Annotated in this window: 46 protein-coding genes, 2 pseudogenes and 1 CRISPR repeat array (1 of these 49 only partly in view); of the genes and pseudogenes, 25 read left to right on the top strand and 23 right to left on the bottom strand. The window is 68.3% G+C overall.

All coding sequences use genetic code 11. The annotated features are described in order from the left end of the window. Nucleotides 1-187 precede the first annotated feature (187 nt). The 3 genes from ABGB06_RS23875 to ABGB06_RS23865 all read left to right on the top strand — a co-directional run bounded on the left by ABGB06_RS23875 (nt 188) and on the right by ABGB06_RS23865 (nt 2,766). Complete coding sequence (locus ABGB06_RS23875; RefSeq protein ID WP_347592713.1) at nt 188-559, top strand: helix-turn-helix transcriptional regulator; 372 nt, start codon at nt 188-190, stop codon at nt 557-559. 66 nt (nt 560-625) lie between these two features. Beyond that, complete coding sequence (locus ABGB06_RS23870; protein WP_347592711.1) at nt 626-1,318, top strand: response regulator transcription factor; 693 nt, start codon at nt 626-628, stop codon at nt 1,316-1,318. Further along, complete coding sequence (locus ABGB06_RS23865) at nt 1,315-2,766, top strand: HAMP domain-containing sensor histidine kinase (protein WP_347592709.1); 1,452 nt, start codon at nt 1,315-1,317, stop codon at nt 2,764-2,766. Before ABGB06_RS23870 ends, ABGB06_RS23865 begins: the two co-directional genes overlap by 4 nt. A gap of 204 nt (nt 2,767-2,970) precedes the next feature. Here the strand turns inward: ABGB06_RS23865 and ABGB06_RS23860 are convergent, their stop codons facing one another. Next, complete coding sequence (locus ABGB06_RS23860) at nt 2,971-5,121, bottom strand: MMPL family transporter (protein WP_347592707.1); 2,151 nt, start codon at nt 5,119-5,121, stop codon at nt 2,971-2,973. A gap of 257 nt (nt 5,122-5,378) precedes the next feature. Here ABGB06_RS23860 and ABGB06_RS23855 point away from each other — a divergent pair. After that, a pseudogene (locus ABGB06_RS23855) lies at nt 5,379-5,631 on the top strand (transposase); the annotation flags it as partial. A 556-nt stretch (nt 5,632-6,187) separates the two neighbouring features. Here ABGB06_RS23855 and ABGB06_RS23850 read toward each other — a convergent pair. Both ABGB06_RS23850 and ABGB06_RS23845 read right to left on the bottom strand, forming a co-directional pair. Then, nucleotides 6,188-6,538, bottom strand: a complete 351-nt coding sequence (locus tag ABGB06_RS23850) for a hypothetical protein (RefSeq protein WP_347592705.1) — start codon at nt 6,536-6,538, stop codon at nt 6,188-6,190. 163 nt (nt 6,539-6,701) lie between these two features. Then, the gene (locus ABGB06_RS23845; protein ID WP_347592703.1) at nt 6,702-11,492 is read right to left on the bottom strand and encodes a hypothetical protein; all 4,791 of its coding nucleotides are present in this window, start codon (nt 11,490-11,492) and stop codon (nt 6,702-6,704) included. A 459-nt stretch (nt 11,493-11,951) separates the two neighbouring features. Here ABGB06_RS23845 and ABGB06_RS23840 point away from each other — a divergent pair, with 459 nt between their 5' ends. From ABGB06_RS23840 to ABGB06_RS23830, 3 genes are read left to right on the top strand one after another with little or no spacing between them, the layout of a single operon-like run. Then, on the top strand, nt 11,952-12,125 hold the full coding sequence (locus ABGB06_RS23840) for a hypothetical protein (protein ID WP_347592701.1): 174 nt from the start codon (nt 11,952-11,954) through the stop codon (nt 12,123-12,125). After that, nucleotides 12,122-13,009, top strand: a complete 888-nt coding sequence (locus ABGB06_RS23835; protein ID WP_347592699.1) for a transposase — start codon at nt 12,122-12,124, stop codon at nt 13,007-13,009. The genes ABGB06_RS23840 and ABGB06_RS23835 overlap by 4 nt, the downstream gene beginning before the upstream one ends. Beyond that, a complete protein-coding gene (locus tag ABGB06_RS23830) occupies nt 12,973-13,323 on the top strand; it encodes a transposase (RefSeq protein ID WP_347592955.1) in 351 nt (116 codons plus the stop codon). The genes ABGB06_RS23835 and ABGB06_RS23830 overlap by 37 nt, the downstream gene beginning before the upstream one ends. A gap of 161 nt (nt 13,324-13,484) precedes the next feature. On the opposite strand, the gene ABGB06_RS23825 is transcribed toward ABGB06_RS23830, so the two are convergent. From ABGB06_RS23825 to ABGB06_RS23790, 8 genes and pseudogenes are all read right to left on the bottom strand, one after another. Further along, nucleotides 13,485-13,904 (bottom strand): hypothetical protein, encoded by a 420-nt coding sequence (locus ABGB06_RS23825; protein WP_347592969.1) that lies wholly within the window; start codon nt 13,902-13,904, stop codon nt 13,485-13,487. Between the two features lie 238 nt (nt 13,905-14,142). After that, nucleotides 14,143-14,271: pseudogene (locus ABGB06_RS23820) on the bottom strand (transposase); the annotation flags it as partial. A gap of 213 nt (nt 14,272-14,484) precedes the next feature. Further along, entirely contained in the window at nt 14,485-15,054 is a 570-nt protein-coding gene (locus ABGB06_RS23815; RefSeq protein WP_347592697.1) for a hypothetical protein, read from the bottom strand. Nucleotides 15,055-15,140: 86 nt separating this feature from the next. After that, nucleotides 15,141-17,345 carry a CHAT domain-containing protein gene (locus ABGB06_RS23810; RefSeq protein ID WP_347592695.1) on the bottom strand — a complete coding sequence of 735 codons (2,205 nt, stop codon included), beginning with the start codon at nt 17,343-17,345 and terminating at the stop codon, nt 15,141-15,143. Continuing rightward, complete coding sequence (locus ABGB06_RS23805) at nt 17,342-18,520, bottom strand: hypothetical protein (protein WP_347592693.1); 1,179 nt, start codon at nt 18,518-18,520, stop codon at nt 17,342-17,344. Before ABGB06_RS23805 ends, ABGB06_RS23810 begins: the two co-directional genes overlap by 4 nt. Continuing rightward, on the bottom strand, nt 18,504-19,253 hold the full coding sequence (locus ABGB06_RS23800; RefSeq protein WP_347592691.1) for a hypothetical protein: 750 nt from the start codon (nt 19,251-19,253) through the stop codon (nt 18,504-18,506). Before ABGB06_RS23800 ends, ABGB06_RS23805 begins: the two co-directional genes overlap by 17 nt. Nucleotides 19,254-20,297: 1,044 nt before the next feature. After that, nucleotides 20,298-20,582, bottom strand: coding sequence for a hypothetical protein (locus tag ABGB06_RS23795; protein ID WP_347592689.1), 285 nt, complete (start codon nt 20,580-20,582; stop codon nt 20,298-20,300). A gap of 105 nt (nt 20,583-20,687) precedes the next feature. Beyond that, nucleotides 20,688-22,763: a PrsW family glutamic-type intramembrane protease gene (locus tag ABGB06_RS23790; RefSeq protein ID WP_347592687.1), complete on the bottom strand. Its 2,076-nt coding sequence runs from the start codon at nt 22,761-22,763 to the stop codon at nt 20,688-20,690. A 380-nt stretch (nt 22,764-23,143) separates the two neighbouring features. Here ABGB06_RS23790 and ABGB06_RS23785 point away from each other — a divergent pair, with 380 nt between their 5' ends. After that, nucleotides 23,144-23,473 (top strand): hypothetical protein, encoded by a 330-nt coding sequence (locus tag ABGB06_RS23785; RefSeq protein ID WP_347592685.1) that lies wholly within the window; start codon nt 23,144-23,146, stop codon nt 23,471-23,473. 11 nt (nt 23,474-23,484) lie between these two features. After that, entirely contained in the window at nt 23,485-23,775 is a 291-nt protein-coding gene (locus ABGB06_RS23780) for a hypothetical protein (RefSeq protein WP_347592683.1), read from the top strand. A 257-nt stretch (nt 23,776-24,032) separates the two neighbouring features. Here the strand turns inward: ABGB06_RS23780 and ABGB06_RS23775 are convergent, their stop codons facing one another. Continuing rightward, nucleotides 24,033-24,746, bottom strand: coding sequence for an SDR family oxidoreductase (locus tag ABGB06_RS23775; protein WP_347592681.1), 714 nt, complete (start codon nt 24,744-24,746; stop codon nt 24,033-24,035). Then, complete coding sequence (locus ABGB06_RS23770) at nt 24,743-26,101, bottom strand: hypothetical protein (protein ID WP_347592679.1); 1,359 nt, start codon at nt 26,099-26,101, stop codon at nt 24,743-24,745. Before ABGB06_RS23770 ends, ABGB06_RS23775 begins: the two co-directional genes overlap by 4 nt. A 380-nt stretch (nt 26,102-26,481) precedes the next feature. Between ABGB06_RS23770 and ABGB06_RS23765 the strand changes: the two genes are divergently transcribed. The 14 genes from ABGB06_RS23765 (at nt 26,482) to cas2 (ending at nt 41,106) form a co-directional block, all read left to right on the top strand. After that, on the top strand, nt 26,482-26,634 hold the full coding sequence (locus tag ABGB06_RS23765) for a hypothetical protein (RefSeq protein ID WP_347592677.1): 153 nt from the start codon (nt 26,482-26,484) through the stop codon (nt 26,632-26,634). Between the two features lie 727 nt (nt 26,635-27,361). Continuing rightward, on the top strand, nt 27,362-28,519 hold the full coding sequence (locus ABGB06_RS23760; protein ID WP_347592675.1) for a hypothetical protein: 1,158 nt from the start codon (nt 27,362-27,364) through the stop codon (nt 28,517-28,519). Between the two features lie 366 nt (nt 28,520-28,885). After that, entirely contained in the window at nt 28,886-29,437 is a 552-nt protein-coding gene (locus ABGB06_RS23755; RefSeq protein ID WP_347592673.1) for a hypothetical protein, read from the top strand. A gap of 140 nt (nt 29,438-29,577) precedes the next feature. After that, nucleotides 29,578-30,198, top strand: coding sequence for a hypothetical protein (locus ABGB06_RS23750; protein ID WP_347592671.1), 621 nt, complete (start codon nt 29,578-29,580; stop codon nt 30,196-30,198). Nucleotides 30,199-30,743: 545 nt separating this feature from the next. Next, on the top strand, nt 30,744-31,421 hold the full coding sequence (locus tag ABGB06_RS23745; RefSeq protein WP_347592669.1) for a hypothetical protein: 678 nt from the start codon (nt 30,744-30,746) through the stop codon (nt 31,419-31,421). A gap of 4 nt (nt 31,422-31,425) precedes the next feature. Next, nucleotides 31,426-31,968: a hypothetical protein gene (locus tag ABGB06_RS23740; RefSeq protein WP_347592667.1), complete on the top strand. Its 543-nt coding sequence runs from the start codon at nt 31,426-31,428 to the stop codon at nt 31,966-31,968. Between the two features lie 791 nt (nt 31,969-32,759). Continuing rightward, complete coding sequence (locus ABGB06_RS23735) at nt 32,760-33,617, top strand: CRISPR-associated endoribonuclease Cas6 (RefSeq protein WP_347592665.1); 858 nt, start codon at nt 32,760-32,762, stop codon at nt 33,615-33,617. 73 nt (nt 33,618-33,690) lie between these two features. Continuing rightward, the gene (locus ABGB06_RS23730; protein WP_347592663.1) at nt 33,691-35,112 is read left to right on the top strand and encodes a hypothetical protein; all 1,422 of its coding nucleotides are present in this window, start codon (nt 33,691-33,693) and stop codon (nt 35,110-35,112) included. Beyond that, the gene (gene cas7i, locus ABGB06_RS23725) at nt 35,109-36,167 is read left to right on the top strand and encodes a type I-B CRISPR-associated protein Cas7/Cst2/DevR (protein ID WP_347592661.1); all 1,059 of its coding nucleotides are present in this window, start codon (nt 35,109-35,111) and stop codon (nt 36,165-36,167) included. The genes ABGB06_RS23730 and cas7i overlap by 4 nt, the downstream gene beginning before the upstream one ends. Nucleotides 36,168-36,256: 89 nt before the next feature. Further along, nucleotides 36,257-36,931 carry a CRISPR-associated protein Cas5 gene (gene cas5, locus ABGB06_RS23720; protein WP_347592659.1) on the top strand — a complete coding sequence of 225 codons (675 nt, stop codon included), beginning with the start codon at nt 36,257-36,259 and terminating at the stop codon, nt 36,929-36,931. Further along, nucleotides 36,928-39,360, top strand: a complete 2,433-nt coding sequence (cas3, locus tag ABGB06_RS23715; RefSeq protein WP_347592657.1) for a CRISPR-associated helicase Cas3' — start codon at nt 36,928-36,930, stop codon at nt 39,358-39,360. Before cas5 ends, cas3 begins: the two co-directional genes overlap by 4 nt. After that, a complete protein-coding gene (locus tag ABGB06_RS23710) occupies nt 39,357-39,854 on the top strand; it encodes a CRISPR-associated protein Cas4 (protein WP_347592655.1) in 498 nt (165 codons plus the stop codon). The genes cas3 and ABGB06_RS23710 overlap by 4 nt, the downstream gene beginning before the upstream one ends. Before the next feature lies 1 nt (nt 39,855). Continuing rightward, on the top strand, nt 39,856-40,836 hold the full coding sequence (gene cas1, locus ABGB06_RS23705; RefSeq protein WP_347592653.1) for a CRISPR-associated endonuclease Cas1: 981 nt from the start codon (nt 39,856-39,858) through the stop codon (nt 40,834-40,836). Nucleotides 40,837-40,842: 6 nt separating this feature from the next. After that, nucleotides 40,843-41,106: a CRISPR-associated endonuclease Cas2 gene (gene cas2, locus ABGB06_RS23700; protein ID WP_347592651.1), complete on the top strand. Its 264-nt coding sequence runs from the start codon at nt 40,843-40,845 to the stop codon at nt 41,104-41,106. Between the two features lie 123 nt (nt 41,107-41,229). Then, a CRISPR array of direct repeats spans nt 41,230-42,992; the repeat unit is 30 nt; unit sequence GTCCTCATCGCCCCTACCAGGGGTAGCAAC. Nucleotides 42,993-43,081: 89 nt separating this feature from the next. Here the strand turns inward: cas2 and ABGB06_RS23695 are convergent. The 7 genes from ABGB06_RS23695 to ABGB06_RS23665 form a co-directional block, all read right to left on the bottom strand. After that, complete coding sequence (locus tag ABGB06_RS23695; protein WP_347592649.1) at nt 43,082-43,825, bottom strand: hypothetical protein; 744 nt, start codon at nt 43,823-43,825, stop codon at nt 43,082-43,084. Next, nucleotides 43,822-44,859 (bottom strand): hypothetical protein, encoded by a 1,038-nt coding sequence (locus tag ABGB06_RS23690; RefSeq protein ID WP_347592647.1) that lies wholly within the window; start codon nt 44,857-44,859, stop codon nt 43,822-43,824. Before ABGB06_RS23690 ends, ABGB06_RS23695 begins: the two co-directional genes overlap by 4 nt. A 42-nt stretch (nt 44,860-44,901) precedes the next feature. Beyond that, the gene (locus tag ABGB06_RS23685; RefSeq protein WP_347592645.1) at nt 44,902-46,077 is read right to left on the bottom strand and encodes a hypothetical protein; all 1,176 of its coding nucleotides are present in this window, start codon (nt 46,075-46,077) and stop codon (nt 44,902-44,904) included. After that, entirely contained in the window at nt 45,969-46,484 is a 516-nt protein-coding gene (locus ABGB06_RS23680) for a hypothetical protein (RefSeq protein WP_347592643.1), read from the bottom strand. Before ABGB06_RS23680 ends, ABGB06_RS23685 begins: the two co-directional genes overlap by 109 nt. A 189-nt stretch (nt 46,485-46,673) precedes the next feature. Further along, on the bottom strand, nt 46,674-47,249 hold the full coding sequence (locus tag ABGB06_RS23675) for a hypothetical protein (RefSeq protein WP_347592641.1): 576 nt from the start codon (nt 47,247-47,249) through the stop codon (nt 46,674-46,676). Nucleotides 47,250-47,272: 23 nt separating this feature from the next. Next, on the bottom strand, nt 47,273-47,557 hold the full coding sequence (locus tag ABGB06_RS23670; protein ID WP_347592639.1) for a hypothetical protein: 285 nt from the start codon (nt 47,555-47,557) through the stop codon (nt 47,273-47,275). Between the two features lie 70 nt (nt 47,558-47,627). Beyond that, complete coding sequence (locus ABGB06_RS23665) at nt 47,628-47,990, bottom strand: hypothetical protein (protein ID WP_347592637.1); 363 nt, start codon at nt 47,988-47,990, stop codon at nt 47,628-47,630. 300 nt (nt 47,991-48,290) lie between these two features. Between ABGB06_RS23665 and ABGB06_RS23660 the strand changes: the two genes are divergently transcribed. Next, the gene (locus tag ABGB06_RS23660) at nt 48,291-50,672 is read left to right on the top strand and encodes a UvrD-helicase domain-containing protein (protein ID WP_347592635.1); all 2,382 of its coding nucleotides are present in this window, start codon (nt 48,291-48,293) and stop codon (nt 50,670-50,672) included. A 443-nt stretch (nt 50,673-51,115) separates the two neighbouring features. Here ABGB06_RS23660 and ABGB06_RS23655 read toward each other — a convergent pair whose 3' ends face one another. The 3 genes from ABGB06_RS23655 to ABGB06_RS23645 form a co-directional block, all read right to left on the bottom strand. Continuing rightward, on the bottom strand, nt 51,116-52,354 hold the full coding sequence (locus ABGB06_RS23655) for an IS701 family transposase (RefSeq protein WP_347592633.1): 1,239 nt from the start codon (nt 52,352-52,354) through the stop codon (nt 51,116-51,118). Between the two features lie 146 nt (nt 52,355-52,500). After that, nucleotides 52,501-53,433: an aminoglycoside phosphotransferase family protein gene (locus tag ABGB06_RS23650; RefSeq protein ID WP_347592631.1), complete on the bottom strand. Its 933-nt coding sequence runs from the start codon at nt 53,431-53,433 to the stop codon at nt 52,501-52,503. A gap of 224 nt (nt 53,434-53,657) precedes the next feature. Continuing rightward, nucleotides 53,658-54,119 carry a hypothetical protein gene (locus tag ABGB06_RS23645; protein ID WP_347592629.1) on the bottom strand — a complete coding sequence of 154 codons (462 nt, stop codon included), beginning with the start codon at nt 54,117-54,119 and terminating at the stop codon, nt 53,658-53,660. Between the two features lie 294 nt (nt 54,120-54,413). Between ABGB06_RS23645 and mobF the strand changes: the two genes are divergently transcribed. Further along, nucleotides 54,414-57,671, top strand: partial view of a MobF family relaxase gene (gene mobF / locus ABGB06_RS23640; protein WP_347592627.1) — the 5' portion only. The gene runs 261 nt beyond the window's last position; the window shows 3,258 of its 3,519 coding nt (coding positions 1-3,258); its start codon is at nt 54,414-54,416; the stop codon falls past the right edge of the window.

Raw genomic sequence — 57,671 nt, 5'->3', positions numbered from 1 at the left:
GAACTGTGCGTGCAAGTCGACTCGGACCAATCGCCCATCCCAGCCTGTCGGCCCGGGCGGCGTGGTACGTTCCAAGCCGCTCGAGCGATCGGCACCGCCCTCCCGATGAGGACCGCCGTGACGTACACGCCCCCGTATGGCCCGTCTCTGGCACCCCCGGGCCACCGCGCCTCGGACGTAGCCGACCATGGCCCCACCCAGCCGCCTGCCGCAGCCGCCGCCACTGGCCCCGCACGTCCAGTGGCACTGGTCCACGCACCAGGCCCAGACGGTGCTGGCCAGCGACAACCTCGGCGCGATCCTGCGTTTCCACCGCTCCGTCCACGCCTTGAACCAGACGGCGCTGGGCGACCTGCTCGGCTACGACAAGACCACCATCTCGGCGCTTGAGCTGGGCAAACGCAGGATGGACGACGTTCCCTCCCGGCGCTGGTCCGCCTACGCACGGAGATGGCAGCCTGACCACGGCAACACGCCGCCCCGGTACTGTTCGCCACGCGCCCGGTCGACCGTGGACCCCGTCAACAAGCTACGAGCGCGGTCCCCAGCGACGCGCTAATCCTGGCCTCAGGTTGATCGGGGACGATGAGCGGCACAAGCATCGACTGGAAGGGGGCGGGCCGGCGTGCGGATCATGATCGCGGATGATGAAGCGGCCATCCGTGAGTCGCTGGAGCGGGTGCTCCAGGTCGAGGGTTACGACACCAGCACCGTCGCCAACGGTCTCGCCGTGCTCGACGGGGTCGGTGGGGCCGGCGGTGACACGCTGGATCTGCTGATCCTCGACGTGATGATGCCCCGCCTCGGCGGGTTGGAGACCTGCCGGCGGTTGCGGGCCGCGGGTCTGGATCTGCCGGTGCTGATGCTGACCGCCCGTGACCAGGTCTCCGACCGGGTCGCGGGGCTGGACGCGGGCGCCGACGACTACCTGCCCAAGCCGTTCGCCGCCGAGGAGTTGCTGGCCCGGGTGCGGGCCCTGCTGCGCCGGCGCACGCCGACCGACGAGGAGTCGCAGATCCTGTCGTTCGCCGATGTCCGGCTCGATCCCGACAGGTTCGAGGCGTGGCGGGGCGGGCGGCCGCTGCGCCTGACCCGGACCGAGTTCTCCCTCCTGCAGGTCCTCATGCGCAACGCGACCCGGGTCTTGACCCGCGACGCGCTGTTCGAGGCGATCTGGGGCTTCGACATGAGCGCCACCGCCAACAACCTCCAGGTATACGTGAGCTACCTGCGCCGCAAGATGGAGGCCGAGGGTGAGCCGCGATTGATCTACACGCTGCGCGGCCTGGGATACACGTTGCGGGAGACTCCTCCGTGAGCAGGCCCGCCGGCCGGGAACCGCGCCGGCTGACCCGATGGTGGCGCCGGCGGTCCCTGCGGACCAGGCTGACGGTGATCGCGGCGACGGCGATCGCGGTCAGCGTGTTCGTGGCCTTCCAGGTGGCCAGCGAGCTACTGGACTGGGAGCTGCGGGACACCGCCGAGGATCAGCTACGCGCCGACTCCCGCGTCCTGGCGACGAACGCGCAGCGCGCCGGTCTGGCGCAGGTCCAGCTACCGCCGTATCCCGGATCCGGTCATCTGGTGCGGGTCATCCTGCCCGACGGCTCGACCCGGACGCCGGCCGGCCAACCCGCGCTGCCCCCCGTCAGCGAGCACGCCGGGCGCGTGGCGCAGGGCGCGTCGGCCGACCTGATGGAGTCGAACGACAGCGACGACGACGGCTACCTCATCTACACGCTGCGGGCGGGCGACGGCGCGGTCCAGGTGGCCCGCGTGGCCGACGACAGTCCGATCAACCGGTTCGGGTTGGGCATGCTGCTGATCGGGCTGTTCTGCGTGGTCGGCGGCGCCCTTGTCGGGCGGACCGTGGCGCGGACCGGGCTGGCACCGATCGACCGGCTGACCGCCGCCGCGGTACGTGTCGCGCGCACCCGGGATCTCGACGCCGACATCCCGGATGAGGGCGGTGGGGAGATCCGGCGGCTGATCCAGTCGGTCAACGACATGCTCGCCGCGCTCCGGGACTCCCGGCGGGACCAGCGGCTGCTCGCCGAGGACGCCGCCCACGAGCTCAAGACCCCGCTCACCAGCCTGCGCCTCAACGTCGAGCTGCTGATCCGGCTCGATCGGCGCGGCACCCTGGACAGCGCACTGCCGGCGGAGAGCCGGACCCGGCTGCTCAACGATCTCGGCGCCCAGGTGGCCGAGTTGAGCACCCTTGCCGCCGAGCTGACCGACCTGGCGCGCGGTGACGTCAGCGACGAGAACACCGAGCTGCTCGACCTCACCGACGTGGTGGTGGCCGCCGCGACCCGGGCGCGTTCCCGCGTGCCCGACATCGAGGTCGCGCTCGACGTGACCTCCGTGTGGGTGAGCGGGCGTCCCGCTGCGCTCCAGCGGGCGGTGCTCAACCTCATCGACAACGCCGGCAAGTGGTCCCCCGCGGACCAGCCGGTCCAGGTCCGGCTCCGCGCCGAGGGCGCGTCGGCGGTGCTCGAGGTCGACGACGCCGGGCCGGGAATCGACGCCGCCGACGTACCGCGGGTGTTCGACCGGTTCTACCGTGCCGACAGCGCCCGGGCGTTGCCGGGATCCGGTCTGGGGCTGTCGATCGTGCAGCGGGTCGTCGACGCCCACGGCGGCCGGGCCACCGTCGCCCGCTCGGCACGCGGTGGCGCCCTGCTTCGGGTCGACCTTCCGGCCGCGGCCCCACCCGCCCCGATCGCGCGGCTCACCGCCGGGGAGGACACCGCGGTGCGCTGACCCGCCCCGGCGGCGCGGCGCAGGACCAAAGGGCGGCGGCCGTCGGGCATGGCCCCGCGCGGCTCACCGTGGGGGCACGACACCGCGATGCGCCGACCCCGGCCCCGGCGGCGCGGCGCAGGACCAAAGGGCGGCCGTCGGGCCCATGAAAAGATCCGGGACGGGCCTGGGTCCCCGTCCCGGATCTCGTCCGTGCCGCCGCGCTCACCGTTGCAGCGCGGGCTCCTCGTCGTCGGCGAGCGGCTGTTGACCGTCCGGCAGCTCCGCCGCTGGACGGGACAGCCGGCTCGGCCACCAGATCCGCCGGCCGATCAGCAGGGTGAGGGCGGGCACCAGGACCGACCGCACCAGCAGGGCGTCGAGCAGCACGCCGAAGGCGACCAGGAACCCGACCTCGATCAGCATCACCAGCGGAAGTGTGGCGAGGACCGCGAACGTGGCCGCCAGGACCAGGCCTGCCGAGGTGATGACGCCACCGGTAGCGGAGAGGGCTTTGAGCATGCCCTCTCTGGTGCCGAGGCGCACGGTCTCCTGCCGGGCCCGGCTGGCCAGGAAGATGTTGTAGTCGACGCCGAGCGCCACCAGGAACAGGAACGCCAGCAGCGGCACCGAATAGTCGACGCCCTCGAACCCGAGGATCGTGTCGAAGACGAACACGCTGCCGCCGAAGGCCGCGGCGAATGAGACGATCACGGTGGCCATCAGGACCAGCGGGGCCAGGATCGCTCGGAGCAGCAGCCCGAGGACGATCAGGACGACGGCGAGCACCAGCGGGATCACCAGCTTCTCGTCGCGGCTGGTGGTCACCTCGGTGTCGAGGTTCTCCGCGCTCGGCCCGCCGACGATCGCCTCCGCCCCGCTCACCGCGTGCACGGCGGTGCGCACCCGCTCGATCGTGTCGTACTCGGCGACGGTGTCCGGCGCGTCCGTCGGGAACACGGAGATGTTGGCCCAGCCACCGCTGGTCTGCTCCGGGATGGCCAGGGCCACACCGCGAGTGTCCTTGACGATGTCGAGCACCCGCTCCTGGTGCGCCGGTCGCGTGAAGATCGTCATCGGCTGGCCGCCGAGCTCCGGAAAGTGCTGGCGGAGAACGGTGAAGCCGGTGACCGACTCCGGCGCGGACACGAACTGGTCCTGCTCCCGCAGGGCGCCGGTGTTGCCCGCCAGCCCGAGGGCGAGCACGCCGAGAACTCCGAGCGAGCCGAGCGTCGCCACCCACCGGCGGCGGCTGATGGCGGCGCCAAGCCGTCCCCACAGCCCCGGCTTCTCCTCCATGGCCGTGCTGAACCGCGGGATGGCCGGCCAGAAGATCCGCCTGCCGAGCACCACGAGCACCGCCGGGAACAGCGTCAGCATGGCCACCAGCGCGCACAGAATGCCGGCCGCGCCGATCGGGCCCAACCCGCTGGTGCTGTTCAGGTCGGCGACGAGCAGGCAGAGCAGGCCGGCGACGACGGTGGCCGCGGACGCGACGATGGCCGGCGCCGCGCCGCGCAGCGCGTGGACCATCGCGACCCGGACGTTCTCGTGGTGGTGCAGTGCCTCCCGATATCGAGCGATGAGCAACAGCGCGTAGTCCGTGCCGACGCCGAACACCAGGATCGTCAGCAGCGCCGAGTTCTGGTCGTTGACCACGATGCCGAAGCCCTTGACGAGCAGGTAGACGGTCGCCATCGCGGTCAGTGCCGCCGCGCCCACGGCCACCAGCGGAATCAACCACAACACCGGGCTGCGATAGGTGAGGATGAGCAGGAGCGTGACGACGACGACGGTGGTGAGCAGGACCTGCACGTCGATGCCGTCGAAGACGGCGTCCATGTCGCCGTCGATCGCGCCCGGGCCGGTCACGTCGAGTTCCAGGCCGGCGGGGCGGTCCTTCGCGGCATCACGCAACGGGCCGACGATGGCCTCCGGTGCGCCGTAAGTCGTGCTCACCTCGAGGGTGAACATCATCGCCTCGCCGTCGGTGGAGGGTCTCGTCGGTGGGCCCTCGTCGTCGCCGCCGGCCGGGGCCGCCACCTTCGGCGGGTACCGCTGGGCAAGGGTGTTGTAGTGGCGCTCGACCGTCGCGCGGTCCGCGTCGGTCATGCCGCCGGCGCGGTGGTAAACGAAGACGAACGTGTTGTCGTCACCGCCGGGGAGGCTGTCCTCCAGTACCGCGACCTTGGTGGACTCGGCGCTGGCCGGCAGGGTGTCCGCGGCGTTGTCGGTGGTGACCGAGCTCAACTTTCCGCTCAGCGGCACCATGAACGCCGCCAGCACCAACCACAAGCCAATCACCAACCACGGCACCCACCGGCCTGCCAACCGACCGGCCGGCGCTTCCCCGGACGGCGCTGCGTTGACTGCCATCACTAGCCTCCTACACACGGATCACATCGCTTGTCTGATGCCTGCTTCCTAACGAGCGAACCTGAGACAACCGTTAGAGCCTGTGAGTAACCGGCGTCCGTTGTAGATGGTGATGTTGATCAACGATGTCCTGTGAATCGTCCGCGCCGCTATCCGTCGGACACCTCGGATACCGAGTGGGAGATACCTCGCCGTACATCCGGTCAGGGGCACTCGGGCAGGTGCCGGCGGGCGCCCGGTCCTGTATCCACGGCGTGACATCGTGGCTGGACCACGACGGTGATCTGCCGGTGTTGGAAGGCACTTTGATCTGCCCCGTCGTGGACCCCCTGCCGAGCGACAGTGACCCGAAACCGCTGTGGTTGTGGTCTTCACGCGTGGGCGCGTCATCCTCGCCTGTAGACCGGTTGGCAGACGTTCTTGCGCCGCTTCGACCGTGAACACACGTTTCGGTTTGTCAGGCAGACCCTCGGCTGGACCGTGCCGAGGCTCCGCGACCCCCGCGCTGCGTGGCGGTGCTGTTCCGGGTCTACGCCAGGTTCATCAGCGACAGCGACGAGGCCGCCAACGCGAGGATCTCCGCCCGGCTGCGGCAGCGTTCCGGTGGCGGCTGAGGCGCCGATTCTGTCCCACGAATGTCCCACAGAGGCTGGTCAGCAGGCGATCAGCGGTGAGACATAACGGGACATAGAGGGCGAACAGCGTGGAGCATGTTCGAGGGGAATGACGAAGCCCCTGCTCCGCGTTTCCGCAGGTCAGGGGCCATTTGGTGCAGGGTGGCGGCGCTAGGATTCGAACCTAGGAAGGCTGAGCCGGCAGATTTACAGTCTCCGCCTCCCAAGCCCCTGACCTGCGACTTTCCCCTTTGCTGTGCCTCCTGTCCCACAACTGCCCCACAGCAGCGTCCGGGGGTCGAGAGCCAACGGCGATCGGGCTCGCTGCTGGAGTAGCAAGTCCGCGACACCTCCGCCAGCGCGGAGCAGATCATCCGTACCAGTGATGGTCACTCAGCGTCCCCGAGGCACCTCCGCAGCCGTGCACGTACTACGCAGGGCAACGTCTGAAGTCATGCCACCGTCGCCTCTTCCCCCTCACTGCCTTCGTTCAGCCGAGGTAGCAGCTGGGAGAGTAACCACACAGCCCCGTTCCCCTGTTCTCCGTGAGCCATCTCGACAAGCGTAAGCAACGTGGACGCCCGGCTGCCGTCCCTCCGATACACCACAACGGTGCGGTCCTGCCGCCTGGGGATCTCGCACGGAACATGACCGTACCCTGCCGCCCGCAAGCCGGCGGAGATCTCCTGGACCACGTTCTTCTTCGCCTTCTTGTAGCCGACCGCGTCCCTGAGCGCTTTCACGGTGACGACCGCGTAGCCGTCCTGCTTTCTGACAGCCTGTTCGATCTCGCTGAGGTCCATACGTGTGCCTCCCCCTGTAAGTGATGGGAGCGTAGCGAGAACACGAGGGCGTGGAGACCAGAACGGCCAGATCGATCCGCCGCTCGGGACACTTCCACAGGCGCGGAGCGGACATGCGGCGCTTAGTGCTGGGGCGGGGACGTTTCAGTGTTCGGTGTTGCCGTCAGGCGTTGCGGTTGATCTTGAGATGCGTGAGTTGTTGTTGGGTGGCCAGTTCCAGGCCGGGCTGCAGACCGGCCGTCTGGCTGTATTCACGCCACTGGATGAGGTCAGTGGTGCGGGGTTGACGTTCGCCGAACAGACCGATGATGAGAGCGGCGCTGAGGGTGCGCAGACGCTGTTCGAGCCAGTCCCTGCGGGCGAGAAGCGTCTCTACGGTACCGGTGGGCCGGTGGCCGGCCAGGGCCCGCACGACCCGGGTGCCCTCACTGGTGTACCAGTCGCCGTTGTCGGGATCGCGGGTCAGTCCCGAGCCGCACAGGAGCTGTTGGGCGGGCAGAGACACTCCGACAGAGGCATCCAGGGAGCAGTCGTGGCCGTCGGCGCTCCAGTTGTACTCCTGGACAGCCGGCACCGCATGCAGCGGTCGACCGTCGGCGTCACAGGCGATCTCACGCGGATTAATCGTGAGCTTTGGGGCTGTGCTGCCCGCGCTCGATTCCCCGCTCCAGCGTTCCGCCAGCTCGCGCAATTGCTGTTCCCGTGTGGCACTGTGGCCATATCCGAGCTCGCTTAGAAGGTCGAGGTACTCGCGTGCCTCGGTGACATCGTCGTCCCTCATGGCCCGGCGTGTAGAACGGGCGGATGGCTGCGGCGCGGGCGTGCCCGACGGTGGCGTGTCGGTGTCGGCGCCGTAGTCGATGAACCGCATTTCGTGATCACGGTCATCTCGCTCAGAGGAGTGCCAGGAGAGGTCGGCGAGGTAAATGCCGTGCCAGGAGGGGATCTCGGGCATCCAACGGCCCATGAGGGTACACGAGGCAAGGAAGTCCATGGCGGGCTGGTAGTGGACCTCATCGAGCAGCCAGCTGTGGATGAGGTGCCACTGTTCGGCTTGCCCCTTCCACTCGGGACCGCCGACGCTGTCCACCACGTACTCGAACAGGACGACCCATTGCTGGCCCTGGTCGTCTTCGCGCGCTGCGAGCCTGCCCAGATCGGGCAGCCCACTGTCTTGTTGCAGCCAGTCGATGAGCTGATCGGATGCAGGCAGCACGGGCGGAGGTGGATGCCATCGCCCGTCGAGAGCGGCGGGCGGAAAAGTGGCCCGCCCGGCGTCCGCTCCTGTCGTTCCTTCGGGCTCGCTATCGGTGGTCGGGGACAGCGGATGTGCGGCAGGGGGCAGGGTGGGGTCGATGTCGGGCAGAAGCAGAGTCCCGGCGCCCGGGTACTGCCCGGGGTCACCGGCATGCGCTTGGATGGTGTACCGGTAATTGGCCAGGCGCTCCACCAGCTCGTGCAAGCCCAACCACTGGTACTTCTTGCCGATGCGTTCGGCTTTGTGCCCCTCGCGTCCGCGGCCCCCACCGCGGACGTTGTCGAAGGCAGCGAACCGTTCGGGGGTCCATCCGCGCTGTGCCGCATTGTTGAAGATCCAGCGGCTGGCCCAATCCTTGTCGACCGGTGTGTCCGCCAACTGCTCCTGGCTGGTCGGTGGCTGTGCGCACTGCTCAAGCAGCTGGTGCTGTTCGTCTGACAGCACGCGCCGGGCCCGCCAGCGTTCGGACAACAACCGGGCCACTGCCGGCGGCGTGCCCAGCACGTGGCGTACGGAGGCAGGCAGGCTCTGGGCGAAGAGCGCCACCCGGTCTGGCACCAGCACCGGAGGCTGGTCACGCCGCTGGTAGGCAGGCACCGGGGCGGGCTCGGTCAGGGGCAACTCGCTGAAAGTGTTGACGGCTGGCCTCACCTCGTAGCTCACGAAATCCGCCAGACCCAGCAAGGAAGCACGCAGACTCCCCCACAACGGCTCATCGTCCACGTCCCGGGACGGGTACTGGGCGTCGATACTCGCCTCGTCCGGGGCCGGGCCGGGGTCAGAGCAGGGATGTGGGTGGCTGCAGCGGGCGGCGGCGTCGGCCGAGATCAGCCCAGCCTCGAACGCCTCACGGACCACGCGGGAGGCGGCATCGCACAACAGCGCGTTGACGGACGCGTGGGCGGGTGACGTGGCGTCCCCGTAGACGTGGGCAAGCAGGCGCGAGGCGACGTCTTCCAGCAGGGCCGGATGGCCGACGTTCCCTCTGGTACGGGCCACCACACCGTATGCCACGGCGGCGAGCCGCTCGAAAACATAGGGGTCGTCGACCGCGCGCGCGTCGGTGTGAAGGAACCGGTCCAGCAGTGCGGTGAGAACATGTGGGTATCCCAGCAGCAGCTGTGCCAGGGCCTTAGTAGCCCGGTCCCGCAGGAAGCGGTTGGAGGAGGTGAGTGTCCACACAAGGGTCGTGGCCGCCAGCCGCACCACCTCCGGCTCCGGAGGCTGATGAGCCACCGCTGCCGCCACGGTGCTGCCCGCACGCCGTGGCGTCCACGATTCGGCCGCTGCAACCTGACGGGGGCGTAGATGCTGCGGGGTGGGCAGCTGCTCGGCCCAGCGCAGCAGGCGATGCAGCGCCCCAGACCCGTCAAGCGCGTCGTAAATCGCGATACCCCATTTGACATCCCGGTCCGCCGGCGCCATCGCGCACAGCGTGCGGTGCAGATGGTCGGCGTTGAGATGGTGACACGGCTGGGCGGTCACGCCCAGCGTCGCCTCCAGCACCGTGGGCCCCAGGTCGAATCGGTCCACCGCCTGCTCGAGCAGGACGGCGGTCCGCTCACTGACACTCCGAGCATCGCGCAGTGCCAGCGTACGCAGCAGGCTCACATACAACACGAACCCGTTGTGCTTTCTGTGACCATCGGTGGTGTACTGGCTGGCGCCCAGGAGGTCGATCAGCTCCCGGCCGGTTCGCTCGGCCAGCAGCACTGTGGCCGCCTCTACCAGAGTCGGGGAAGCGGCCTCCAGCCAAGCCCGCAGCGGCGATTGGTGGGTCAGCACGCCCGTTGAGGTGGCGGCCTCCACCTCGACGGCGTGCTTGGCCAACATCGCGTCGACGATGCGATCGTCACTGAAGGCCTGGTACCCGAACCCGTATCCGCCTTCCGGACGCCCGTCGACGGTGAAAGAGCGCTCGCTGGCCAGCACCCCGTGAGCCACCATCTGCCCGAGCAGGGTGTTTGGCCACTCTGTCAGGTGCGGGGCGAAGGTCTCAGTGATCGTCTTCACCTGCTGCCGGGACAAGACCTCGCGCCCGGTCTGGGCCATACGCCAGGCCAGTTCCTTCACCGTGCACTGCACCACCCGGTCACCTCCATCCAGGTGCAACACGAGGTCAATCTGGCGGGCTCTTCGCTCCAGGAAGCTGTCGAACACAGCGCTGCGGTGCTGGGTGCGCGCCGCGATGCCCCGCTGCTCCTCCGGCAGAGCGGCCAAGCTCTCGCAGTAGAGCTTCACAAACAGAGGATTGGAGAAGGCCGGCGCGAGCAGCGGCGTGCGCGGCAGTGCCGACGGCGCCTTTTGCAGGTAACTTTCTAGTGCTTCCACCTCATGCCCGGCGAACCCCGGGTGATCGGTGCACGGTACGTGATGAGCCGACAAGTCGGTCGGCAGCACCACCTCCTTGAGGGACGACCGGCACGAGACCACCACCGCCACATGGTCGTACGGTTCCGTCTGGGCCCACAGCTGCGGCAGCCGGCTTCGCCATCTACCCGGCTCCTCCGCATCGTTGAGCGCGTCGATCATCAGGAGGAAACGCGCACTGCTTGCTGCTCCGGCTGCATCCAGCGCCTGCAGCAGCATGGTATGCGGCACGTCACCCAGGCCCAGCTGCCTTGCGATCTCCGTCAGCGGATCCTCGGCAGCCATCAGCTCGCCGAAGACCGTCACGGCGGGCCGGCCGGCTTCAAGCGCGCGGCGCGTGGCATCGACAAGCAGATGTGTCTTGCCCTGCCCCGCTTCACCCAGCAGTACCCACGCCTTTGCTTCAGCCGCGCGTGCCTCGTCCGACCTACACAACACAGACAGCCGGTCGAGCGTTACGATCAGGAGCCGGAGCGCCTCTCGCCGGGCGTTCCGCTGGGGGTTCTCCTTCGAATCTTCACCTGCTAGCTCAACCCATTCCCGCTGTACCCGCCGGACTTCCACCAGCAGCTCTGAGGCCTCATCAAGCGCAGCGGCCATACGGTCGGCGGGCAGACCTGCGGTAGCAACCGACTCCGCCGCCTGGTGCACTTCATCAGCGATGCGTGACAACCGGGCAAACTGGCCCTCCAGCCTGGTCGCCACCGATGCGAGCTGACCAGCATCTGCGTCCCGCGCAGGCGCAGGCCCTGCTTGCCACTTGACCCGAGCCTCGGACGCAGCCGTGCGGAATACCTCCACACTCCGCTGCACGCGCTCGACCAAGGGCCCCGCCATGGCACACGCGTCCAGTGTCGAGGCGATGGGCAACCCAATGTGATGCTGGGGCGTGTAACGGTCGCTGGCGATACGGGCCACGCGCTCGAACTGCTCTCTCAGCCACTGGGCACCCAAGGCACGCTGCTCGAAGAAGAACCACAGACGTCCCTCGTTTCCCGGGGCCAACAGCTGCTCCAGCAGTTCCCCGCTGCCGAGGAGCTCCACCTTGATGTCCTCGGTCCCCTCCAACTGCGTCTTCCAGCCGGCGACCGATGTCTCCCACTTCTGACGAGCACCCACCACCGGTCTTCCTTTGCGCAAATGCGCCGGATCCGGCAGATCGATGCACACCATGAACACCATGCGGGTCACGTTCCGGCGCAGCCGGTTCTTGCCCACGGCCTTCAAGCTCTCCCGCGCCAGAGGAAGAAGATCATCAAGCTCATGCACATACTTCACCTGAAAACCGTGCACCCGCCCGTCCGGTGCCAGGTTGTACCACTCCACCCCGCCGTCCGGTGCAGCCGTCTTAATGGTCCGCCAGCCAGGTTGAGCCGGCTCCCGCAACTGAAAACACAGCTCCTCGAAGGCACGGTCCTGGCTCCCAGCCCAGGACCGGATGCTGCGCCAGTCAACCGGATGAGTAGCTTGACCGTCGAACAATGCAGCCCCCTGCACTCACGTAGATAGAGAGGACGAACAGCCTATGCGACGAGGAAGGCGCGGAAGGCTGGTCGAGGCTCGGGCGGCGACCGGAAACCGTGACCGTCCACCGCCCCAACGCTCGGCATCCGCTATGGCGACACCACCCGCCAGACCAGCATCTGTCGGCGACGGGTGAATCGTGGTTCTGGCGCAGACCTTGTGGTCGGTAACGGTCCGTAGTTGTCGCTGGGTTTGATGGCGGCGGAGAAGTTGCCCGAAATCAGCCGTGCTCGGTGCTCGTTCGGGTGATGGTCACGGGCCGTGGGAGAGATCACGGTCGAGCTGACGGAGTTGCTGTTCCCCGGCGTTGCCGACGTGGCGATCACGTCGGTGGAGGTGCGGCCGGAGGCCATACGCGTTGCGGCGTGCGGCACCGCGTCCGGTGTGCGCTGGCCGGTCGTGCCGGGGCTCGTCTGGCCCGTCTGCTGGGCATGACGGCCGGTCGAGACACCCTGTTGCGGCTGGTCCGCGCCCTGCCCGACCCGGACAGGGCCACGCCGCGGGTGCTGGGCGTGGACGACTTCGCCTTCCGCAAGGGCCACACCTACGGCACGATCCTGATCGACATCGACACCCACCGACCCGTCGACGTGCTCCCCGACCGCGAGCCGGCCACCCTCGCCGCCTGGCTGGCCAGCCACCCCGGCGTGGAGGTGATCTGCCGCGACCGCTCAGGCGCATACGCCGACGACGCCCGCACCGGCGCACCAGAAGCGATCCACTGCGCGGGCCGCTGGCACCTCTTCCACAACCTGGTGGAGGCCGTGGAGAAGACAGTCATCCGCCACCGAGCTCTGCTCCCCGAGCCCGAACCTCCCGACGACCAGCCTGCACTGACCGCCGAGGACGTCCAGGCCGCCGTGCCCACGGCCCCGGCGACGGCCACCCCGCGCACGTCCGGGCGGATCAGCGACCGCACCCACGAACGCCACCAAGCCGTCCATGACCTGCACTGCCAGGGCCTCAGCCTGCGCGGCATCGCAGCCCAGCTCGGCCTGGCGCGCAACACCGTCCGCCGCTTCCTGCGCGCGGCGAGTGCCGATGACCTGCTGGCGGGAAAGTGGACCGGCCGCGCCTGCAGCCTCGATGCGCACAAGTCCTACCTCCACCAGCGGTGGGCCCAGGGCTGCACCACCGCCCGCCGACTGTTCGAAGAGATCCGTGACCGCGGCTACACCGGAGGTGAGAGCGTGGTCAAGGAGTACGTGCGGCGGTTGCGCGAGGCCGTTCCCCAGGAGAACCGGCCACCCCGTCGGCATCCGTCCGTGCGGGAGGTGACCAGCTGGATCACCCGCCGGCCAGACCGCGTCAGCGTCTGACCGCCATCCTCGGCCGCTGCCCGAGCCTGGAGAAGACCGCCCACCACGTCCGGACCTTCGCCGAGATCATGGCTACACGCCACGGTGAGCAACTGGAGGAGTGGATGGCCAAGGTCCACACCGACGACCTGCCGGACCTCCACTCCTTCGTCGCGGGCCTGCGTCAAGATGCCCAAGCCGTCGTCAACGGCCTCACCCTGCCCTACAGCTCCGGAGCCGTCGAAAGCACGGTGAACAGGATCAAGATGCTCAAGAGGCAGATGTTCGGCCGAGCCAAACTCCCCCTCCTCCGCGCACAAATTCTCCTAAGCTAACACGCAGTCACCACACCAAAAGACCTGCGACAGAACCACCTTCGCGCCGTCGCCGACACCGCAGCCGGGCCTGTAGCTCGGCGATCTGTCCTCGCAGGTCGTCGGTCAGCAACCGGCGGCGTCCTGTTGTATGCCGAGCCCTTCGAGGAAGGGCTGGATGTTCACCCAGTCACCGCCTGCTCAACGCGCCAGGTGGGAACGCCTGCGTCGGTGAGCCGGCGGGCCATGACATGGGTCATCGCCCAGTAGATGTGGAAAGCGGACGAGGCCGGGTAGTGCTCGTAGTCGCGGACCAGGTGCCGATGGATTATCAGGATTCCGTAGCACTGCTCGACCCTCGACCGCTTCGGGGAGCGGAACGAACGCCTTCTCCTGGGATTGCGCTCGACGATCTCGACATCGATGCTTAAACCGGCGTTCGTGGATGATGACCTGGTTCTTGAAGCCCTGGTCGACAGGGCCTTCTTTGCGGTGCCGTCGGTGTGCTCGGCGACCTGGTTCAGCAGGGCGATGCCCGCGGCGTTGTCGTGGGTGTTCGCGGCCAGCACGGCCGCGGCGATGACCAGGCCGAGCACATCCACGGCCAGGCCCCCGTCTGCGGGCCGGCACTCTCTTCTCCGGATCCCGGCCGGTGGTCGAGGCGGGGACCGAGGCGGCTGCGTGGACGCTTTGGGCGTCCAGGACCACCAGGGTCGGGTCCGGTAATCGACGAGCCCGCCCGCAAACCTGGCAGCGCAGGAGCTCGTGAATGACCAGGTCGGTGTCGTCGTCGCGCCACGCGGCGAAGTAGTAGTAGGTCGCGCTCTTCCGAGGCAGATCGTGCGGGAGATAGGTCCACTGGCAACCGGTCCGGCCCTGGTAAAGGATCGCGTTCACGACCTTCCGCATCGCGTAGGCACCCTGGTGGCCACTCACCGACCGGTGCCGATCCTTCCAGGCCGTGATCACCGGCTCGATCAGAGCCCACTGCTCGTCAGATAAGCCGCTCGGATACGGATTGCGTTCACTCTCCCCCCATCACCCCATCAGACCAGCGGGATCGGACCTGTAGATTCCGCCCACGCCCACCCCATCCGGCGACGACAGAACCATGCAAAGACTCATGAACCACCCTCTCGGAGGTCACCAATGTTGCGCGTGCCTGAATGACTCTGTCCCGGCCTACCGGGCAGGAGGTTCGGAGGCCTGGACGTACGGGGGCAGGTCGAGGAGGATCTCCCGCCGCTCGTTTGTCGATCCGCTGACTGCCGCGACCGAGATGCAGGCGCTGATTTCGAAATCGGTGCTCACATTGTTCGGGGTGCGGGCGACGAAGAGGAGCTGGTTCGCTCCTGCAGGCAAGGTGCCGTCGGCGGAGTGGAAGTCCCAGAAGAGCCCGCGCGGCTCGATCCGTCCTGCGACGAGATAGGGCGCGAAGTGCGCCTCCGGAACGGAGAACCAGAGATCGTCCGCCTGCTCGTGCTCCGGCGAGGCGCCTGGCGAGAGGTCGACGAGGCCGGTGACGTGGCGAGATTCCATGATCGATCGTGGGAAACCGGACACCATCTCGACGTCCTCCGTCGTGGGCGTGATCCTGAGCCGGGTCCAGCGCAGCACGAACGGGTCGGAGGTATGCACTCGAAGGCCGCAGGAGACAAGGAGCACACCGTCGGTGTGGTGGAGGGCTTGGAGTCGGCAAGGCCGGCACTCGACCTTGTCCTCGACGACGAGAGCGGAATTCGCTTGCGTCACTCCGCGTGTGCTCGGCTGTGGACGAAGTACAAGGGCTCGGGAAGCGTCGACGAGCGGGACGTGCATCGCCTGGTTCCATAGCTGGTTCATCGGTCTGCCCCCAGCGCTCCGATGTGCACGAACGGGGCCCAGTAGTGGGGGTGGCTAGTTTCCTCAGCGAAGACGGACCGTGTCCGTCCGAGCGCGTCAGCCATGGAAGCACCGGTGTTGATCCGGTGTTCGTAGAGCGTAGTCAGGAACCGAGCAGTCGCCCGGTCGTTGACTGGCCACAGCGATCCTGTCACTCCGGAGGCACCGGCGGTAATGAACGCCGAGGCGAGGCTCTGGGTGTGGCCACCCTGGTGTGCTGCGGCATCGGCCGTCTCGCAGGCACTGAGGACGACGTGGGTGGCGTTGAGGGGCGCCAACGCCATCTCGAAGGCGAAGACCGGCCGGTCCTCGAGCAGGAGTCTCGACAGATGCGGCGCACCGGGTTCGAAGGCGGCGTGGCAGGCGATGTGGAGGATGTCGTTGTGGGCCGTGCCATTGAGCAGGTCGCGCGAGGTGGCCCCTGGGTCGAGGACGATGTTCGGGGATCGGAAGTGCGCTCCGATGGCCTGCAGTTCTTCACGAACATAGGACAGTTCCGGCAGCGGGGAGTAGGCAACGGACTGCGTTCCGAGCCCGGTCCAGCTCGACGTTGCCGTGAGGGGGCGTTCCCCGCAGCTCATGCCGGCCCGTAGGTCCATCGCTCTGGTGCTGTAGGTCACGGCCTTGCCGCGGAAGGGGTGCATGGCGTGAAACGGCATGCTCTGCAGTTCTGCGCACGGCACCACCACGATCGCCGTGGCCTCGTCGATTAGATGGCCGACCGGCGCGAGCAGGCGCCGGGCCGACTCGTCGAGGGCATCAGTCGGCAGCAGATCGCGACATTCCCGGGCAGCGCTCATCGCCAACAAGCGCAGTTCGAGCCTGGGCGTCGCAAGTCGTGCACAGATCAGTGATTCCGAGGTCACGGCGAACACGTACACATGTTCGCCGATGGCCGCGTAGGACACCAGCAGGGTTCCTGGAGTGACCGCGCGGCGCAGGTCCGCTATCTGTGCATCGACCAATTCGCGAGAGGCGGCTCGCGCTTGGGGAATCCGACCGAGCATGTCGTTCCGAAACAGTATCCAGTCGCCTTGGTCCTGGCATTCTGCCAAGGCGAGACGATCCCCCGTGGCGAGCGCGTCGCGGGCATAGCCGACGAGTCGCGATGCCTCCGCGGCGATCTCGTCGCGGACACCTGCGCTGAGCGCCGACTCGTACGCCTCGCTATCCCTAGGCAGCAAGACCGATCCGGATTTGGCCAGTTCCCAGACCACGAATGCGGAAGCGTGCTGACGGGCCTCGATCAGCGCGTTTACGGACCTGGCGAAGAGCGAATCATAGCGATCACGGGCCTTGCGCCGGAACCGTGCAGAGGAGTACGTGGAAATTTCCTCTGTGGCACGGATCGCAGCTTGCAGATAGTCCTCCGCTGCGGCAGCTGCGCCAGACCGGCGGCTTACAAGGTCGGCACGCATGACAGCAGGAGTGAACAGAGACTCTTCCGGATCGGTTGCGGACCAGGCATCCGCCTCCGCGAGGGCCGCTTCGACTCGTCCCAGTTCACTGAGGCAGAACATGGTCTCCGACCGGATCCGCTTTGCCCACAGCTTGTCCGAGGCCTCCGGTCCTATGGCGCTCAGTGCCCGGTCCGCGTGACGGAGTTCGGACAGCGACTCAGTCTGCAGACCGAGGCCCCGGAAAATGGTGGCCCGACCGAAGTGGATCGCGAGGAGCGCGCCAGCGTCACTGTAGTCGCGTTCGGCGTTGGCGGCGCGATCGATCGCCGCCAAGGCGTCATAGAGTCGGCCCATTTCGCCCAGAACGTTGCTGAGAGCCACGTAGGCGCGCGGCAAACGGTGCGGTTGACCGACCCGCCGCAGGACGGTGATTGCCTCGACGACCATGCCTAGCCGTCGCTCCGGTGCCTCGCCTCCCGCGCTTGCCCGGGCCAGACTCAGGAGGTTTTCCGCCAGCACGGCTGTCGGCTCCACACGGCGGAGCGCCGCTACAGCCTGGCGCAATCCCTCCGTCAGTAGTTCCTCGCTGAAGCCTCCACCTTGGAGTCCGGACATGAGCACGCTTGGCGGTAGAACAAGAACGGGCGCGCCGATACCTATTGCGGAGATCGATTCTTTCTTCAGGGCTACTGCGGCCAACGCGCCGTCGAGGCCAACCCGCAGCAAGTCCGCCATGAGCTCGTCCTGGTCTTGGGCGGTCACCGGCGTTCCTTGAGTTTCCAGAGTGTCAGCAGCATGTGGTTGGAGAGCACGTTCTCCGGCTCCTGTTCCTGCGCTTTGAGGGTCGCCAAGGTCGCTGCGCGGAAATCTCCCAACAGGAAGTGAATCAGGCCCGTGTAGGCGAGAGCGGTCGTATCGTCCGGGCGTAACACCAGATAGCGGTTCAGCGACGCCAACGCGGTGGTGCGGTGCCCCAGGGCCAGCTCGGCCAAGGCGATCTCGTAGTGTGCGGTGGACGCGGAGGACGTGAGGTCCGCGGCCATGTGCAGGGCTTGGACAGCTTTGGAAAGATCCTTCCGCTGAGTGTTGCTCAGCCTCTCAGGAGGCACCAGGAAGTCGGGGAGCGCCGCACGGTAGGCCATGCCCAGGCCGAACCATGCCCGCGGCGAGTACAGGCTCCAGGCCAGGACGGGGACTAGGAGGTCGATCGCATCGTGCCGGCGCCCGGCGAGCACCAGGCGAAGTCCTGTGTCCAGTTGGCTGGCGATCTCTTCGTCCGAGGGCTTCACTTGGTTCAGAGCCCGGAAACGGTACTCAGCCAGAACGCCACCGACTCCTTCGGGATCTCGCTCATGAGCCCGCTTGAAGCTAACCATGCTCTGCTCCGGGCTCAGCAGCGTGAGCTCGTCACCAAGTTGGATCAGGGCCATGGCACGCCGCGCCGCGTCTTCGCTCTCATCGTCGACCACGTTGGTGAGGGTGTCGACCGACGCCTGGTAATCACCGGATGCTACGTAGACTCCAACCAGGTGGCGCTTGGGCAACGGATGCGCGACACCGGTCGCAACCGCGCGAAGAAGGTGCTGCTTGGCCCGCTCCCGACGACCGAGCCGCTGTTCGAGCTCGAAGGCCATCAGATGGAGGTCGCAAAGGCCTGCGGACAGATGGGCAGTAGTGAAGGCGGTGTCACCCTCGAAACGCTCGACAGCGTTTAGGAAGACCCCGCGCTCTGCGGCTGCTGCTAGTGCGATCTGGTGCTCGACCTGGATCAGGGCGGCTTCCAGTCCGGCACCGGAGCGCAGTGCTTCGGCCGCTGCAGTCAAGGCGGTGCTAAACGCCAAGCTGATCCGGCCGGACCGGGTGACTGCGTCGTCGCCCAAGGCTCCGAGGAGTTCCCAGTCGGGCGTAGCACAGCCCTCGTCAGGCGAAGTGCTCATAATCAGCATCGCCGAGAAAGACGGGCCGCGACTGTGCTTGAGCCGGCTGCGGGGGTGGTGGCCCGTCCAGCCGCGTATCGAGTGTCGCCCGTCGCAGCAGCCGCCGCCGTACACTCTTGGCTCGGAACAGCGGTGTCAGTTCACCGTGCCCGACTACCTGGGTCCCTATGTTGCGCGACGCGGTGACGCGCAGCGCGGTCCGGCCCTCGAACTCCGGCGCCCCTGTTTGAGAGCGGAGTTCGATTCCGCCCTGCCCGGCGTCCGAGATGAGCACTGTGCCCTGCTCCGCGCGGATGACCTCAGTTACGACCACCAAATCGTCCTTCCACTCGCCCGCGTCGGATAGGGAAAGGATCTGCTCTTCCAGGGCCAGCAGGTCCTCGATGGCCTCAGCTACACATGCCTCCGCCTGGAACCACACGGCCCCTTCACGCGAGAACCTGATGGACATCGCTGCCCCCGCCGGAACATCCCATGGACCCGATGCCGCTGAGGCCGTCCCGCTGACCGTCACCTCAACACCGCCTGACGATGCGTACGCGATCGTCCCCATCGTTTTGCTCGGTCTCGTCTCGAAGTGCACCCCGAAGTCGGCAAGCTCGCCCAACCGTTCGAACCGATGCCCGGCCATCCGCCCGACATCCCCGAGCCCGATCTGGAGGGTGGGAACCCATGTGGCGGAGTAGCCAAACCTTTCCCGGAGTTCTTTGGTGTACCGCGCGCTGACGCTCACTCGTCCGGCTCCTCCGACCACCACAGACGCCCCCTGAGCAGTGAATCAAGGCCCTCATGCTAGGGCACCAGAGTTCGTCGCTGAAGAGCTTCGTCGGGATACGGGCCCAGGATGATCATCCTTTCGAGTGATCGAAGTGCGCGAACATGTTCGTACCCCAGTGCCCGGCCTCATCCAGACCTCATCCAGAAGAGGAAATCGGCTCACGAACCACCCTCTACGAACCCCACAGCCCACGGGAGAGCACCTCACGGGCGCAAAGCCGACCAGTGTCACCTGGGCAATCGCAGCCGCCAAGCCCTCGCTCACGCGAAGGCATTGCAGCGACGGACATTGGGGGGAGACGCCGTACATCCGGGGCCAAGGCAGTGGCCACTCGACAGCGACAGTCTGCTGGTCGAGATCGAGGCGCAGGATGCCGCCGTCGTTGGTGTACACCTGACGCCAGGCGGCGTAGCCGGTCGTGATCACCTTCTCCCAGTCTGCAGCGCGCAGGATGCTCACCTCCAAATGGGAGGTCATGGTGGCGTTGGTCATGAAGAGCCCTTGGTCGATGTGGCGGACATGCTCGGAGTAGCCGCGGCGGCAGCCTAGGAGAGCACGAGGGCGGAGATACCTTGTTCTGGAGGTCAAGGTCGATGCAGTGAGAGAGGACGACGATGTACCAGGGGACGTCGCCCAGTTCCTCGCGCAGGGCTTGACTCCAGGCCGGGCCCGTCACGCAGGCGCTTCTCGTAGACGGTGACGACGGACCCGACTTCGCCGACCGGGACACCTCCGCAAGCTGACACCCGGCGCCCGCGGGCGGCTACCCCGTGTTCACCACCGTCTCCAACGACCCGATCTTCCCGCGCCCTCCGCGTCCATGCGATCGGAGTTGCCCGCGGACGGGGGATTCGGCCGGGGCATCGAGGGATGGTGGGCCGAACGGTTGTTCCCAACGGCTGCCCCGGGACAAGCCCACGACCGGCGGCACGGTCCGCCGCAACGCTGCGTCAGCGCGGTCGTCCGACCTGCTGCCGGCTGGCGAGCGGTAATGGTTCGTTAGCTCCGTTGCGGGCCCTCATGGGTGGGGGTAAAGGAGTCCAGCAGGACATCAAGATCGAGGACCAACATGAGCGAGTACTTGTTGAGAGCTGAGAGACACCTGAAGATCTGGCGCGCGGTGGCCTCCTCCCGGTCAAGGTTCGAATCGAAGTCCCGGATCATGAACAGCGCGTCGTAGTCCTCGAAGGGGAGATCAGGCTCGTTTTCGTACTCGTGAGCTAGTTCCAGCTCGATCGCGGCATGCCCGATACTCGCCGCGAAGTTGATCACTTCGTGCTCCACGGGAGCCAGGGAAACACCGCAGCAGCGTCCGATGTCCGCCACAAGGGCTTCCACCGGCTGCCGAGGACGGATGAAGATGTTGTGATGCCGACTCACTGTCCACCTCTACGGCCAGATGATGTTGTAATCACGACCTATGATCCTGATCGAGTCCATCCGACCAACGTTGTTCCGCAGGAACCTTTCCAGACCCTGGCGCGCCTGGGCTTCGGTCAGGTCACTCCTACTCGCGTTGATGATCGCCTCACGCGCTTGATGCTTGGCCTTGTTGAGGTTGTTATTGATCGCGTTCTGGCCGGCGTTGGGACTGAGCGTTTTGAATTCAGTTCGCACACCGTCAACCAGGGCATCTGGCGTCCGAACGCCCGGGGTTGTCGATTCCTTCAGCGCCTTAACGCTTCTTCCTTCTGATGCCAGAAGGTCGGCGATCTCACGCTCTTCCGGATTGAACCTCTTCTCGGATTCGTCGATCCTACCCTTGCGTCCTCCAGTTGATGAACTCCCTGAGCTGGGTCCACCACCTCCCTCGCTTACCTCGTTGTAGGCGATGGCTGTGCCCACGCCGAGGACACCTGCGGCCAGGGAGGCGTTGATGGCCGTCGCGCTGAGGACGGCGCCGCCGGTGGCGGCACCGCCTGTGATACCGGCGAAGGCGAGGGCCCCCGGCGGGCAGAGCGCGAAGAGACCGACAGCGAAGAGGGCCAGCCCGAGATAGAAGAGGAAGTTGTCCAGGGCGGCGATGAGTGAGGCGCGGTCCGTGTCGACGATCTCGGCGTCGAGGGGGGTGCCGACCAGGCGTATGTACAGCAGCCAGCCGCCCGCGATCACCCCGCCGGCGCCAGTGAGGATACGGAAGCCGAGCGCGGCGACAGGTTCGCCGAGCGGCTGGGCGCGGGTGGGACGCCAAGCACGGACGAGGAGGACGAGCACGACGAGGGTGAAGGCCAGCGACGCGGCGGCGCAGCCGAACAGGACCCAGGTACCGGGTGAGCGGGTGAACCACTCCCCCAGGGCGTGGGTGGAGGGGAAGTTCCCGGCGGCGAGGTAGAGCAGGGCCGGCAGCGCCAGCAGCAGGGGTATCGCCAGGAGGGGCCAGCGGCGGCGCCGGGCGGCTCGGCGGGCGGCGCGGATGCGGGCGGGGTCCCAGCGGCCGTACTCATGGGCGTGGTCGAGCAGCGCGGCGGTCTGACCGACGGCCTGGCGCAGCGGTTCGATGCGATGTAGGTCCTCGGTGCGGGTACGCGCGGCGGCGTACAGCAGGCCCCGGCGGGCACGCACGAAGCGGGACACGCCCAGCGCCGTGTACGGCAGGTGGCAGTTACCGGCACCGATCAGCGCACCGGCGCGGCCGGGACGTTCGCCGGCCAGCAGGACACCGGGGACGGTGGCCTTGCCCCACCGCAACGCTCGCCAGTCCACGACCACCGCGCCCAGCAGGCTCGCCATCGCCGTCGGGACCAGCAGGTCGTCGGCCCAGCCGACGGCGTCGTAGCCGTTGTTGACCGCCCAGTGGTGCCAGATCGCCGCCCCCAGCGGCGCCACGGCCAACGCCCGGCGCCACCCACGAGACCGCACCAGCAGCCCGACCGCCAGCCCGTCCAGCACGCCCCACGGCACGTGCCGCACGGTCCCGATCGTGCCGTCCCAGCTCAGGCCGATCTCCACCACACCGGTAGAGGAAGGCAGCCAGGAGAACAGCACCTCCTCCACCGACGGGTAGTAGGCCGCGTTCAGACTCAGACCGGCCTGCCCCATCCAGCCGCCGTCCGGCATGGAGGTCAACGAGTTCGGGTCCGGCGGGTTGTTCAGCAGCGTCTCCAACAGCCCGAAGCCCGACCCGACCGCCGCACCCAGGACCACCCAGTCCGCCAGACCCCACTGCCGCCGACGCACGCTGAGGAAGCAGGCGGCCAGCAACAACGGCACGGCCTTGGCCACCTCCTCGGCCACCGGCGCCACGCTGCGCGACAGGGAATCGGTGACCTCCTCCGGGACGCCGCCGGCCTCCACCGCGATCCGCCACCAGCCGAGGGAGAACAGCAGCACCAGCACGCCGGAGCCGTACACGCCGACGACGAACGCCAGCAGCACCGTCGAGAGGCGGGTCGCCCGCACCGGCCAGGCCACCACCGCCAACTGCAGCACGCAGTAGACCGCCGCCCCCACCATCACCAGACCCACCCCGGCCGCACCCCCAAGCGCTACTCTGCGTGGATCAGTTGTTGCGTCAGAGGTTAGGGGTGGTGGAAGGGTCTTCGCTACTCGTCTGGTCCCGGTCGTGTACACAGTTGGCTGGAGCTTTCCGCCAACCGGTCGACGAGGGAGACGCTCGGCGCCGGCCCCCTCGCCCTCTTCCTTGGCCACATCGTGCCCACGTCACACGTTCTGGGGAGCCCTTCCAACGAGCTCTGTCGCCACCTCCACGAGCGCGGCACGGACTCCCGGCGGGCTGAGCGGAACGCCGCGATGGCCGGGACACCTCCGCGAGCACCCCGAGCACGTTCGTCTCGACGGTGGAGTCGAAATCGGTGGCGGGTTGGGGCCCATCGGTGGTGCCGGCGTTGTTGATCAGCACGTCGATGCGATGCAGTGCCGGCCCACGGGTGGGCGCTCCGAAGGTCGCCCGCACCATCACCGACCGGTGGACCGCCGAACCCGATCGCACACGAACCCCGCCGGGCAGCACGGTGGACAACGACCGCACGTTCCAGCTCATCGAGGTTCGAGCCGACCACATCCATGTCGAAAACCTGCTCGATCTCGGTAACAGCCTGTACCACCGCGTGGAAGACCTGCGCTGGACACCCGGCCGCCGACACCGCCTCGCCCCGCTGATGGGCTTGTCCCGACGCCTGCCGAGGCAGGTGCGAAAGGGGCAGCGAGGACACTAGGTTCAGGTCGTATGGCCAACGAGACGGGCAGCAACCACAACAGCAAGGGCGCCTGGAAGGTAAGCAAGACCATTGGCGGCGGCCAGGACACCGACTGGGAATACTTTTGGGATCCCGACGCCACTGCGATGAGCGAGGCGGAGCATCAGCGTCTGCTGGCCCTCATCTTCAGGCCAGCGGTAACGGCACTGGCTGAGTCAGCGGCCACTGAGCCGGACGACGTTGTCCGGCACCGCATCCAGGATCAATGCCCGCTTCAGGCAACGGGACACCTCCACGAGCGCGGAGCGGACACTTACTGATTTGCGACGCTGTGGCTACTTTGCCACTTCTTGACTACGAGTCTGTGCAACTTGTCCGACGGCCATGCCGACCAGCGTAAGGCCGTCGAAGTTCGAATAGTCGTTGTCGCTGTGCTCCAACGGGCCCGGAGTGGGACAGCCGTCGGGTCAGCAAGCCGTGAGGCACCGCACCCCGAAGGCCACCCGATCGGTACGCCTCGCTCATGTCCGCTGCTTCGGTGCGGAGAGTTCGCTTGGCGGGCCGTCAGCCTGGTCGTTCACCAGGTCAGCGGCTCGCGGTCGTAGAAGAGCTGGCCGGTGGTGTGGGCGGTTTCGGGGAGGGTGGCGAGCCAGACGGGGGTGTCGGCGCCTTCCTCGACGTCGCGAGGGGCGTGAGCGCCGCCCATGTCGGTGCGGGTCCAGCCGGGAGAGGCGGCGTTGACCAGGACGCCGGTGCCGGCCAGTTCGGCGGCCAGGAGGCGGGTGAGGGCGTTGAGGGCGGCTTTGGAGACGCGGTAGGCGGGTTCGCCGGCGGCGTCGGTCATGTGGTGGAGGGAGCCGAGGTTGCTGGAGATGTTGACGATGCGGCCGTAGCCGGCGGCGACCATGTGGGGGATGACGGCGGTGGCGGTGCGCCAGGCGCCGAGCACGTTCGTCTCCAGGGTGGCGGCGGCGAGGGCGAAGTCGGGGCCGGTGGCGGGTTGAAGGCCGTCGGTGATGCCGGCGTTGTTGATCAGTACGTCGATGCGGCCCAGTGCTCCGATGGCGTGGTCGATGGCGGTGGTGATGCTGGTGGGGGAGCTGACGTCCAGCTGGAGCGGACGGGCATGCGGTCCGAGGGCGCCGGCGGTGGCTTGGGCGTCGGGCAGGTGGCGGGCGGTGACCCAGACGTGGAAGCCGCGGGTGAGGAGTTGGCGGGCGATTTCGGTGCCCAGGCCGCGGTTGGCGCCGGTGACCAGGGCGACGCGGGAGCTGTTCGGGTCGTTCGTCATGCCAGGGCGGTCAGGTGCTCGTCGAGCGCCGTCACGTGCGGGCTGTCGTTCCACGGGGTGAGCGAGGCGCGGAAGTCGGTGACGCTGGTGGTGCTGCGGGGTGAGTAGGAGCGGTGGGCCAGGGTTGCTGCCTGTCCGGCGAGGTCGCAGGCGGCGTCCAGGTGGCCGGCCTGGAGGTGGGTGCGGGCGGCGCGGATGAGGTAGATGGTGCGGTCGCGGACGTAGGAGCGGTCCTGGGTGTCGAGGGCTTGGGCGAGGAGGGGTTCGGCGTCCTTCGGCTGGTCGAGGTCGCTGAAGCAGGCGCCGGCCTGTGCGTGGAGTTCCGCGCGGTCGAAGTAGTAGATCCAGGCCGGGTCCTCGGCCGGGTGGGTCGCGTCGGCGGCGTCCAGCAGCCGGTCGGCCTCGTTCAACGCACTCATGCAGGTGGTGGTGTCATGGGCGCGGGCGGCGGCTCGGGCGGTGCGGCTGGCCAGCAGCGCGCGCACGCGGGGGCGGGCGTCGCGGGCCTGGTCCTGTGCGGTCTGGGCGAGAGCGATGCCGTCATGGGGTGAGCCGGCCAGGGCGCACTGGAAACTCATCCCGGCCAGGATGTTCGCGCCCAGCTGCCGGTCGTCGGCGGCGTGCGCGGCGTGCAGGCCGGCGGTGTAGTAGCGCTGGGCGGCCGCGTGCTGGCCCAGGTCGAAGGCGATCCACCCGGCCAGTTGCCCCAGTTCCCCGGCCACGGCATACAGCCGCCGCCCCAGGACATCGGGGTAGGAGGAGTGGCTCAGCAGCTCGCTGATCATGTGCAGGTCCGCCACGACCAGCCGGAGCACGCTCTGCCCGCTGAGCCGGTCGTCCATCCGCCGCAGCCCCGGGATGCGCTCCTCGACCCAGGTGACCGTCTCGTCGTCCAGGTGCCCGCCCTGCGCGGCGGCCACCGCGCGTTCGGGCTCCACGCTCGCCCAGCCGGAGGCCACCCCGGCCAACGCGACGCTGCTGAGCGTCAGGAAACCACGTCGATCGACCACCGCGTCCTCAACCTCCTCCAGGGCCGCCAAACAGCCGGCGATCGTCCATGCCTGCGCGCCGAACGCGTCCTCTGCGCCCGGCAGCCAGCGCGGCCACGGCAACAGGGCCACCCGCTTCGCGGGCACACCCAGCGCGTGCGCGAGAGCCCGCTGGGAGTCGGCATCGGGCGTGACGCCCTCCTTCTCCCACCGCCAGAACTTGTCCGACCCGCCCCGCGCCTGGTTGATCCCCAGCGCCGACGCCGCCTCGGCGAGCTTGCGGGCCGCTCCGCGATAGCTCCAGCCCTGCTGAAGCCGGGCGTAGGTCAACGGATGCGTCATCAACGCGGGCTGGTGCTGTGGCATCGTGCGCTCCCTCCACCGCCCCTCGCCTTCCACGGTAGCCCTGACACCACGTCACCCTCCCCCGCCGGAAGCCCCGACGGGAGGGCCACGACCGCTCTTCAGACACCGTTCAGACACCCCGGCCCACGAATCCTCCGACGGTTACGTTCAGACACCGTTCAGACACAGATCAGCCTTCTTCAGGGTGCCGATACCTGGTGACCTACCCCCACACCACGAAGCCGAGGCAGGGAGGCACCCACCCATGTCGTTACCGCACCAGCCGACGCGCACCCCCTCGTCCAGGACCTCGCGCGACGGCGCGACCATCCCGGGCGCCACGCTGCCGGGCTCGACCAGTCACAGGCCGAAGCGACCCGACGAACGGGAGGGGAGGAGCCGTGCCTGAGCCGATCGACTGGCCGGAAGGGACGCCGGACCACATCCGCAACCCGATCCCCCATCGGGAGCAATGCGCCTGCGGCCTGTTGCTCAGCGACGCCGAGCAGGCCGAGCACACCTGTCCCGCGCCGGCACAGGAGGCGACTCCATGAGTGGCCACCAAGCGGTAGGCCGCAGGCGCGCGGCACCGTTGGACACCGACCACCGCCTCCCTCGGGCAACCCGGGCGGACACGCGGTGATGACGGTGGTGGCCCAGATCAAGCACCACCCGAGCGCCCGGAAGGTACTGCCGAACCTTATGTCGTTGACTCCGCGGCAGCAGACGGGCATCGACTGCGTGCGCTGCGGTCGGCACCTGGGTGTCTCCTGGCTACGGCTGGGGGTGGTCACCCTGCCGCCCGCCAGGGAGGGCTTCGCCCCCACCACCTATGAGCTGTTCGCCTGCGCGCCGTACTGCGTACGCGTGAAAAGGCAGTCCTGGCGGGCGGAGTGGGGCCGGCCATTGAGCACCCCAGGCGCGGAGGATCCGGAGTTCGACAACGGACTGGAGACGCTCCGCCGGGTACTGGAGTGCCTGCGGCGGAGCGACGAGAGCCAGCCGCGTCAGCCCGTCCAGCACCCGGAGACGTCCTTCCCGCACCCTCCGGTCGGGGGAAGACCGGCCGCCGGCCCGCTGGTCACGTCTCGAAGCCGGCGCCTCGACTCCCGCTGCTCCCCTGAGGGCGGCGGCCAAGCCACGGGCCCTGCCGGCTCGTGCCGCCCTCCTGCCCTGCTCAGCGCACCGATCCGGGTCACCCACCTCAGTGGCTCGTCCCGGTCCCCGCTCGCCCCAGCATCAGGTCCGCCTGATGTCCCGGCCGACTGCTGAGCGAGTCCGATGACCGGTACGAACCGAAGGCAGCCGTTGTCCCTGGCCCAGGTGGCCCGTATGCCGTCCTGGGACCTCAAGCCGCTCTGGCAGGCCGACTTCCACGTCCTGGTCACCACCGCCATCGCCGACGCCGAAGGCCGGACCCGGCCCTCCGTGGCCGCCGGCCTGCGCTCGTCGGAATGGTGCGAGGACTGGCTGGACGCCCTCAACTGCGCCGCCGGCGACCTGGAAACGGCCGTCGAGCGCATGACCTACACCCACGACCCGCGCCTGGACGTCACCGATCACCGACTCAGGTGCGTACGAGCCGCGCTGTGCGAGGCCCGTACTCTGCACAAACGCCGCCACCAGTACCTGACCGTGACGGAGCTCGAACGGCGCCGGCAATACCGCGCGGATCTGGTGGCGCTCCGCTGGCTGCGCAACCACCACCGCGAGGAAGCCAACACGCTGCGCCGCACACTCCTGGCCCAGGCCGGGCTCCCCGCCCACCCACCCGGCTGGGGCAACGACGTGGCCGACGGGGTGGAGGTCATCGAACAAGCCGCCGAGAACGGGCTCCTGCACGCACCCCGCCCACCGGCCGTCGACGACCTCCTGGACCTGAGCGACCGGGCCTTCCGCGCACGCGTATCCGACGACGTCTGCACGCAGAACCAGCGGATCACCGCCCTACGCCACCCCGCGATGCTGAACGACTGGATGGCCGCGCTCCAGGAACTCGCCGACAAGACCACCCCCACCGCCCGCGTCGACGACCGCAACCTCATGCTCGCACCGCTCGACTACCACGAGCTGTCGGTGATGGCCGCCCCGGACGTCTACCGGATCATCCGCGCCCGCCGCTTCTACCGCGGCGTCGAACAGCGGATGGCCGAGTGGCGTCACCTCGTACAGCGCCTCATCCGCGATGCCCAGGCAGCCGAACAACGAGCCGCCCAGCCCTGGAGCGACATCGAACAACGAGTACGACAGCACATCGCCGAGCGCCACCCGCGCCAGTACGCCGCCGTGCGCCGCGCCCTGGCCCCGTTCGGCACCTACCCCGGGGCGGCGGATCTCGACCCCGACAGGTTCACCAGGAAAGTACGCGGCGAGCTCAAGCACATGCTGATGACCGCGCTGGACGACGGGACGTGGAAGCAACTCCTCCTCGAGACCTAACGACCAGGCTGCGGGCAGGCCGGGCGACGCACCACCTCCTGGAGGTAGTGGGAGCGGCGATAGCTCAACCCTGCACAGGGTGACGGAAGCACGAACGCCGCGAGGCAGGTGACCTTGCGGTGCGAGACCCGTTGTCCGCGCAGTTCTGACGACCATCACCCGACATCGGCCCTGAGTGCGTCCTGTCGCCGCTCAGCGAAGTTCACCCTTTCGGCGCACGCGGGGTGCACGACATCGCATCGCAAAACATGGTCCAATAAAGGTGTTCATCCCAGTCGGGAGGGCAACCCCGACTCGATCGCCAAGTTCTCCGGACGCTCACCGAAGAACGCCATCCACCAGCCCCCTTCACCAGGAGCCATTTCTATGGCAGCGGATCAACTCGCCATTGACGAGTACATCGTCATCACCAGCGACCCCACCACCGGCGAAATCTTGTGGACCTCGCTGGAAGAAAGCTTTGACCCACAGGAACTCGCACCCAACCAGACCGTCTACACGTCCACGACATCCGGCGAGACAGCACTTGTCGCCGACGGAACACTGCCTGCGGGTGTCCTTCCCAAATCACCGGCCAGCCATGAAGCCGCGGCAGCCGCCCGGCAAAAGCACTGGTCACAGGCCGACCTCAAGGAACAGCACGCAAAGTCGCGCAGAATCGAGGCATACCTCGTCATCGCGGGGTACTCCGCTCACACCGTCCGTACCGCATTCGGAGAATGGGCCGTCTGGGTAGAGAACGCCGTCCCCGAGGACGTTTTCCTCCACTGCCAGAGAAACACAGACGACTGGGCACTGCTGTACCAGCACCCGGCGGATCTTCCCGGAGAACTGAGTCGGTGGGGCGACGTCGTTCTCGGAGCCTCTTCGGAGATCGCCATCATCAAGGCATTCGCCCGCGAGATCCAGGCCTGGTAGAGCCGAGAGCCGCTGAACAAACGCCTTCTTCCCCCAATCCAATCACTGAAGGCGGCTCAGGCGGTGGCCGGGAGGGCAACCCCGACCACCGCCCCCGAACCGGGCCGTCCAGTCCCCCTCCACCATGAGAGCAGCACCAGATGCAACGCACAGACTTCGAACAACTGAGCCGCCAAACCGCCGAGAAGCTCGGCACCGACTGGGCCGTCACCTGCGAGACCGACTACGCCGGGGTCACCTGGTGGTCCGTACTGACCCACCCCGCCGGCCCTCGCATCGTCGTCTCCCCCCACTGGCAAGACGCGGGCCGCGTGGTGGTGACCGGCAGGTACCCGCCCGTGGACGAGGACACACAGCTGGCCAACCCTGCCCCGCGGATCACCGTCCGAGCCAACCGAGGGCCCGCCGTGCTGGCCAGGGAAATCACCCGGCGATTCATGCCGCCCTACCTCAAGCGGATCGCGGAAATGCGGGTCGCCAGCGCCCAACGCGACAAGCGCCAGCGGGCCCGCGCCGCACTCATCGAGCGGCTGACCGTGCACCTGCCGAACGGCGCGGACGTGAGCGAGTGGCCGAACGCGAGTGGCCTGACCTTCGCCGGCTACGGAGGAGAAGGCCACCTCGAGGTGTTCGGGCCCGACGCCCCCGTACACCTCGACATGAAATCCGTGCCCCTCGACGTGGCCCAGAACATCATGCGCCTGCTCGGCCAGGCGATCCGTAAGCAAGCCCAGACACGTCAGACCACCCGCCCCGCCTGACGAACTGACCGACCCACCGAAGCGGCGAGGGCAACCGCCGCTTCCAACCCCTTCACCGAGGAGCACGAATGATGCAGGACTCCCACCGCCAAGACGACGAAAGCAACGACTGGACCGAGCGCGCCATCCCGCTCATCCCCCGCCCCCGCGAAGAGAGCCAGACCGGCGGCGCGCCCTCCGAACCAAGAGCAATCCCCCACCAGCGCGAAAACGAGGGCTAGCCGCAGCCCTTCGCTTCATCGCACACGTGCCCGCCACCGGAAACCCGGCGGCGGGCACGCTGCTGGCAGTCGACACAAGTGGGCAACCGGCCGACCACCGACCTACTTCCAGCGCCCCCTTCACCGAGGAGCAATACCGAAACAGTAGGAACCCTCATCGTACGGGCGACCACGCCAACCCCCGCCTCCTCGTCGCCCAGTCGGAGCACACAGGCGCCGACCTCCCACCTCCCGCTCACTCTCGTCGGCTACTTTCGGACCCGCACCGCCGGCCCTCTCGACCGGCAGCATCAACGACGTGCGAAGCCGCGACAGAGGAGAGCCGTGGGCGCTGACGCCTCAGAGGTCCAACTGGCCACCCGCAGCGAACTCGCCACCCTGCACAACGTGAGCGTCTCCACCCTGGAACGTCTCTGGGCCCAACGGGCCAGCAACGGACACCCCGACCCGACCGACTTCCTCACCGGCCGCCCCGGACCACCACGCCCCCGCTGGAACGTCACCACCTGGACCCGCTGGTACGAGAACCACCGCGCCCAGCGCCGAACGGCCACCGTCCGAACCGGTAACCCCGACGACCTCGGAGGTCCTGCCGACTTCGCCCGCGCCTGCGGACACACCGACACCACCACCATCAGCCACTGGCTCAAGGACCCGCCCTCGAACTTCCCCCACCCCGACACCTGGATCGACCTCCCCAGCGGACGCCGACGCCCCCAGTGGAAGCTCCACCGCATCTGGGACTTCGCCGACAACCACCGCAGCCACCCCGGCCAACACGCCGGCCGCCGCCCCGGCACCCCCAGCGGCGCCCACCCCTACGCCAACGACCCCCGCCTCAACCTCGCCATCGAGGTGCTAACGAACCACCCGGAGGCCACCAACTCGGAGTTGATCCAGAAGTTGCAGAAACTCACCCCCGAGGGCTACAGATCATCCCGACCCGTGTGGAACCGCATCCTCAACGTGGCCAGGGGAACACCTGAAAAACCGGCAGAGTGACTCCATGACACATCCCTCCCCCGAGCACAGTGACGCCTGGGTAGAAGTCGAAGTCGACCATGCCACCTTCTGGCTGATCGACCCCGACATACATCCTGGCCATCTACCCCAGGGGAGCAACGGTCTGATCGGAGCTGACGAGCCCGGCGCGGCGGCCATCCTGACGGGAGTCGCCAACGGCCCCGTCTCCGTGTCCGTCGCGCCGCGCTCCGCTCCTCCGTCCGCCGTGGACCTGGCTTCGTGGGAGGAGATGATGGATATCTCCGTCGAGTCGACCACGGGTGCTCTGCGCGTGGCGTCACCCGTTGACGGCACGGTGCCTGACCTGCCACCCCTCACCTGTGCAGGCCCAGGCACCTACCGCGTCCGCGTCCACGCCCGAGGCCGGGACACCCTGTACGACCTGGTCACCGACGAACCGGTCGAGGACTATCTGATCCTGGCATGGCCGGCGCCCGCCGCACCGGAGACCTTCCACAAAGCCTCCGACATCACCGGCGCCAACTACCGCCTCTCAGCCGCCCGACGGACGAACGAGGAACGATGAACACCAGCGAGGCCGCAGGGGCCCGCGGAAGATCTCCCATCCTCACTCGTTGGTTCCCCTCAAAGGGGCGATGGCGGCCCGCGGCCTGCTGGATGAGTTCCTCGCGGTGCGCGAGTTGGTACTCCTCAGAGGGGCGATGAGGACCACCGGCCGTCTCGCCGCATACTCCGACCTCGCGCTGTTGGTACCCCTGGTAGGGGCGATGAGGACGCGGGATCGTGTTCCTCGCGATCACCGCGCTGTGGATGTTGCCACCCCTGGTAGGGGCGATGAGTACACCCCGCCGCCGTCATCGGCAACGGCGGAGGCGACGGGTTGCCACCCCTGGTAGGGGCCCCACGGTAAAGGCGCAGGTGGCAGCTTGTCTCGGCGGGGAGTTCCGGCGGCGTTTTGCAGCGGATCGTCGGTTGTGCTGGCGGCGCTGGTGTGTCGCTGAAAGTGCAGAGCGTCGGCACGTAGGGGCTCGCTTCAATGTGTGCCGAAGCGGCGGATCGGAACGGGTGGCCAGCTTCTCCCCCCAAACGCGGCGACGGGTTGTTGTTCCCCTCGTAGGGGCGATGATGCTGAATTCGAGGCGATCCTCAGCCGTCAAGCAGCAAGTTGCCACCCCAGACAGCTGACGCTGCAGCCTCGGCGGGGCGATGACGACTTGAGGATAGGCGAAAGTCGCAAGTGACCGCCTTGCCCACCTAGGGATGGTCCTTGCTACTTAATGGCTGTTCGATTGTTTTGATAGGCCCAGTGGTGCTACTTTCAGTCCCTCGTCAGGGACCCTGCGTCAGGACGACGGAGTGCCCACGCACGTCGTGGGCTTCGTTTCGTCACTGTGCCAGGGGCCACTGACAACGGGCCTGGGAGCGGTGACCGCTGCCCGGGCGGGGTTCGGGATCAGGGTGGGGTGGGACGTGCGGTTACGTATCGCTGTGCATACGAAGGCACGGAAGCTGGAGTGGGACGACGTGCTCGCTCCCGGTCGAGGGTTCTGCTATGGCCTGCTGGAACGCGGAGCTGCGGACCTGGGGGCGCGGCTGCACCGGGACGGTTGGGGGCCGCACGGCATGGTGCCGTTCGGCTACAGCGCTCCGGTCTTCCCGCAGGCGAGGCGACGCCGCGGGGTGTACGGGACGCACGGGCCGGGCGTCGTCGAGTTGGGGAGCCCGATGCCCGCGGTCGTCGAAGGGTGGGCCGCCGCGCTGAGTGCCACTCCGGTGATCGGATGGGGCGCGACCGCCCTCTTCGTCGACCAGGTGCAGGTCCTCGAGGCTCCGAACTTCTCTTCCGGACGCGCGTCGTTCCGGACGGTGACTCCCGTGGTCATGAAGTCGTCCGGCAGGGATGACGCCGGCCAACGGGTTCAGCACCAGGCGTGGTGCCTTCCGGGCGAGCCCGGGTGGGATGTGTATGTGCAGGGGAACCTGCGCCGGAAGGCGGAGACGCTGGGCCTGGACGCCGGCATCATGCTCGAAGCGGTCAGCTGGGTCGGCCCGAAGAGGTCGTTCGCCGTGGCTGCGGCCAACGGGCCAGGGGGCAAGAAGCCGGGCGCCTGCGTCGAGGTGACGCTGTCCGGTCCGCCGGAGACGCTCTCGGCCGTGCACTCGTGGGGCCTCGGCCAGGCGAACGCCGCCGGCATGGGGTGGATCGGTGCCTGACAACGCCCCCTTAGATGCGCAACCGCCCCCGCGTTCCGCTCCCACCATCCCTCCGAAGGAAGGAGCGCCCACGATGACTGACACGCGGCAGACGGAGTGGTCGGTGGTCCTGACACCGAGCCCGCTGCAACGCGTCGGAGCGTTCGCGCTGGCGGCTATGGCCGAGGTCGAGCATCCCGAGCAGCTGACTCCGGCGGCCTTCACGTTCGTCGTGGAGCGCATGACGAACGATCTTGTGGCCACTCGCAAGGTCATCAAAGCTGCTGATCCGGGTGGTTTTTGGCTCGGCGCCAGCTACATGCTCTGGCCGAACTCGAAGATCAATCCGACCAATCGAGGTAAGCAGTCACATCAGCAGCGAGAGGATGCGATCCGCGAGTGGCGCGCCGCGCCCGGACCCGAGGACCGGTTGGACGCACCGTGCGCCTACTGCGGCCGGGAGGCGTACACCTGGTTCGGCAAGGTGGACATTCCCCTGGGCGCCAGCGTCGCCCACCGCAACACCACGGCCCGCGGCCACCAGGGCACCCCCTTGTGTTATCCGTGCGTGGCCTGCCTGTGGGCGTTCCCCTACGGCTCAACGTTGTCGGGTGGTCGTGCCGTCCTCATCCACTCCTGGGACGACGACTTCCTCGCCGAGACCACCGGGCAGGCCGTGGACAGGACCGAGCGCGCGGCCTCGCTCGCCATGCCCAAGGGGGTGAAGCCGGGTCCGTACGCACGTGAGCTGGCGGTACTCCACGCCGTACGGGCATACGGCCGTCGCATCACCGCCCCCGTTGAGTTGATGGTGCTGTCGAATTCGAACAAGGAGCAGTCGCTCGCCACCCAGGAACTCGGGCAGCCCGTCGCCGAGTGGCTCCGGTCCACCAGAAGATCCGGCGACGCCCAGGCCGGCTACAAGGCGCTGGTGGCCACACAGGGCACGAAGCAGGTGCCGGGCGAGGCGTTCCTGGCCAAGCGGGCGTTCGCCCGACCGTCCCAGGTGCTGGACTTCGCCGTCGGTCACCTGCTGACGCAGATCTCGGCGACGGTCCGCCTGCCGTCCGAGATACACCTGCTGAGCCCACTCATCGTGTCCTACTGCCGAGAGGTGCTGACCATGGATGACAAGGACGTCGAACGCATCAAGGCTCTGGCGCAGCGCGTCGCGGGGCTCCTGAGCAAGGACGACCGTCCCGGCCCGTTTCGGGACTTCATCCGCGCCAACAGCAAGGGCGGCAACCTCCACGGTTGGTTCCGCACCAAGTCGGTGGACTGGCTGCTGTACCCGCGTCCGGAGGGAGCCACGCCGACGCTACTGCCGGTCCAGGACTACCGACTGCTGTTTGAGGACGACCGGTCCTGGTCGTGGCGTCGGCTGCTGGTGTTCGCCGTGATCGAGGCGCTGGGCACCGCCGGCTGGGAGCCCAAGGGCTCGAAGGAAGAGATGCAGGAAGTCGAAGAAGCTGCGCAGGCGGCAGGGGCCGACAACGAGGAGGAAGCAACGCGATGACGTTCCTGGTGGGTCAGAGCGTCCTGGAGATCAAGGCCGGGGCACCGAACAACGGACGCGGTGAGGACAACCGCGGCATGGTCAAGCAGTTCAGGGTGGGCCGCGGGGAGACATACCCCTACGTGTCCGCGCAGGCGAGCCGGCGGTGGCTCCGGGACAGCCTGCCGGCGGCCGAGGCGACCTCGCCCGTGATCCGCAGCGGGGAGGGCAAGAAGCAGCAGGCGTACACCCACGGCCGCCCGGACCTGTACCTGGACGACGACCTGTTCGGCTACATGATCGCCGTAAAGGCCGGCACCGAGGACGGCAAGCGGACGGAGTCGGGCACCTTCATGCGGGACACCGTGCTGGCCACCGGCACGCTGGTCGCCGTCGTGCCCAACGAACCCCAGATGGACTTCGGCACCATGAGCCGGGACTTCGAGCCCGGTACGCATCCGGTGATCCACGAGCACCAGATGTACACCGCGGACCTCGCCGGTGACCTGCTGCTGGATCTGCCCCGCGTCGGAACGTTCGAGATCGGCGGGAAGACCACCAAGCCCGCGTTGCCGACGCCCCTCGCCGAGTCACTCGTCAAGGACGGCGGCAGCAAGGTCACCCTGCGCGGTGTGGAGTGCGTTCGCCTCGCGGTCACGGAACGACGTCGTCGGGTGGCGGTGCTGCTGCGCACCATGGCGATGGTCAAGGGCGGGGCCAAGTGGTCGGCGCACTACGGAGACCGGACCCCCGGGCTGGTCATCCTGGCGCCCATCTTCGGCGGCACCAACCCGTTCACCCGGGTGGTGCGCGAGCGGCAGCGCGCGACCTACTTCGACGCCGAGGTGCTGCGCGAAGAGATCAAGGCGTGGGCGGGTGAGCTGGATGGTCCCGTGCGCATCGGCTGGGCCCCCGGATTCCTGGGCAGCCAGCGCGAGAAGGCGAAGGCCGACCTCGACGACCTCATCGCCGAGAAAAAGCTGATCCTGAATCACCCGCGAACGATTCTGAACACCCTCGCCGACGAGTTCGAGGCCGGCACGCACGATGACTGGTTCGACGACCGAGCTGCGTAGTCGCCGCCGCCGGCCGTTTCATCGCCCCGCCCGGGGAGCCACCGCTCCACCACCCGCCATCGCCCATGTCAGCCGTGAGGTAAGACGTCATGACTCAGGCACTGGAGCTGACCGTCACGGCCCCCGTGGTCAGCTTCCGCAACCCGCTCTACGCCGGCATGCAGGTCGGACTGCCCTGCCCGCCGCCCTCCACCGTCGGTGGCATGCTCGCGGCCGCCGCGGGCGGATGGGATCACGTCCCGACGCACACCCGCTTCGCCGCGACCTTCCACGCCGCCGGTACGGGGGTGGACCTCGAGACGTACCACCCCCTCGGCGACCCCGGCACGCCCACGAACACCACGATCAAGGACCGCGAGTTCCTCGCGCGCGTCACGCTCCGGGTCTGGCTCCTGGACGACCTCGACCTGTGGCAGAAGGCCCTGCGCCGACCCGTCTGGCCGCTGAAACTGGGGCGCAGCCAGGACCTCGTCTCGGTCGTCACCCGCCTGGTGACCCTGCAGCAGTCGCCGGGCACCCAGGGACGGGCCATCGTTCCTGACAACGTCCCGGGCGCCACAGGCACGCCGATGCGTCTGACGACCGCCGTGTCACTGGACCGAGAACGGGTCAGGTGGGACGGCTACTGCTACGCCGCCTCGGGCTCGCCGGCGCTCATCGACACGGGATGGTCCACCGACAGCGGCCAGGCTGTCGCGCTGCTCCCTTCCGTCCACCCACACCAGTTGGCCATTCCAGCCGGAGGAGCAAGGACCAACTCATGAACGACCTGCGGGCGAAGGGCTCCCCGAAGAGGGGCGAGGCCGGTGAGCTGCTCACCAGCCATCTGCTGAACACGCTGCGCGCCCTGCGGAGCATCCGATCGAGGATCGGTGCCATTCCCGGGGTGCCGGCGGAGTTCTGGACCTGGGCCGCCCTGGCAGCTCTGCTGCACGACACCGGCAAGATACCGGCGGGCTTCCAGCGGATGATCGGCAACACCGACGAGCCGAGCACCCCCTGGGGCGAGCGTCACGAGGTCCTCTCGCTCGGCTTCGTCGAGCTGCTGCTGGCGAGGCTGCCGGCCGAGGGCCGCCTGTGGGTCGCCAGTGCCGTCGCCGCGCACCACCGCCCCTTTACGTGCGGGCCCGAGCCCTCTGCCAAGACGCCCATCTTCAACCTCTACGGAGCCGACGAGCCCACGCACTTCCACGCCAGATTCACCCCCGCCGACCAAGCAGCCCTCAGCGACCTCCTGATGTGGCTGCATGAGACCGCGCGACGCTCCGACCTGCCGTGCGACGACCGATCCGACACCAGCGTTGAGGGCCTCGTCGCCGCCGCCCACCGGCTGTTCCAGGACCTTCACGATCGCTGGAACAAGATGCTGCGGCCGAATGACCCGGACGGCCGCACGGCGGTGCTGCTCCAGGGCGTCGTCACCATGGCCGACCACCTCTCCTCCGCCCAGGCGTCCCTGCACAGCCGCCACCCGCTGACACCCGACTACCCGACCGAGCTTGCCCAACGACTCGCCGCCGACGGTCACGCGCTCCGCCCCCAGCAAACGAACGCGGCCGAGACCAACGGTCACCTCCTGCTCCGCTCCTGGACCGGCAGCGGAAAGACGGAGGGCGCCCTGCTCTGGGCAACCAGGCAGATCGCCGAACTGTCACGCACCACAGGCGGGACGCCCCGTCTCTTTTATCTCCTCCCCTACCTCGCGAGCATCAACGCGATGGTGAAGCGCCTCGGCAAGGAGCTGCGGGCTCCCGATGACATCGGCGTCGCCCACGCCCACGCTGCCTCCTTCCACCTGGACCGCTCCCTCGCCGACGAATGCTCCGACGAGGGCCTCGTGGCCGACGCCGACCGGTCCGTGAAGGCAGCAGCAAAGGCCCGCTCCCGGGCGAAGGCCACCAAGAACTTCCGCGAACTGCTCCGCGTCGGCACCCCGTATCAGCTTCTCCGCGGTGCCCTCGCCGGGCCCGTCCACTCCAGCGTCCTCGCCGACAGCGCGAACTCCGTTCTGGTCCTGGACGAGCTCCACGCCTACGATGCCCACCGCCTCGGCATGATCCTCGCGATGATGCGCTTCTGGGCGGAGCTCGGCGGCCGGGTGGCCGTCATGTCCGCGACCTTCCCCACCACGCTGAAGACGTTGGTCCGCAACGCACTGAAAGGCACTGGGCCCGTCGCCGAGGTGGAGCCACCGACGGGGACGCCCCCTCCGGCCCGCCACCGCCTGAGCACCCGCGAGGCCCACCTGACCGACCCGGCCTCCCTCCACGAGATCGAGACCCAGCTCGCCGCCGGCCGTTCCGTCCTTGTCGTGGCCAACAACGTCCGCGACGCGATCGACCTCTACGAGCCGCTTGCTCGCCGCTGCGCCGACCTGCACGGTCCAGGGTCGGCGTTCCTGTTGCACTCCCGCTTCCGCCGGATGGACCGCGACACCATCGAGCGCGGTATCCAGGGGCGCTTCGGCAAGGACGCCGAACGCCGCCTCCCCGGACTACTGGTGGGCACCCAGGCCGTCGAGGTCTCGTTGGACCTGGACTTCGACCTGTGTCACACCTCGGCGGCAGACCTTGAGGCGCTCCTGCAACGTTTCGGCCGCGTCAACCGCTACGCCCATCGCCCTCCCGCACCGGTCGTCGTCCACCAGCCCACCTACACGAAGCGCCGAGGCAGCGCAGACACCCTGTGGGCGGACGGCATCTACCCGGCCGAGCCCACCGAATACGCGTGGAAGAAACTCACCCAGCACGACGGGCACATCGTTGACGAGCGCACCGCCACCACCTGGCTCGACGAGATCTACGAGAAGACCGACTGGGGCCAGCAGTGGCGAAAGGACGTCGAAGGGCACCGCGAACGCTTCGACCGCGGCTTTCTCACCTTCCGCCAGCCCTTCGACGACCGCTCCTCACTCGCCGAGGAGTTCGACGCCATGTTCGAGGGCACGGAGGCCGTTCTCCTCCAGGACCTCGAGGCGTACAAGGAGGCTCTGGACACGGGGGACGACAAAGGCGCCAGCCGCCTGCTGTCCGAGCAGTACCTGGTCCCGCTGCCGCACTGGGGCGGCAGGCTCACCCAGTGGGAGAAGAACCTCCGCGTCCGGGTCATCGACGGCGACTATGACGAGACGCTCGGCCTGCAAGCCGTACGCAACGCCCCGGCCAGCGCGTACCAGCGGGGGGCAGTGCTGTGATCTCCTACGAGGACGTCGGCGGCGTCCACATCAAGTACCTCCATCACTGCCACCGTCAGCTGTGGCTCTACCTCCGCGGCATCCGTCCCGAGCACCTCAGCTCCACCGTGCAACTCGGCGAGGCGGTCCACGACACCTCCTACTCCCGACACAGTCCCGTGGACCTGGGAGCGGCCCGTCTCGACTTCATCGACGGCGAGCGCTGGGTGCACGAGGTCAAGTCATCCGCGCGCCCCGGCGACGCCGACCGGGCACAGGCCTACCACTACTGCCACCAGCTGCACCGCTTCGGCATCGACGTCGAGGGAGCGATCCTCCACTACCCCGCGACGCGCCGCACCCAGCGTTTTCCGTACACCGCCGAGGCCGCGGCTCAGGCCGAGACCGACATCGCCCAGGTGCTCGCCGTCGCCTCGGCCCCCGCCTCACCGGACCGCCTGCCCCGCAGCCGGTGCCGAGGATGCAGCTTCACCGACTACTGCTGGACGGAATGACATGCCCGCCGCCGCCCGCACCTACTGGCTCACCAGTCCCTGCCGGATCCGCCGCAAGGACGAATCCCTGGTCATCGAACGCGAGACCGGCGACAAGGTCCACATCCCCGTCACCGACGTGCGGGACATCGTCGCCTGCGCCGAGACCGACATCAACACGGCCGTCGTCTCCCTGCTGAACCGCCACCGCAACAGCGTCCACCTGCTGAGCTACTACGGTGACTACGCCGGATCCCTACTCACGTCCGACATCAGCACCTCCGGATCCACCGTCCTGGCCCAGGCGGCCCTCGCCCAGAACCCGTTAGCCAGCATGGACATCGCGCGCAGCATCGTGAACGCCTGCGCCTTCAACGTCCGCCGCGTCATCGACCGCCAGCTGCTCGCCAGCCCCTACGCCACGCTCCAGTCGACCATCCAGGAAGTCACAACGCCTTCCCATCTGATGGGCGCCGAAGGCACCTTCCGACGCTCCGCCTGGGAGGTCATCGACACCAAGCTCCCCGACTGGCTCCAGCTCAACGGCCGCAGCCGTCGCCCTCCCCGCAACGCCGGCAACGCCTTCGTCAGCTACGTCAACGGCATCACCTACGCGCGCGTCCTCACCGCGGTGCGGCTCACTCCTCTCCACAGCGGCATCGCCTTCCTCCACAGCAGCCTCGAACGCCAACGCCACTCCCTGGTCCTGGACCTGGCCGAGATGTTCAAGCCGCTCTTCGCGGAGCGCATCCTGCTGCGCATGGCCAACCGCAAGCAGCTCAAGCACCACCACTTCGACCAGGACACCAACCACGCCATGCTCAGCGACGCCGGCCGCAAGCTTGTCGTCCAAACGGTCCGCGACGAATTCGCCGTCGCTGTCTCCCACCGCGCCCTCGGCCGCCCGGTCGCCTACGACGAACTCCTCTACCTCGACGCCCTGGCGCTCACCCGCCGCTGCCTGGAAGGCGCCCCGTACAAGCCCTTCCGCATCTGGTGGTAGCCGCCCATGCACGTCATCGTCGTCTACGACACCGCCGCCGAACGCAACTCCAAGATCCTGCGCACCTGCCGCAAGTACCTTCACCACGTCCAACGCAGCGTCTTCGAAGGCCAACTCACCGACGCCCAACTCCGCCGCTTCAAGACCAGCGTCGAAGCCGTCCTCGACCTCACCTACGACAACGTCCTCGTCTACACCTTCCCGCCAGGCGCCACGCCCGTCCGCCACGAGTGGGGTGCCACCGAGCCGGCCCCGACCGACGTTCTCTGAGCCCCACCCGCGGCCCCAGATTTCAGCAACACCCCGGCCTCAACGACACGACCGACGGTCCGCTGCAAAACCCCGCTCAGGCGCCCGACCAACTTTGGCGGCCACCTGCGCCTTTACCGTGGGGTCCTCATCGCCCCTACCAGGGGTAGCAACCACGGTGACAAGGTGACTGGGCATGTGGAGCGCGCGGGTCCTCATCGCCCCTACCAGGGGTAGCAACAAGACGAGCCCGGCCGCGCCCGTGTGCGCGAGCAGGTCCTCATCGCCCCTACCAGGGGTAGCAACGTGATGCTGCCGCCCACCGACGACGGGCCCGGCCGTCCTCATCGCCCCTACCAGGGGTAGCAACTTCGACGACGTGATGAAGATGCTGTGCCAGCTCCCGGGTCCTCATCGCCCCTACCAGGGGTAGCAACACGTCTGGCGGCGGGGCGTGCCGCTGGGCAGGAACCGGTCCTCATCGCCCCTACCAGGGGTAGCAACCGGGAGGGGGTTCGGGGCGCTTCTGCGGGCGCTGAGAGTCCTCATCGCCCCTACCAGGGGTAGCAACCTGACGCCGCCGATGGCCTTGCCCCGGCGCCGGGCGGGTCCTCATCGCCCCTACCAGGGGTAGCAACGGGACGCCGACGGTGACGGCCGCCCCGACGATCTTCCAGTCCTCATCGCCCCTACCAGGGGTAGCAACGTTGATCTGCTGAACCGGGCACTGGTTATGGTGGTGGTCCTCATCGCCCCTACCAGGGGTAGCAACAGGATGTGTGGCTGTCCTTTCACTGGAGTCTTGCCGGTCCTCATCGCCCCTACCAGGGGTAGCAACCCGCGGCTGGGGGCGAGCCGTGAGGGGAGCCGGACAGGTCCTCATCGCCCCTACCAGGGGTAGCAACGCCGCGACCCGGGCGTGTATAGCTGGATTGTGGATGTCCTCATCGCCCCTACCAGGGGTAGCAACACGTAGGCCCAGGTCTGCATCCCGTTCGCCTTGGCCCAGTCCTCATCGCCCCTACCAGGGGTAGCAACGGGTTGCGGATGAACATCGCCAGGCCGTGCCGGATGGTCCTCATCGCCCCTACCAGGGGTAGCAACAACCGCATCCCGAACCGCTCCGCCAGCAACGCCCGGAGTCCTCATCGCCCCTACCAGGGGTAGCAACACCAGGCGGTCCTGGTGGCCGGACTTGCGGGCGGCGTCCTCATCGCCCCTACCAGGGGTAGCAACAACGCCGGCTGGGGCGTCCGGTCAGCCCGGACGCCGGTCCTCATCGCCCCTACCAGGGGTAGCAACACATCGCCGCCCAGCGCGACCCCGACGTCATCGCCGCGTCCTCATCGCCCCTACCAGGGGTAGCAACGCCACGAGCCGCGCGGGCCGTTGCTCGTTCGGGTCGAGTCCTCATCGCCCCTACCAGGGGTAGCAACCTTCAACGGGTGCTGAACGACGACGCCCCGGCCCCACGGTCCTCATCGCCCCTACCAGGGGTAGCAACAAGCGGCGCGCGATCTCGCCCAGAGTCGGCTAATCCAAGTCCTCATCGCCCCCTACCAGGGGTAGCAACGATCACGACGTGGCCTCCGTGTCGTCGCCGGACAGGTCCTCATCGCCCCCGCCAGGGGTAGCAACGTGGCGTACGCCTGGATACCCCGCTCGACCTGGTCCGGTCCTCGCCGCCCCTACGGGGGGGGGTAGCAACATGTCGATCGGCTCCTCCCGCTCTGAGTTGAGAGCGGGTCCTCATCGCCCCCGCCAGGGGTAGCAACGTGATCCGCAGGACGTCGCCGACGTCCAGCGCGGTCGTCCTCATCGCCCCTACCAGAGGGTCGCAACATCTGGCCCAGGTGTGGACGCGGGGTTGCGGGTCGGTCCTCATCGCCCTAATAGGGGTAACAACGCTTCCGTGTGCACCCACGTCATGGCGGCCACGTCCAGCTCTCATCGCCGTGGACTGATTGACGACGCGACCGGCCGGCGGCCGGAGTGGTCAGAGATTCCTGTGGATCAGCCAGAGCAGGGCCGCGGCCACTCGCTGGTCGCACCAGTCATCGGTGATCTCCAGGACGGCTCGCAGTCCGCGGTAGCGCAGCACCGTACGGCGACCGGTGGCGCGCAGGCGCATGCTCGCGGGTGGGTCGAACCAGTCTCCGAAGATGATGAACGGCGCCAGGGGGATCATCGGCAGGCCCCAGATGAGCCACCACGGGCGGCGGCCCTGCTTGCCGGAGGCGGTACCGTTCTCGTGGTCGTTCAGGTGCAGGCTCCAGGACGGGCGGCGGGCTCGCAGTAGCGCCCATGGGCGGTGGTTGATGGTCGCGAGGACCGCGCCGTCGACGTCGCGCACCTCGTACTCGCGCACACCGTTCTTGGAGGCCACCCTGGTCACCAACTGACCAAGACTGCGCGTCTGGTCGTCCGCCCACAGCGTGCACGACCACTCCCCCCGTAGGGACCTCCGGACTCTCTCGTCTGCCCCCACGGGCAAATGTTCCTCGACCCACGCGAGCGTCAACCGGTCCGGCGCGGTGCGCTCGGCGCGGCCGCCGGTGCGCCGCTGCACGCCCTGCACGGGGGACAGGCGTGCCTTCCGTGGTGGCTCCTGATCGACTGTGGCCTGCTCCACAGCGGGTTCGGCTGCTGCCTTGTCGGGCGGGGCGCCTTGTCCGAAGGCGACCCAGATCGAGCACATGGTCGTCCCGGGTGAGGGCGGGGGGTTCTCCGGCGTCGTCACGTGGTGTCCTGCCGCTGGTGTGTTCCCAGAGTTGTCTCGAGGTCCTGGCCGTTGGGGGTCTCGCAGCCGTGTCGCTGCGCCGAGGTCGTGACGAAGGCCGCGAACGCATCGGTGAGCGCGGCGGCCCGCTCGGGCTGCTCGTCTACGTTCTCGTCGGTGAACGCGGCATAGTGTGCCCATCCCTGTCCACGGCCGCAGGCCGCGGTGGCGGCCAGGTGCGGCTGGCCCATGCCGGTGTCCTCGGCGGAAGGGCCGTAGTAGGCGAGCAGGTCGTACTCCTCCTCGTCGCCGCGCGCGCCACAGTGTTCGACCAGAGCCAGCCCGGCCGGCGTCTCGGAGACCGTCTCCACCCCCAACACGGCCGCGGTCTCGGCGCTGAGCACGTCACTGCACGTGCCGGTCGCCTCCGCGGCCGGGATGTCGGAGGTCGGCTCCTCCAGTGGCAGTGACTCGGGTACCTCTCCCGGGTGTCCGTCGCAACCCCACTCCGGACCGGCTTGTCTGGCCAGTCGCGCCGTCACCACAGCGAGTTGCTCGTCCTTCTGCGCGGCCAGTTCGTCGTCCTCCCGGGACCAGTCACCGTAGACCCTGACCATCAACGCGTCCCCGGGCTGCGTGGGACACTCCAGCAGCAACGTGGCCACTCCGACGCTGGGGTGCGCCTCGCCGGGGGCGTAGGAGCCGACCCAACCGTGCCCGAACGGCACCGTCACCCCCGGGATCCCGGAGAGATCGAGGTAGTCGGCTCCGTACTCGCCGGGACTGATCACGACGTCGAGCCGCGCGTCCTCGTCGGCCTCGGAGGTGATCGCGGCCGGCGTGACCGAGCAGCGCAGCGTCCCCGGGTGCTGGAGGGGCCCTTCGGTGACCGCGATGTGGTCGCTCTCCAGATAGGTCTTCGCCGCGGCCGCCGGCACCGTGCCGCGGCAACCCTCGCCGAGGTCATCAGCGACTGGGTCCGTGGCGCTCTCGTGCCCGGCGAGGAACGCCCCCGCCAGCGACGCGGCCATGACGAACGCGGCCCCGACCGTCATGATCCGACGGGCCCTCACCCCGACCTTCATCCCGAGCGCCCTTCAGTCGCCGTAGGCGTTGGTCGTCTCGGGCCGGTGGCCGGCCTCTGTCTCGTTCATGCGGACAGCGAGGATGCCGCCGAGCTCGTTGATCGTGGCCCAGCGCTCGGCCAGGTCGTGACTCTCGACCCGCAGCACGCCGACGTACGGCCCCTGGGCGAACAGGCTGATCGTGGCGGCGGCGCCGGAGTCCTCCTCCAGCTGGGTGTGGTCCTGGGCGCTGACTCCCATCCCGTCCTCGCCGAAGTGCGGAAGATCAGCGGGATCCAGCAGGGTGTAGTCCTCGTCGCGGGCGTCCTCGAACGGGGCGAAGAAGTCCTGCGCGGCCTGGATGGCCTGATGGGCCTGCTGCTCGGTGTCGTAGGCGAGCACCGTGAAGTCGACGCCGCGATCCTCGTCGCCGTCGTGGTCCAGACCCCAGGTGACGTGGGCCCGGAGGTTCTGACACAGCCCGGGGCTCAGTTCCGCGCAGACCTCCGCCTGGTCACCGGTCTCCGCCAGATGGCTCCCCAGGTCCCAACCCGCGAGGCCGACCGAGTCGGACGTCGGGAGGATCTCCCGCACGGTCTGGGTGGTCGGCGAGCGGGCGTTGTCAGCGGAGTCGGGTTGGGCGAGGTCCTCGGCCAGATCCCGCACCTCACCCGCGGTCGGCCGGTCCTCGTCGAGCTCGCAGCCGTGGCGTTCGGCCGAGGCCGCCACGAAGCGTTCGAACATCTCCACGAACGCCCGGGGATCCGACGGCTCAAGCCGATGCAGGCCCTCGCCGGCCTCGGCCGCGTAGTGCGCCCGGCCCTGCCCGCGACCGCAGGCCGCCGACGCGGTGGCCGGGTACGGCTCCACTCCCGGCTGCGGGGCTCTGGCGTCGTCCGCGGCCGGCCCGTAGGACGCGGTCAGGTAGTAGGTCTCGCCCTCCCCGTGAACGAGGCAGTCCTCCGACAGGGCCAGCCCGGCCGGCACCTCCGACACCGTCTCGATCCCCAGGTCCCGCGCCGCCTCGGCGCTGACCACCCCGGCACACGACCCCTCGGCCTGGTCCACCGGAGTGTCCGGGTACCCCTCCTCAGCCACGGTCACCGAGTCGGGGACCTGCCCGAGCCGGCCACCGCACGCCCATACCTGGTCAGCCGCCCGCGCCAGTCGCGCCGCGACCACGGCCAGCTGCTCGTGCTTCTGCGCCACCAGCTCGTGATCGTCCGGATCCCAACCCCCGACACCAGCACCATCAGCCCGCCGCCGGGCTGCTCGGGACACTCCAACAGCAACGTCGCCACGCCCGCGTTCGTGCTGTCCGGGCCGTAGGTACCCACCCAGCCATGCCCGAACGGCGCCGTCTCACTCCCGCTGATCGACTGGGGCACGAGGTACTCCCCCGCGTCCTCGGTCGAGCTGATCACCACGCTGACACTGGCGTGCTTCTCCTCGGCGGAGGTGATCGCGGCCGGCCGTATGTCGCACCGCACCACGTCCGAGCCGCGCCCATCCGCTTCCTCGGGCACCTCCACGGAGATGTGGTCGCTCTCCAGGAACGTCTTCACCGCGGCCGTCGGCACCGTGTCGCCGCACCCCTCACCCAGCTCATCGCCCACCGGATCGGGAGCCAGCACACGCCCCGTCAGGAAACTCGCGCCTAACGCCAGCAGAGCCACTGCTCCGCCGATCCCCGCCCTGATGCTCCGACGCACCACCACGCCACCCCCATGCTCGACACCGCCAGCCCCAACCCCGAGTCACCGTACCAACACCGAACGTTCCTTCGCCCAGATATGGAGGCCCGACTACGTCCCCAGCGGGGCCAGGCCCAGGTCCTCGAAGGTGAGCTGATTCTCCAGGCTCGGCCCGTCGTAGTCCTCCGGCAGCGCGGCGCACGACGAGCTCACCCGCACCGACAACCGCGTACCAGCGTTGTTCGTCACCGCGACCAGCGACACGAAGCGGTCACCCCGCTCGAGGCCGAACGATCCGGCCTGAGGGGAGGAGATGCCCTCCATGACCACGCGCCATCCGTGGTCGAGCAGGGCATCACGCCCCTCCCGCAGCACGTCGTGGACCGGCTCGCCACCCATGTCCATCTCCCAGGAGAAGTCCAGGTCGAACACCCCGGGCTCGGATCCTCCGTCAATCGCCTGTCCTCCCCGCTCTGGGCATGAGCTGGGATCGACAAGGCCGTGGACCGGCTCGGTCCCCTCCACCGCCGTGTACACCGTCTGGGACGTCGCCCTCAACTCGCCTGCGGTCGCACGCGGATCGCCCACCGGGTAGGGCGGCCCGTGCCACCAGGCGCGCACCCAGAGCACCGCCAGCACGACCAGAACCACGTCGACGACCACGATGACGCCCACGATGACGCCCACGACCTTCCACCAGCCGCGGTTCGTCATCCCCGCGCGCTCCGGTCAGTGACCGCCCCCAGGGTGCGGGCTCCGGTCTCGACGTCCTTGTCCGTGGGGGATGAGAACCACACAGCGAGGCCGATGGCCAGCAGCGCACCAACGACCAGGCACATGCGGCTGAGCACGCAGTGCGCCTCACCCGGCGGCTCCACCCCCGGATGGGAGTCCGCCCAATGCCGCGCGAGCGACCAGAGTCTGCGCTGGTCCACACAGGCCAGCAGCGCACAGACCGCCCCCAGCACCAACATCCACAACGGAACCGACGTCATACGAACCACCCCCGGGACGACTGAGTGACTAACGAAACGATCACCTTCCGAAGAACTCCCTTCGCTCTGCTCAGCTCGGGAGCGGCAGGTTCCGGATCAACACCGTCGGCAGCAGCAGGAGCACGAACTGGAGCACGGCCAGAGGCCGACGCAAAACACGCCTGCCGTCATCGAAGTCGGGCAACAGGGCACACAACACGAGGGCCACCGCCAGCGACCCCAGCCCTGACCACTCCACCCACGGCATCACACGGTCAAGCGCGGCCTCGTAGTCCTCATCGCCACTCGCGGTTGCCATCTCCGCGCCGTAGACATGCATCAGGGCGAAGAAGAGCAGCGGTGGCGTAGCCCACAACGCCGCGACGATCCACCCCCGGCCGGGCAACGACGGGGACTGCGCGGGTGGTGCGTTCGACACCGTCGCATCGCTCATGGACCCAGCCAACCGAACCGCGCACAGACCACGTATCCGTACAACTACCTATCCGCTACCCAGTCCGGCGCCGGCGGTGACGGCCCCGTAGACAGCGACCGGCGAGACCGTCCGAGGGGCGAACGACTCCCGCGGTGGCTCGATCGGCGTCGGCGTTCAGGCACCTGTCCGTCGCGGCATGGCTGATTTCCTTCGCTCCAACGTAGCGGCTGGTCAGATGGTATTGACGGTCAGTGATCCGGCAGGCAGCCTCGACGGTCGCGGTACGTGGGGCCGCGTACGGGGAGGGCAGTGCGGGCCATGGAGCCGACCGAGGAACAGCGGGCAGCACGAGACGTGTTCGCGTCGGGCCGGGATCTGGCCCTGATCGCGGGGGCCGGCACGGGGAAGACGTCCACGTTGATCCTCATGGGCGCCGTGACACGGAAGAGCGGCCTGTACATCGCGTTCAACCGCTCCATCGCGGACGACGCCCGCCGCCGCTTCGACGGCAACGTCGACTGCCGCACCGCGCACTCGCTGGCGTTCTCCGCCGTCGGGCACGCCTACCGGGATCGGGTGAACGCCTCCACCCGTATCCCCGCCAAGGAGACAGCACGACTGCTGGACATCCCCCGGGACCTGGAGATCGACTCCCGCCGCATCACCCGCGGCCACCAGGCCCGGCTGGTGATGGGCATGGTCCGGCGCTTCTGCACCACCAGCGACCGCCAGGTGATGGCCCGCCACATGGAGCGGATCAACGGGCTGAGCCCGGCCGCGCAGGGCTTCCTCTCCCGAGCGCTACTGCCCTACGCCGAGAAGGCGTGGGAGGACATCTGCTCCCGTGACGGCAGCCTGCGGTTCGAGCACGACCACTACATGAAGATGTGGGCGCTGACCGAGCCCGTCCTCCCGGCCGACTTCGTCCTGCTGGACGAGGCCCAGGACACCAACCCCGTTCTGGAGGAGGTCTTCCTCGCCCAACCCGCGCAACGTGTCTGCGTCGGAGACCCGGCCCAGCAGATCTACGGCTGGCGCAACGCCCGCGACGTGATGACCGGCTTCCCCGCCGAACACCTCCACCTCACCCAGTCCTTCCGCTTCGGCCCCCGGATCGCCGAGGTGGCCAACCGCTGGCTCCACCACGCCGACTCCGACATGCGCCTGACCGGCTGCGGCCCCACCGACTCCCGGGTCGGTCCGGCGGCCAACGCGGACGCCGTACTGTGCCGCGGCAACGCCGACGCGATGGGGGAGGTCCTGCGCTTCCTCGACGACGGCGTTCCCGTGGCACTGACCGGTGGGGGCGCATCCCTGCAACGCATCGCCACCGCGGCGCAGGAGCTGAAGTCCGGCGGACGCACCAGCCACCCCGAACTGTTCCTGTTCACCTCCTGGGACGACGTCCAGGAGTACGTGGAACACGACACGGCGGGCCAGGACCTCAAGGCCATCGTCAAGCTGGTCGACACCTACGGCTCCGAGACCATCATCCGCGCCGTGGACCGCCTGTCCGACGAGCGCAGCGCCAAGGTCACCGTCTCCACCGCCCACAAGGCCAAGGGTCGCGAGTGGGCCAGCATCCGCATCGGGAAGGGTTTCTCCGCCCCCTCGGTCGACGACGACGGGGTCCAGCGCCCGCTCAGGGCGGACGAGGCCCGCCTGATCTACGTGGCCGTCACTCGGGCCCAGCGCCACCTCGATCCGGCCGGCATCACCTGGGTCGAGGATTACGAGAAGGCCACCGCCCCCACCGGCGCCGACGGCACCGTAGCGGGGCAACCCATGATCACGATGAGTCTCACCCGCCAACTGCGCTACGCCGTCTCACCCGTCTCCCGGTTCATGGCCGAGCACCTACCCAACAGTTCTGCCGTGGTGCGCGACTACCTCCGCCGCATCGAGGCGCTGCCCCACCCGATCCAGCCCATCGACGTGCAGTACCCGAACTGGTCCGCCCTGGGCCACGCCATCGACTACCGACTACGCCTGTCCCTCGGCAGCCCGCTGGGGGTAGCCGTGCAGCACGGCATAACGGCCCTCGGCAGCCCGACACCACTGCGAGGAGCACCCGCCCCAGCAGTCCGCACCACGCTGCACGCCGCAGGACAGGACCTGCTGGAACGCGTGAACACCGCCCTGGCCCATCCGGGCCTCTTCGACGAGGAGAGCCTCGCCCGGCTGTGCTTCGTCGCCGCCTTCTACGAGGACGTCTACCGCACCGGCACGGTCCGCCGCTTCAACCTCCTCACAGACGCGACCCCCGGCACCACGCTCGCCGACCTCCTCACGGCCGTGCCCGCCTACGCCGTCGAGGACATCACCCGCCAGACACAACTCGCCGAAGAGCCCTTCGCCGCCTTCCGTGCCCTCCCCCGACGCGCGCGAACGTGCGGCCCGGAGTTCACCGGCAGCACCGACATCGGCGGCGCCGACGCGGACTTCATCCTCGACGGCCTCCTCCTCGACTGCAAAGCCACCGTCCACCCCCGCCGCCTGGGCCGCGAAGAGGTCTACCAACTCGCCGGCTACCTCCTGCTGGACTACGACGACCACCACGGCATCGACCACGTCGGCCTGTACCTCTCACGACAGGCCGCACTGATCACGTGGAGCGTCAACGACTTCCTCAGCCGACTCGGCACAACAAAACCCCTGCCAGCACTTCGCCAGCGGCTCAGGCACCACCTCACCCATTAGGCCAGACCGGGCCCGCAAATGACGTCTACAGGATCGTTGAGGGACTGCGTTCCTATCCATCGAGATACTGTCCGCATCTCCTGAACATCAGCAGCCGTGAGGAGCACAAGAGTGTCGCATGGCAGGTTCGAAGCACGGGTCGAAGAACTGGGGCCCGAGTGGATCGGCAGGGCAGTCGAGGTAGACAGTCCGGGCGGAAGCCGAGTTGGGTTCCGTTTGGAAAGATACGAGAGAGCCATGCGCGATGGCGAGCCGCGGTGGATTCTCTTCAGTAGTGACCACCCATGGAGGACGGAACTCAGCACCCGAGCCACGCTTCGGTGGGCGCCGCAGCGAAACGACTCGGTCCGTATCCCTGCACGCGTATCAAACCCGGTATCCGATCCGGAAACTGCAGCACCGCAGGAAGCTCCGCTTAATACTCCAGCTGTACATCGCGATCTTCATGTCTGGGATGCGGCTTGTCGCCGGTAATGGCTGGTGAGGGATCGCTGCTGATGGAGCCGCCGCCAGTGCGACCAGTCGAGCCGGTAGGCCATGTCGTGGCGAGGCTGGACGGCGACCGTGATGAACAGGCGCTGGATCTCGTTGCAGGACAGCGGGACCAGGCCGTCCGGGATGGGGCTGCGGGCGTGTTCGTCGGCACGGACTACCGCGAGGAAGGCGTGGGCGAGCATCGCGAGGGTGACCCAGCGGGTCCAAGAGCGGTAGCGGCGGACCTGGTGCTCGTCGAGTCCCGCCAGCCCCTTCTCGGCCTGGAAGGTCTCTTCCACACGCCACCTCGAGCCAGCGGTCTTGACCAGCACAATCAGCGGGACTGGCTCGGTGGAGTGGCAGCGGTAATAGGCGAGTTCACCGGTGGTGCGGCTGCGGCGGATCAGGAGCTGGTGGTTGCCCGGCGTCGGGGCGACGAGATCGACGACGGCCCAGTCGTAGAACCGTTGTCCTTTCGCCCCGCGTCCGGCCGAGAGCTTCTGCCAGGCACGCTTCGGCACCTTCTTCACCAGGGAATCGGCGCGGAACCTCCCTGCACCCGTGGCCATTTCGGCCGAGCAGGCCACGGCAAGGACATAGCCGATGCCGCCCTCCTCCAGCGCCGCACGCAGTCTCGGGTTGCCGCCGTAGACCTCGTCACCCGTGACCCAGTCGACGCGGTGTCCGGCATCCCAGAACCGTTCGATCATTCTGAGGGCCAGGTCAGGCTTGGTCGCGAAGACGGTGTCTTCGCCGAGCCCCGCCGCCCGGCAGCGATCCGGATCACCCGTCCAAGAGCGCGGAATGTACAACTCTCGGTCCACCGCCGCGTGTCCCCGAGCACCGGCGTAGACGAGGTAGACCGCGACCTGGGAGTTCTCGATCCGTCCGGCTGTGCCGGTGTACTGGCGCTGGACCCCGACGGTGTGGATGCCCTTCTTCACGTCGCCGGTCTCGTCGACGACGAGCACCGCGGCTTCGTCGTGGAGGTGCTCGACGACGTATTCGCGCACGTCGTCGCGGACGGCGTCGGCATCCCAGGACACCCGGCACAGTAGATGCTGCATGCCGTGCGGGCTGGCCTCCCCGGCCCACTCCGCGATCGTCCAGCAGTTCTTGCGGGGCAGATCCGACAGCAGGCCCAGTACCAGCCGCCCGGCCCGCAGGCGGGGTTCGTATCGGGCGAACCGGCCCGCGATGCGGCCCATGGCCGCTGCGAACGCCTCCCGCCACCGGGCAGGATTTATGCTGTGACCTGCGGCCACCATCTCATCGTCAGTCCACACAGCTCACGATGATCAACGGTGGCCGCACTCGTCCACCCACCGGACTCCCCGGCCAGCACCATCAGGCTCTACGAGCGTTCGGTGAGCAACTCCGCCAGGCGGTCGGCGAATTCGGTGAGCCAGTCCAGCCGTGGTCCGCTGCGAGCGATACGAAAACCGTGGCGTCGGCCCCAGAACGCAGCCTGGACGGCATGGAACTGGGCCCACCGCTGGACGCGTTCACGGTCGAGTTCCGCGGCCTCGGCGAAGACGTCCAAGACGCGGTGGACAGCCTTGCGCAGGTCATCCGCTTCGAGGAGCGTCAGCGCGCGGGACTTCAGCAGCGTGCCGCCGTCGTAGGCGGGATCTCCCACGTACCCCTTGGGGTCGACAGCCAGCCACGGCTCTCGGCCAGCACGCAGGATGTTCCGTGCATGAAAGTCGCCATGGATGAGGGTATCCGGCTGGGCCCGACCCAGCTGCCGAACGGTCGCCACGGCGGCATCCAGAACCTGACGCGGCAGCGCATGCGTCAGCTCCTCGGCGTCCTTGCACAGCTGCTCCTCCCAAGCATCGGCCTGCTCACGCAGCCGGGGCAGGCCGGGCGGTGCGGGGATGGCCAGGCGGCGATTGAGCCGCCCGGCGACCGTCACCACCTCGTCGCCGTCCTCGACCTCCGCCAGGGTCGACGGCTGAACCCGCTCCAACAACATCGCGAACCGCTCGTCGTCGCGCTCATGCAGCAGGACGGCACCGCACCCGCCCCACGCAACGAACGCATCCGGCTCATGGACGTTGCCGGGATGCGGAAACGACACCTTCAGCACGGCGCTCTCCTCAGCCCGCCGCCGTACCGGAACGATGACGCCAACGCCCCCGTGCATGACCTCGCCATCCGGCACGCACACCCAGCGCCCCAGCAACTCCTCCACGATCCCGGGCAGCTCGGCGAGCCACGCCGCCCCGGCCTCCCCCTCGCGGTCGACGGTGCTCTGTGCGAACTCCTCTGGCATCGCGATCATCCCGGCACCCTACGCGCCAGCCCGCCGCAGCCACCAAGCCCAAAGCCGGCTGCTGCCGCCGCCCGGCAGACCGCGCACTTCGAAGATCGCGATCTACAGCTGGAGTATTAACCCGCAGTCCTGGTTGGCTCCGCCGGCCGCCGCACCACAGTAAGAGAACGTGGCGAAGGCGCCGCGGTCGTCGCTCCAAACTCGGTGGTTGGGATGCCGGTCGCGGTGCCGATTCAGTCTGGCACGGCCGCGTTCCTGCCCTCGGACTCCGGCGCCTTCGTCTGCTCCCGAGTTGGCTGTGTTGGCGCCTTCTGAGACGACTCCGTGGACGGGCCAGTCGCCGGGTCGGCCCGTGCAGCGGCCTGCTCGGCCTTGGCGTCGCGCACTACCGCCTCAACGACGCCGAGGCGCTCCGTCACTGATCGAATGCCTGTGAGCTGCAGCATCTCTCTGACGATCGTGCTCATCTCGTCACCCAGCCGCCCGGTATCCCGGCGTGTCTGACCCCGAACTCTCGCGGCGTACGCATCGATCTTCTTCTCTGCCGCTGCTTCGACTTCCACCCGCTCCGCGTCCGCCTCGAACCACCGGGTGGCCAGGTCTTCGAGTAGCGCTTCGCGTTCACGAAGCTCTGCCGTGTGGGCTCGTGCCCTCTCTCTGGCTTGCACCGCTCGTGAGGCTCTACGTTTCGGCATCCATTTCTCCCAGGAGCGTGGCCGGCGCCATCTCTCGGCGCGGGGCTACAGAGGTCTCTTGTTCGGTCTTGGAGTGATGATGCCGCCTGGTCAGGCGGCCTCATGGGGTAGGCACGCCGACCAACTCCCAACTTCGGCGCGAGAACTGTCCCAATCTGTTTCATACCGTTTCGGAAGACGGCGGGCGCACGCCTTTCGCGCGCACCCGTCCCAAGCTTCCTGCGCGCCCACGGAAGAACACGCCGATCCGATCGAAGCTCTTGCATTCACAAGGCCACGAGTTAACCTCCGAGCATGATGACCATCCACAAGCTTTCCGCTGGGGATGGTTATCTCTACTACACACGTGAGATCGCCACCGGTGACGAGCTGCTTTCTGGGCATCGAGAACTGAGCGGCTTCTACTCGTCCGACGGAACTCCACCAGGGGTATGGGTGGGCTCCGGATGCGTCGAGCTCGGCGTTGAGGGAGACGTGACCGAGGCGCAGATAAGGGCTCTGTACGGGGAGGGCTTGCATCCGGACGCGGATCGCATCATCGAGCAGGCCACGGCTGGCGGGGCGAGCGCTACGGAAGCGGTGCGACGAGCGCGTCTCGGTCGGCGCTACTACCGCTACGAACAGACAGAGGGGCCACTCACGGCCCGAGTCCAGGACTCGATCCAACGCCACGAGGTCAGGAAAGGACGAGCGGCCACCGCCACCGAGCGTGAACGGCTGCGCAACGCGATCGGTGCTGTCGCCTTCCGGGAGGACTTCGGCCGAGCACCGGGGGATGGCGAGGAGCTGCGTCGTTACGTCCGCGCAAGAACCGTCTGCCGTCGCCAGGCCGTCGCCGGCTACGACCTCGTGTTCCGCAACAAGCACGCCTCGGTGCTCTGGGCGCTCACCGACGAGGAAACCGGCCTTCAGGTCCAGGCCGCGCACGAGCAGGCCATCGCTGAGACGCTCGAATGGATCGAGGAGAACGCACTCGCCACCCGCACCGGACGCGACGGGATCGCCCAGGAAGACGTCCGCGGCGGCCTCGTCGCGGCGCAGTACCGCCACTACGACAGCCGGCGCGGCGACCCGTTGCTGCACGACCACGTCGTCGTCGCCAACAAGGTGTGCGGCCTCGACGGCCGGTGGCGCAGCATCGACGGGAAGCTGCTGTACGCGATGGGCGTCGCGGCGAGCGAGCTGTACAACCAACGTGTCGTCGAGGAGTTGTGCCGCCGGCTCGGCGTCCGCGCCGAGGAGCGCGTGGTCACCCCCGGCAGGCGGCCGGTCATGGCCGTCAGCGGACTCGACGACGACCTGATCGACGCCTTCTCCAAGCGCGCGCATGACATCCGAACGGATCTGCCGAGGCTGCTGGAGGAGTACCGGCACCGGTACGGGAAGGAGCCCGAAGTCGGGGCTCGTATGGCCCTGATCGAGCAGGCCGCGCAGCGGAGCCGGCCGCGGAAGAAGAAGGCGCGGGCGCTCCAAGATCTCCGGGCAGAGTGGCGCGCGGAGGCCGTTGCCCGGTTCGGTAAGACCCGGATCGATGGCCTGCTGGAACGCGCTCGACGCGCCGCGGCCGCGGTACCCGAGCCGCGTTCGGCTGTCGCTGTGGACGTCGAAGAAGCCGCTGGTGAGGTTCTGCGGGTGGTCTCGGCCGAGCGCTCCGTGTGGGCACGACGGCACGTTATCGCGGAGGCACGGCGACAGGTCGTTCGGCTGACCAACGGCCGAGGGGCCACGAAGGGCCTCGCCGAACGTGTCATCCAGCACGTGGTCGAGCGCCTCTGTCTGGACCTCACCCCGCCTGATCCGCACCCCCCGTTCGCGCCGCTCCTTCGAGCGGACGGCACCAGCGTGCACCGACGCCGGGACTCCCAGCTCTACACCTCGAACGAGGTCCTGGCGGCCGAGGCACGCCTCGTGAACGCCGCCCGAGCCCTCGTCGTCCCCGCCCTGAGCACCACCCACTTCGCGGCACTCCCCGAACGGTATGAGGGGCCCGCACTCAGCGCCGGCGAGCTCCGCCTGGCCGAGGAGTTCGTCTGCTCCGAACGCCTGCTCTCGGTCGGGGTCGTCCCGGTCGGCTCGGGCAAGACCACCGTGCTGCGGCTGATTCGGAACGCGGTGGCCACGGGTGGCGGACGCCTCGTTCCTCTGGCTGCGTCGAGCCGCGCAGCGGAGGTCTTGGAGGGCGAGCTCAACGTCCCCGCGCACCCCATCCGAAGCTGGTTGGCAGAGCGCGACCGGATCGCCGAGAGTCATCGGGTAAAGGAAGAGTCTCGGCTCCAGCCAGGAGACGTGATCGTCGTTGACGAGGCCGGTATGGCCGGCACACTCCGCCTCGCCCGCGTCGTTGCGGAAGCGGAGGCGGCCGGCGCCCTGGTTCGCTTGATCGGCGCTCCGGCACAGCTGGGCACCGTCGCGTCCGGCCGTGCACTACGGCTCGTGGCGCACGAGGTCGGGGCCGTCGAGTTGGAGTCGCCGCACCACTTCCGCACCTCGGGCGAGGCAGGCGCCACGCTGACACTGCGCGACGGCGACCCCGACGACGCCTGGCGCTGGTATCTGGACCAGGGCCGGGTGGTCAGTGGCGGCTCAGAAGAGACGCTGGATTCACTCTTCGCGTCCTGGCAGGCCGACACCGAGGCTGGCCGACTCTCGGTGATGATGGCGGATGACACCGAACACGCCCGGTCGCTCAACGCCCGCGCCCAGACGTTCCAGCTCGTCTCCGGCCGCCTGGGTCCACCCCGCTCCGCCGCCCTTCACGACGCACAGCGCGCGACCGTCGGCGACCTCGTCATCACCCGGAAGACCGAGCGCCGGCTGCCGGTCAACGCCGGCCGCGACTTCGTCAAGAACGGCGACCAGTGGCACGTCGAGCACCTCGATCCCGACGGCAACGCCACCGTCCGGCACACCGCCCACGGCGGCCGCGTCGTACTGTCGGCGGCCTATCTGCGCCGGCACGGCCAGCTCGGCTACGCCACCACCGTCCACCACGCGCAAGGCCTGGCCGCGGATACCTCCCACGGCCTGATCACCGCCCGCACCAGCCGCGCCTCCGCCTACGCCATGGCCACCCGCGGGAGCCATTCCAACCACCTGCACATCGCGGTCGACGAGGGCCAGAGTGCGCTCGACGTTCTCGACGCCGTCACTCGCAACACCCGCGCCACTGCCCCCGGCATCGGCTCCCCACCGGACCGCCCAACCGATATCCGCGCTCGGTCCGCTCTTCAGCAACGCATCACCGATCTCGGCCGCCGCGCCCGCACATCGTCGACCACTCACGCCAGTCCTGATGGCCCGGCCGCCGACATGAGCACGGCCGCTCGCACCGCCAACGCCATCAGCACCGGCGCCTTGAACACTCTCGTTCTCAACGCGAGCGACCGCGAAGTCATCACGGCCGTCGCACAGGTCTTCGCCGACGTTGCCCTGCGCGACGCCCTCCGCCGGGAACAGTCTTCGGTCGAATGGCTACGCCAGATCCCCACACCCGACCCCGAGGACACTGAACAGCAGGACCACTGGCGGCAGCTGGTCGCCGCCCTCACGACG

The sequence above is a fragment of the Streptomyces sp. B6B3 genome, from assembly GCF_039871525.1.
Taxonomy (GTDB): Bacteria; Actinomycetota; Actinomycetes; order Streptomycetales; family Streptomycetaceae; genus Streptomyces.
The sequence above is the reverse complement of the archived record's forward strand: the minus strand, read 5'-3'. Positions and strand labels throughout refer to the sequence as shown.

What these genes read in the sequence shown, in the direction of transcription:
- ABGB06_RS23670 (WP_347592639.1), bottom strand. Translation starts at nt 47,557, where the DNA reads ATGACGTCGGTTCCGTTGTGGATGTTGGTGCTGGGGGCGGTCTGTGCG.
- ABGB06_RS23665 (WP_347592637.1), bottom strand. Translation starts at nt 47,990, where the DNA reads ATGAGCGATGCGACGGTGTCGAACGCACCACCCGCGCAGTCCCCGTCG.
- ABGB06_RS23835 (WP_347592699.1), top strand. Translation starts at nt 12,122, where the DNA reads ATGACGGCCGGTCGAGACACCCTGTTGCGGCTGGTCCGCGCCCTGCCC.
- ABGB06_RS23875 (WP_347592713.1), top strand. Translation starts at nt 188, where the DNA reads ATGGCCCCACCCAGCCGCCTGCCGCAGCCGCCGCCACTGGCCCCGCAC.
- ABGB06_RS23770 (WP_347592679.1), bottom strand. Translation starts at nt 26,101, where the DNA reads ATGCCACAGCACCAGCCCGCGTTGATGACGCATCCGTTGACCTACGCC.
- ABGB06_RS23775 (WP_347592681.1), bottom strand. Translation starts at nt 24,746, where the DNA reads ATGACGAACGACCCGAACAGCTCCCGCGTCGCCCTGGTCACCGGCGCC.
- ABGB06_RS23655 (WP_347592633.1), bottom strand. Translation starts at nt 52,354, where the DNA reads ATGGGCCGCATCGCGGGCCGGTTCGCCCGATACGAACCCCGCCTGCGG.
- ABGB06_RS23740 (WP_347592667.1), top strand. Translation starts at nt 31,426, where the DNA reads ATGACACATCCCTCCCCCGAGCACAGTGACGCCTGGGTAGAAGTCGAA.
- cas7i (WP_347592661.1), top strand. Translation starts at nt 35,109, where the DNA reads ATGACGTTCCTGGTGGGTCAGAGCGTCCTGGAGATCAAGGCCGGGGCA.
- ABGB06_RS23690 (WP_347592647.1), bottom strand. Translation starts at nt 44,859, where the DNA reads ATGACGGTCGGGGCCGCGTTCGTCATGGCCGCGTCGCTGGCGGGGGCG.
- cas2 (WP_347592651.1), top strand. Translation starts at nt 40,843, where the DNA reads ATGCACGTCATCGTCGTCTACGACACCGCCGCCGAACGCAACTCCAAG.
- ABGB06_RS23645 (WP_347592629.1), bottom strand. Translation starts at nt 54,119, where the DNA reads ATGCCGAAACGTAGAGCCTCACGAGCGGTGCAAGCCAGAGAGAGGGCA.
- ABGB06_RS23730 (WP_347592663.1), top strand. Translation starts at nt 33,691, where the DNA reads ATGACTGACACGCGGCAGACGGAGTGGTCGGTGGTCCTGACACCGAGC.
- cas1 (WP_347592653.1), top strand. Translation starts at nt 39,856, where the DNA reads ATGCCCGCCGCCGCCCGCACCTACTGGCTCACCAGTCCCTGCCGGATC.
- ABGB06_RS23805 (WP_347592693.1), bottom strand. Translation starts at nt 18,520, where the DNA reads ATGAGCACTTCGCCTGACGAGGGCTGTGCTACGCCCGACTGGGAACTC.
- ABGB06_RS23860 (WP_347592707.1), bottom strand. Translation starts at nt 5,121, where the DNA reads ATGGCAGTCAACGCAGCGCCGTCCGGGGAAGCGCCGGCCGGTCGGTTG.
- ABGB06_RS23760 (WP_347592675.1), top strand. Translation starts at nt 27,362, where the DNA reads ATGACCGGTACGAACCGAAGGCAGCCGTTGTCCCTGGCCCAGGTGGCC.
- ABGB06_RS23755 (WP_347592673.1), top strand. Translation starts at nt 28,886, where the DNA reads ATGGCAGCGGATCAACTCGCCATTGACGAGTACATCGTCATCACCAGC.
- ABGB06_RS23650 (WP_347592631.1), bottom strand. Translation starts at nt 53,433, where the DNA reads ATGATCGCGATGCCAGAGGAGTTCGCACAGAGCACCGTCGACCGCGAG.
- ABGB06_RS23850 (WP_347592705.1), bottom strand. Translation starts at nt 6,538, where the DNA reads ATGGACCTCAGCGAGATCGAACAGGCTGTCAGAAAGCAGGACGGCTAC.
- ABGB06_RS23750 (WP_347592671.1), top strand. Translation starts at nt 29,578, where the DNA reads ATGCAACGCACAGACTTCGAACAACTGAGCCGCCAAACCGCCGAGAAG.
- ABGB06_RS23780 (WP_347592683.1), top strand. Translation starts at nt 23,485, where the DNA reads ATGGCCAACGAGACGGGCAGCAACCACAACAGCAAGGGCGCCTGGAAG.
- ABGB06_RS23660 (WP_347592635.1), top strand. Translation starts at nt 48,291, where the DNA reads ATGGAGCCGACCGAGGAACAGCGGGCAGCACGAGACGTGTTCGCGTCG.
- cas5 (WP_347592659.1), top strand. Translation starts at nt 36,257, where the DNA reads ATGACTCAGGCACTGGAGCTGACCGTCACGGCCCCCGTGGTCAGCTTC.
- cas3 (WP_347592657.1), top strand. Translation starts at nt 36,928, where the DNA reads ATGAACGACCTGCGGGCGAAGGGCTCCCCGAAGAGGGGCGAGGCCGGT.